Source organism: Loktanella gaetbuli (genome assembly GCF_020531945.1).
GTDB classification, from domain to species: domain Bacteria; phylum Pseudomonadota; class Alphaproteobacteria; order Rhodobacterales; family Rhodobacteraceae; genus Loktanella; species Loktanella gaetbuli.
In genome coordinates this window covers 505009-562064 of sequence record NZ_JAJATZ010000003.1, presented here as the reverse complement: position 1 = coordinate 562064, position 57056 = coordinate 505009, and the positions used below count along the sequence as shown (strand labels likewise).

The following is a 57056-nucleotide window of genomic DNA, read 5'->3' as shown; positions in this document are numbered from 1 at the left end:
GGGGGCGGGCATCGGCCCGCCCCCGTCCGTGTTCAGTGGACGATTTCAGGTTTGGGCAGCCGGGTCGCACTGACCCTGTCGCCCACGATCAAACCATCGGCACCGGCGCTGATCTGGACGGTATCCCCGTCACGCACATCCCCGCCCAGAATCATTTCGGCCAGATGATCCTGAATGGCCCGCTGGATCACGCGCTTCAACGGGCGCGCGCCGAACACAGGGTCATAGCCTTCGTCGGCCAGCCACTGCCGCGCCGCCGCATCGAGGTCGAGCGTGATGTTGCGGCTTTCCAAACGGCGTTCCAAGCGCCGCAACTGGATATCGACGATCCCGCCCATGTCGTCACGGCTGAGCCGGTCAAATATGACGGTGTCATCCAGCCGGTTCAGGAATTCGGGCCGGAAATGCGCCTGCACCGCTTGCATCACGTCACGCTTGGCCGCCGCGGAATCCGCACCCTCTGGCAATTGGCTCAGCGCTTGCGACCCAAGGTTCGAGGTCAGGATGATCAGGGTCTGCTTGAAATCCACGCGCCGCCCCTGCCCGTCGGTCAGAATACCGTCATCCAGCACCTGCAACAGGACGTTGAACACGTCGGGGTGTGCCTTTTCGACTTCGTCGAACAGCACGACCTGATAGGGTCTGCGCCGCACCGCCTCGGTCAGCACGCCACCTTCGTCGTAGCCGACATAGCCCGGAGGCGCGCCGATCAGGCGGGACACGGCGTGTTTCTCCATGAATTCACTCATGTCGATACGCACCATCGCGTTGTCATCGTCGAACAGATAGTCCGCCAGGGATTTCGTCAGTTCGGTCTTGCCGACGCCGGTTGGCCCCAGGAACAGGAACGACCCCAGTGGCCGCGCCTCGTCGTTCAGACCCGCGCGTGCGCGGCGCACGGCGTTCGACACCGCGCGCACGGCAAACTCTTGTCCGATGACGCGGGCACCCAGCGCCTCTTCCATGCGCAGCAGCTTGTCACGTTCGCCTTCCAGCATCTTGGACGTGGGAATACCGGTCCAGCGCTCGACGACCTCGGCAATCTGTTCAGGGCGCACGGCATCCTCGACCACCTGATCGTCACCGTCGGTTTCCGCCAGCTTGCGTTCCAGCTGCGGGATCACGCCATAGGACAGCTCTCCGGCTTTGGCGAGGTTGCCCTCGCGCTTGGCGATGTCCAGCTCGGCGCGGGCGCGATCCAGCTGCTCCTTGACCTCGCGCGCGCCCTCCAGCTTGTCACGCTCGGCCTGCCAGGCAGCCGTCATTTCCGAAGCGCGTTCCTGCAATTCGGCAAGATCCTTTTCCAGCCGTGCCAGCCGTTCCTTGGACGCGGCGTCGTCTTCCTTGCGCAGGGCCTCCTGCTCGATCTGCTTTTGCATGATGTCGCGATCCAGCGCGTCCAGCGCCTCTGGCTTGCTGTCCACTTCCATCCGCAGGCGGCTGGCGGCCTCGTCCATCAGGTCGATCGCCTTGTCGGGCAGGAACCGGTCGGTGATGTAGCGGTGCGATAGCGTGGCAGCAGCGACCAATGCGGCATCGGCGATCCGCACGCCGTGGTGCAGCTCGTACTTTTCCTTGATCCCACGCAGAATGCTGATGGTATCCACAACGGTCGGCTCCTCGACCATGATCGGTTGGAACCGCCGTGCGAGGGCCGCATCCTTTTCGACATACTTGCGGTATTCGTTCAACGTCGTCGCACCCACGCAATGCAGCTCGCCACGCGCAAGGGCTGGCTTGATCAGGTTGGCCGCGTCCATCGCACCATCCGATTTGCCCGCCCCCACCAGCGTGTGCATTTCGTCGATGAACAGGATCACCTCGCCTGCGGCGGCCTCGATTTCCTTGAGGATCGCCTTCAGTCGTTCTTCGAATTCGCCGCGGTATTTTGCACCGGCAATCAGCGCACCCATGTCCAGCGCCATCAGGCGCTTGTTGCGCAGGCTTTCCGGCACATCGCCATCGACGATGCGCAGGGCAAGACCCTCTGCGATCGCGGTTTTGCCGGTGCCCGGTTCGCCGATCAGCACAGGGTTGTTCTTGGTCCGGCGCGACAGCACCTGCATCGCGCGGCGGATTTCCTCGTCCCGGCCAATGATCGGGTCGATTTTCCCTTCGCGAGCAGCTTCGGTCAGGTCGCGAGCGTATTTGTTCAGCGCGTCATAGCCATCTTCGGCGCTCGCGCTATCGGCCGTGCGCCCCTTGCGCACGTCGTTAATCGCGCTGTTCAGGCCCATGGCCGTCACCTTACCTGCGTCCAGCGCATCCTTGGCCTTGGATTTGACAACCGCCAACGCCGTCAGAATGCGTTCCACCGGAACAAAACTGTCGCCGGCTTTGGACGCCAACTTTTCGGCCTCGTCCAGCACCTTGGCCGTCAAGGTATCGACGTAGATCTGGCCACTGCCGCCAGTGACGCTTGGCAGTTTGGCTACGGCGGCATCGACGGCAGCACGCACGACCGCAGCATCGCCAGCGGCCTTGGTAATCAGGTTATTCGCCAACCCCTGTTCGTCGTCCATGACGGCTTTCAACAGGTGTTCGGGCAAGACGCGCTGGTGATCTTCGCGCATAGCGATGGTCTGAGCGGCCTGTATGAAACCGCGCGACCGTTCCGTGAATTTTTCGAGGTTCATGTCATCTCTCCTGTAAAGCACCCTGTCTCGGCGCCCGCTTTGCGGCACGCCCGTTCTGGGCCTCAGAATAGAAATGGGTGGGGTCAGCAGGTGTTGCAAGTCTGCCGCAGTCGATTTCTACGCGCCTCAAACGCAAAACGCGGCCCGCAATCGGGGCCGCGTTTCGTCAGGTCATCAAGACCCAGATCAGTTGTTGGTCAGCGGATCGCCGTCAGCACCTTCGGGACCGGAAGGAGTCGGAAAGAACGGTGCAGCACCACCGTCCGGATCAGGACCACCTGCGGCACCCTGATCGGGATCGACAACCTCGTCGATGACCAGACCGCTTTCGGTTGTGACGCTTTCGTCGCCCTCAGCCTGTGCAGGCGCATCATCGGTAGCGGCCTCTGTATCGTCACCCGTGGGGGCCTCGGCTGCCGTGTCAGATGTCTGGGTCGTTGTCGCATCGGTATCTTCAGGTGTGACGGCATTGCCGCTTTGCTCTTCGACGGCAGCATCGGGGTCAGGTGCGCCTTCACCGACGGTGTCACCATCGGTTGCCTCTTCCACAGCCTCGGATTCGGCGTTGTCGCTGGCCTCTTCCTCTGCGGGAGCAGCTTCTTCCTCGGCAGGTGCAGCCTCTTCCTCAGCAGGTGCCGCTTCTTCCTCAGCCGGTGCAGCCTCTTCCTCAGCCGGTGCAGCTTCTTCCTCGGCCGGAGCAGCCTCTTCCTCGGCAGGCGCAGCTTCTTCCTCAGCCGGAGCAGCTTCTTCCTCAGCAGGCGCAGCCTCTTCCTCAGCCGGTGCAGCTTCTTCCTCAGCCGGAGCAGCCTCTTCCTCAGCCGGTGCGGCCTCTTCGGTCATGTCTTCTGCTGCGGGCTCTTCCATGGCGTCATCAGCCGTGGCCGGTTCGGCCTCTTCGGCAACATCGACCTGCGGGCCGGACCCTACGGCCTCTCCGACATGCGGCGCAGTCGCCGCGATGGCGATCGCGATCAGCGCGGCTGCACCAACGCCGAGACCGACAATCATGAAAAACGGGTTGCCGGACATACCGCCAGTTGAATTCGCCATCTGTGTCTCATCCTTCATCTTTCGCCGGTTCCGGCGCGTTCATCTATAAATAGGGTTTCACGGGATGTGGTCAATTCAGACCGGCCTGTCACATTGCCCTTTTTCGGTTCCTTCCCTAAACGACATTTACCCGCAAAAAGGAAGCTGCCATGTCCCTGCCCGCCGATGACCGCCTGATTGTCGCCCTTGATGTGCCCAATGTGATTGCGGGGCTGGAACTGGCGCAAACCCTCGGGGATGCGGTTTCATTCTACAAGATCGGGCTGGGCATGTTGACCGGTGGCGGCCTCGCGTTGGCCAACGAACTCAAGCAGGATCAGGGCAAGCGCATCTTTCTGGACATGAAGCTGTTCGACATCGGTGCCACGGTCGAGGCTGCGGTGCGGGGTTTTGCCCAGTTCGATATCGATTTCCTGACGGTCCACGGCGATCCGCATGTGGTGCGCGCTGCCAAACAGGGGGCCGCCGGCAGTGACCTTAAAATCCTTGCCGTGACGATCCTGACTTCGCTGGACCGCGCCGATCTGGACGCCTCCATGATCCGCGACGGCGCGGTACCGGATCTGGTGGTCGAACGTGCAGGCCGCGCCTTTGACGCGGGTGCCGATGGTATCATCGCATCCCCCCAAGAGGCCGCTGCAATCCGCGCCCTGCCCGAATCGCAAGGCCGCCTGATCGTCACACCGGGGGTGCGTCCATCGGGTGCTGCATTGGGGGACCAGAAACGCGTTGCTACACCTCAAAGCGCCATACAGGACGGGGCTGACCACATCGTTGTCGGGCGCCCGATCTGGCAAGACAAGGACCCCAAATCAGCCGCGCAATCGATTCTCGCACAGATGAACGCGGCCCACAGCCATCAGACGATGTAAACGTTTTTTATACGAGCCCGGAACTTTTTCTGCCGACGGCTCGTTACTCTTGCAACAGTCAGGGCCAAGCAACGGAGTTCGCTGGCCTTTTGAGCAGGAGTAACACAATGACACAGATCAACCTCGGTTCCGTCAGCTATAACGCCACCGCCGGCGCATTCGAAGCACGCGTCGACATTCGCCGCGCAGGTCAGACGTTCCGCTACCCCTGTCAGGTTGCCGGCCCGATGACGATGGACATGGAACGCGTCAAATCCGGTCTTGCGCGCCACGCATTGCGCATGTCCGACAGCGGATCAAATCTGCTGTCCCACGTCTGAATCCCATCCCTTCCGAAGGTTCGGCTGCGATCCCTGCCTCTGTCCCAAGAGTGATCGCACCCCTTGGCCGACCTTTTACTGTGGGCCCGTCACATTTGGCGGGCCCATTTTTTTCAGTCGTTGATATCGCGATCCCAGACCTTGGGTTTGGACCCCGGAAGTCCAAACACCCGGCGCATCGCCAGATAGGCCAGCAATGACAGGACCGCGAAAATCACCAGCACCCAGGCCAGCCCATTGATCGGCGCAACCAGCAGGATCAGCCCAAGCGCTGCTGCGCCAGCGGCAAACCCCAAAAAGATGTAGCCCGGCACCATCACCTCGAGCGTGGCAAGTGCCAGCGCCGCCGACATCCAGACCCACCAGACGGACCACAGCGCCATCAGACCTTGCCCCGCAGCATTTTGAACGCGTTGCCGAATGCCTCGACCGCGTCGGCGGGCAGGATGATGGTCTGCTTGCCCGCCCCCGACCCCAGCTTGTTCAGCGCCTCGACCTGTTTCAGCGCGACCTGGTATTGCGCTGCTTCCAGTCCGTTTTCCGCAATCGCGACCGCAACCACCTGGGTTGCATAGGCCTCTGCGTCGGCCAGAACGCGGCGGGCCTTGGCCTCTTGTTCGGCGGCATAGAGATCGGCATCGGCCTGCAATTCGACTGACCGCTTCTTGCCCTCGGCCTCGGTCACCTGGGCGCGGCGGGCGCGTTCGGCGTTCAGCTGCTGCAACATCGCAGCACGGGTCGCGGCATCCAGATTGACGTCCAGAATTTCGGCGCGCGTCACCTCGATCCCCCAGTCATCGACCTGCTGGGCCAGTTGTTCGCGCACGGCGGCAATCACGCTGGACCGGTTGGATTGCACTTGATCCAGTTCCATCCGACCGACCTCTGACCGGACGATGCCTGCGACCGTGGTGCCGATGGCACCGTCTACGTCGCGGATACGGTACACCGTCTTTTCGGGTTCGATGATGCGGTAGAACACGCTGGTTTCGACCTGCACCAACACGTTGTCCGATGTGATCGCGTCCTGTTGCATCGTGGGCAACTGACGTTCCAGAATGCTGACCTGATGTTTGACCCGGTCCAGAAAGGGAATGATGAAATTGATCCCCGGCCCCAACACCGCCCGCAGGCGGCCCAGCCGTTCGACAACGAATTTTTCAGACTGCGGCACGATCCGGACACCCGCAAGAATGCAGACGATCAAAAAGATCGCGAGCAGGATCAGAACCAGATTGTTAGCCAAAAATTGCAAAAACACGTCCTCGGCCATGATCGCCTCCTGATTGCTGCGACAGAGCTATGTTAGCACGGGATGCGTTGCAATGATCCAGTTTGACCCATCGGGTTCGATTTTGTGCTGCGCGCAAAGCATTTGACCAAACCGCGGACAGGGTAGAGACTAAAGAACGCCGCCGGACCTGGGTCCGACGACGTTCAGCCCTGTAGCCAACAGGACGGGAACAGGTGCCGCAGCCGGGAAGCGAGGCACCCACCGGACCGACTGCAAACAGTCGACCGATCCCTATGCCCCGGCGCACGACGCGCGCCGGGGAAACGCTTGTCAGACCCGTTTCAGGTCCGTGATGGACATGTCCCACGACAGCGGCGTGGGGTCGGGTTGCTGCCTGCTCTCTTCGGGCAGGGCGCGTCCGACCAGCGCGATGATTGCGATCACCGCCCAGATCGACAGAACCACGATCGCGGCATAGCCTGCCCCCTTGAGCATCAGCATCAGCACGTCACCAGCCAGCCGGGACTTGTTGCTGACGCCCAGCAAGTTGGTCGAAGTTTCGTCGCTACTCATATCGCACGCTCCTTAGTTGACTGGCGCATAGCCGTGGATCTGTGCCCAGGCGAACCAATTGTCGACAACCGTGCCGGTCAGCAGGATCCCGATGCCGCCGGTCAGCGGTGTCAGGACAGCGAACCACCAGGCCCAGCGGTGAATGCCTTCCATCGTGGCGTTGAACCCCATGGTCCAGCGCCAGAACAAGGCGGCGCGTTCCGTGGCCGTACCGCGGTCCACGATCTGCTCCAGCTCTCGGTCGCCGCCGAAACGGCTGACCGCCAGAATGGTTGCACCATGCATCGCGAACAGCAGGGCAGAGCCATAGAGGAACGCGATCGAAAGCGCGTGGAACGGATTGTAGAACAGGTTTCCGTAGGTGATCGAAAACAGGTTGGTCCAATCGAGGTGGCTGAACACGCCGTAGGGGACGCCTTCGGACCAGCTGCCCATGGCAATCGGACGAAAGAAGTTCAGCACAAAGATCAGCCACAACAGTGCGGCAAAGGCCCAGCTGACGTGGTGTCCCATGCCAAGCGCCGTGGCGCGGGTATAGGTGCGGATCCACCATGCGATGCAGCCCACCCCAAAGAAGAAGCTGGAAATCAGCCACCAGCCACCTTCGTCCAGCGGGGCAAAGCCCAGACCGTAATCGGCCGGCGGCGGGTCCAGTGACAGCCAGAACAGATCGCGCAAGAAGATCCCCGGCGAATAATCCGCCTGATCCCAGAACGCCATGCCGATGATAAAGAACCACGCAGCAAATCCGATAACCGCGACCAGACCGTATGGTCCCAGATGCACCGGACCGATCTGGGCGTTGCCGAAAATACCCGCCAGTGTCGAAAAGCCCGCCTTCTTGGACCGTTCGAAATCGGTGGTCAGGTCGCCTTCGCTGACGCCCATTTCGGGAGGACCCTGAACCTGGACGGCCGTAAAGATGTTTTGATACTCAGGCATGTCTCATTCCTCCTTACAGGTTCACCCACCAGGGCAGTTCGTAATACCAGTCCCACCAGACGATCCATTCCTCGAACCAGATGGTGCCGGAAATCACGATGCAGACGGCCGACCAGAAACCGGCCATCAGCGCCAGGAACAGACCCAGACGGTGGATGCCCAGCGGCCCGATCGAATAACCGATGAGATCGCGGAAATAGGTGTCTTCGTGATCGGGCGAACGCACGACATCGCCTTTGCGGGCCGGGTTCATGGCCGACAGGATCAGCGATCCGTGCAACGCCAGCGCCAGCGCCGTGATCCAGAAGAAACTGATCGCGACCATGTGGGCGGGGTTATAGTGGAAGTTGCCGTAGGCGTATCCCACGTTGTTGACCCAATCGAGGTGGCTGAAGATTCCGTAGGGAAATCCGTGACCCCAGGCGCCCATCAGGACGGGGCGGATGATGACCAGTGTGACATAGGCGAAAATCGCGACGCCGAATGCGAACGGCACGTGATAACCGATGCCCAGCTTGCGGCAGATTTCGACCTCTCGCATCATCCAGCCGACAAAGGCGAAGACGGCGCAGATGGTGATGATCTGCCACAACCCGCCTTCCAGCAGTGGCGCGGCCCCAAGGCCCACCTCCAGGCTGGGTGGATTGATGGAAATCAACCACGGGTTCCAAGTCGGTCCCTGGCTCGCACCGTAGAAAATCAGAATTGTGCCCAAGGCCGAAAAGAAGAAGGTCACGACCCCGAAGAAGCCGACATAAAACGGCCCCACCCAGAAATCGAACAGGTCTCCTCCGACAAGCGTCCCGCCGCGGACGCGGTATTTTCGCTCGAAGCTGAGTTGCGCCATTATGCGTCCCCTCGTTGCGTGACGCGGCCCCCATGGCCGTATCGTTTGTTGTTTACCGAGGGCGGGTCACCCCGCCCTCGGCGAAGTTTCAATGCTTATTCAGCGGCCATTTCGCTACCGAATGCACGGTTGAACCAGTTCGTCTCCGGATTGCTCAGCAGGACGAGGTGAATCATCGCTGCCAGCAGAAAAAGGAAGACGCCCTGTGCCACGAAAACGCGGCGCGGATCGAAAATGAGCCAGATCTTGTAGAACTGTGCCATGATAGGTCTCCTTTAGCTCCAGTTGAACCAGGGCAGTTTGATGTACGTCAGTACGTGAGCGACGACTGCGACCGCGGTAAAGATCGCAAATCCGCTCATGTAGACTGTGTGCAGCTCCTGCGCTTGCTCGTCTGTCAGACCTGTAAAGGACAGGTCAGTTTTATCAGCCATCGTTAGTCTCCAACTTTGAACTGACGCCGCGCACCCCGGCGGCCGGGTCTTACGAGGGCTCCTCCCTCGTGGTATCCGCAAGTCCGGGGACCGGCGAAATTCGAAACGCTAGGCACTGAAGATGTGCGGCGTGATGATGCGGGCCTGGCTCCAGGCGCTGGCGATGGGGCCCTTTTCGGGCAGCTCCATCCGACGCGCGGCCTTCAGCACCCAGGTCAGCAGCGACAGCGGCAGCGTCGCCGCAAAGATCAGCGCGAAATACGCATAATACTCGCGCTTGGGCGGTGCCGTGCGGTCGCGGACCATCTGGTTTGTGGTGAAGTCAGTCATGTCTGTCCTCCTGATTGAAGCGCCGCCACGGTGGTCAGCACCACGCGGTCGTCCCCGTTGTCGCGGGCCGATTTTTCAGCGGCGTCGCGCAATGATTTGGCCGCCGAGATCCGGGTCAGGATCGGATGGCTGGCCACGATTTCATCCAGACGCGCCTGCGCGTCGGCATCCCACGGCAACTGCCGTGTGGTGGTCGGTGTCGCCGGGCCCGCATCCATGTCGGACCCCAGCGGCAAAATGTGGAACAGGGCATCGAACAGCCCGTTGCAAACCTCTTGCAGCAGATAGGTCGCACCGGCGTAGCCCATGAAAGGCGTGCCGGTGTGCCGGCGGATCGCGGCCCCGGGAAAGCTGGCGGGAATAAAGGCGGGTGCGGGTCCAAACCCGGCCTTCATTTCGGCCATGTACATTTTTTCGTTGATCGACCCCATCACGATCAGCGGACGTTTGGTGTGCATCATGTGCCGCACCTCGTCGTTGTTCGTTTTCTTGCCGCGCACGCGGGACACCGCAAAAGCGCAGGGAAATCCCAAATCGGTTTCCAGGTAATTGCGGATGCCGCGGGTGTAGGTTTCGTTCGCGACCACGGCGAATTCGCATGTCGCGAAAAAGTCCTGCGTGACCGACCGCCACAGATCCCAGATCGGTTTCAGCGTGGAATGCTTTTCCTGCTCAATAAATGGTTCAGGGTCGAGGCCCAGCAAACCACCCAAAGTGCGCAGAAATTTCGTCGTCTGTTCGATCCCCATGGGGGCTTGCAGATACGGCTTGCCGAGCACCTCGCATAGCCCGCGACCAAATTCACGATACATGCAGATGTTGACGTCGGCATTCATCAGGTTGCGCATCTCGGCCAGATGGCTGCCCAGCGGCATGACCATGTTGACGTCAGCGCCGATGCCTTCGACCAGACGCCGGATTTCGGCCAGGTCTGACGGCATGTTGAACGTGCCATACATCGGCCCAAGGATGTTGACCCGCGGGGCCGCGCCCTCTTCGCGCTTTTTCTCGGGGGGCATACGCCCCTTGGTCTGGCCGAATTCGGTAAACAGCCACGTCATCGCACGGTCAGCCGATTCCCATTGATCCTCGTCGATCGTGCGCGGCAGGAAACGCTGAATATTGGTGCCCTGCGGCGTGACACCGCCACCGATCATCTCGGCAATGGACCCGGTCACGACAACGGCGGGCAGTGCGGGATCCAACACCTGCCAGGCGCGCTTCATCGCCTCTTCGGTGCCTTCGCCCATTTCGGTTTCACCCAGGCCGGTGACGACAATTGGCAGCTCGTGCGGCGGCAATCCGTCGGTGTAATGCAGAACAGAGGTCACAGGCAGGTTTTCGCAACCCACGGGACCGTCAATGACAACCTGCAAACCCTTGGTGGCGCAAAACGCATAGACAGCACCCCAGTACCCGCCGGCCCGGTCGTGATCGGTGACTAGCATGGCGCAGCCCTCCGCATCATCTTGCCCGAAATACTCCGGGGTCCGGGGCAGCGCCCCGAAAGGGGTGGGTGGGCGGGCCCACCCAGCACATATGACTGGGATGCAGACATCATATCATCTGCTCCGCTTTGGCAGCGCGGGCCTGCTTATCCAGCTTTTTCTGGTGCAGTGCGCGGAAATCGGGGCGCAGGTTGGGTGCGCCCTCCCAGACACCAGCCGTATCGCCATGGCCCACACCCTCGAAAAAGCCCTTCATCTTGGCCATCCGATCGGTATTGCCCATCGCGGCGGTGACAACCTGTTGCAGGCTGCCCGCACCGGCAGGCCCCATCAGGGGCCGGGCGGAAATCAGATTGGTGAAATACAGCGCCGGGATGCCCAGCTCCTTGGCCTTCTGCACGACCGGCGTCGTGCCGATCGCGAGGTCGGGCCGCACGCCTTCCATTGCAGCCAGATCATCCTCGAGGCTCGCGCGGAATTTGACTTTGACGCCCTTCGCTTCCAGCCAGGCGGCATCATCGGCAGACCATGGCGTCTTGGGGCAAGCCGTGCCCACATAGGGCACATGCGCGCCGCTTTCGATCAGCAGCCGCGCGACCAGCAATTCAGAGCCTTCGTATCCCGACAGCGTGATCGTGCCTTTGACCTGCGCGCCGGACAGCGCACCCTTGATCGCAGGCAAAAATGCGTTTTGCGCCGCTGCAACCTTGTCGGCAGCGATCCCGTAAGCGTCGCCGATACCGGCCAGCCAGGCGGCGGTGCCATCCATCCCGACCGGTGCAGAACCGACGACCTTGCGGCCAGCCGCCTGAAACTCGCGCACGCTTGCGGTGTAGAATGGATGGATCGCCGCCGCGACACCGCAATCCAGCGCGGCGTATAGCTCGCGCCATTCACGTGTCGGGACGGTCGGACCGGCGGACAGGCCCATCGGGGCCAGCATGGCACCAATCATCATCGGATCGGCGGGGAACATCTCGCCCAAGAGGGCGACGGCGGGCAGATCCGACGCCGCGCGATCCGGTCGCGCGACGGGTCCGGCCTCTGCCTCGGCACGGGCATAGTTCAGCATGGCCCCTGCGAGAACGTCCTTTGCCTCGGCGTGGGTGGGGATGCCGAAACCGGGCACATCGATTCCGATGATGCGCACGCCGTTGATGTCCTTGGGCAGCAACCGCAGCGGCACACCGGATGCGGTCGGCACGCAGAGGTTTGTCACCACGATCGCGTCGTAGCGATCAGGATCGGCCATGTCGTGAACGCTTTCGCGGATGTCCTCGAACAACTTGCCCGTGACCAGCGATTCGGAATTGAAAGGCACGTAGCCGACAGACCGGCGCGCGCCGTAAAAATGCGACACGAACGTCAGGCCGTAGACGCAGCAGGCAGAGCCCGACAGGACGGTTGCCACGCGTTTCATTCGCAAACCGACACGCAGTGACCCGAATGCAGGGCACATCGACTGCGGTTGATCGTGTGGCCCCTTGGGGTAATCGACGGCATATTGGTCGAGGATGTCAGATTGGCCCGCATTGCGCGCGGCGGCGTCCAGTTCGGATTTCGATGCGCACAGGCCTGCGTCAGCAGGGGGCTCTGCCCCCGATGCTATCGCATCTCCCCCGGGATATTTTTGACCAGAAGAAGCCGGGGCCTCGGTCACCATGACCGTGCCGGAGGCGTCCTTGCTGACATGAAATCCCTCACGCATCGTCATAGATGACCTCGAGGCTGTCCTTGATGGCACCGTGCTTGCCGCGCATGTCCGTGTCGGTTGCGGGTACCAATTCATAATCGCCGCCCGTGTCCTTGCTGTCGAACAGGGCCAGAAGGCCGTCCTGATCCAGCGGCGTCGGGCGGACGGGGGGCGCGATGCCGACGGCCTCTGCCAGGCCCTCGAACATTGGACCCCACTGCGATTTATGCGTGCCGACGATCTGGTAGTTCGCCGATTTCTTTCGCAAGTCATCGTCCTGCGGGATTGCCGACAGCACCGGGATATCGACGGCCTTCGCAAAGGCTTGCGCCTCACCGGTGCCATCGTCCTTGTTGATCACAAGGCCCGCGACGCCGACGTTGCCGCCCATCTTGCGGAAATATTCCACGGCCGAGCAGACGTTGTTCGCCACATACAGAGATTGCAGGTCGTTTGACGCAACCAGAATGACCTTTTGCGCCATGTCCCGCGCGATGGGCAGGCCAAAGCCGCCGCAGACCACGTCGCCGAGAAAATCGAGCAGGACGTAATCAAAATCCCAATCGTGAAAGCCCAGCTTCTCCAGCAGCTCGAACCCGTGGATGATCCCGCGACCACCACAGCCGCGACCGACCTCTGGCCCGCCGAGTTCCATGGCGAACACGCCACCGCGCTTGAAGCAGACGTCGCCGATCTTGACCTCTTCGCCGGCCAGTTTCTTCTTGGAGGAGGTTTCGATGATCGTGGGACAGGCCTTGCCGCCGAACAGCAAAGATGTGGTGTCGGATTTGGGATCGCAGCCGATCAGCAGCACACGTTTGCCCATTTCGGCCATCATGTGCGACAGGTTCGCGAGCGTGAAGGATTTGCCGATGCCACCCTTGCCGTAGATCGCGATGATCTGCGTTTTGGACGTGGGTTCCCCCTGAGGCACCTCGAGCGTGGCCTCTGAGTTGGCCTCGTCGCGCAGGGTGCGATCGTAATCCTTGAGGTTCGGGATTTCGTCTTTCATGCGGCGTTCCAATCGAGGATCATTTTGAGACAAGCGGTATCGGTAAAGGCTGTTTGATAGGCCCCTGCCGCGTTACGCGCCGGGCGCGTGTGGGTGATGAGGTCGGACAGGTTCAAAAGTCCGCCCTCGACCAGATCGCGGGTGGCGACCATGTCGGAGGCCTGCCATTCGGCGGCGATGCGGATGCGGGCTTCGCGCATGAAAGCCGGAGCAAAGGCGAACTGGATCGGATCGGTATAGAACCCGGCCAGCGTGATCTCGCCCCCCTTGGCCAGACGACCAATAAGGTCCGGCAGCAGGCTGGCCTGGCCAGACGCGTCGTATATCGCGTTGTAATCGCGGCGCTGATCGGTGGTGGGATCAATGATATCGTACCCCTGCGCACCACCGCGCCGCGCCGGATCGATTTCCCAAACGGTCGGGGCCGGGGCACCAGACAGCACAGTCAGACGGGCCAGCAGGCGACCCAAGGTGCCGTGTCCCACAATGAGGTCAGGTGCGGATTTACCAGGGCCCGTCATCGCATGATAGGCGGTCGCGGCGAGGGCCAGCAAGGCACCAGCAGGCCCGTGTCCTGCGTCCATTTCCGTCACCCGCGCAGCAGGTGTGACCAGCGTTGCTGCGGACGCCCCGAACAGACCATGCGCATCGCGGTAGCAGGTGGCACCGGGGACAAAGACGGTTGCACCGACAGCCACTGACGGGTCATGCGATTCGACGACCTCGCCGGTCGCCTCGTAGCCGGGCACCAGCGGGTAGCCCATGCCGGGAAACGGCGGCATCGCCCCGGACCAGAACAGCTTTTCGGTTCCTGTGGAAATACCCGAATGGCGCACAGCCACAACAACATCCCCCGCAGACGGCGGCGTCAAAGCCACCGATTCGACGCCGATGCGGCGCGGTTCATGCAAGAGGATGGCGTCAGTATTCACGAAGCTTTCCCACGTTTCCCACACAGTCGTTGCGACCCCGGGGCAACTGTCACTTTAACCTGACGCGACGTTGTGTCAACCCAGTTAGACATTATATGTGTCAACTTTGATTTACACCTGTCACGACGCTCGTGACGAAGAGCCGCGCTGATCGCGGTATCCGGACATCCCCGAAACCGGCCTGCACCAAGAGGGCGGACACCTGTGCCGGTGACCGCGCAGCACCCGTGCGCATCGCCTGACAATAGACTGCAAAATAGGCATCTCCTGCACGCGTCGGACGCGCGCCGCCCGTCATGGGTTCTGACACGATGATGCGTCCGCCCCGCGGCAGTGCCGCCCGGACCGCCCGCAAAAGCGCCAGGACCGTATCATCCGCATGGTCGTAGAGCACCCGCACGAGGGTGATGACGTCCGCGCCCTCAGGCAGCGGATCGTCGCGGAATGATCCGGCATGGATAATCGTGCGGGCCAAGAGCCCGGCCTGTGCGAATCTCTGGCGGGCGGCGGGCACGACGGCAGGCAGATCAAACAGCATCAGCTGCGGCGCAGCGTGCCGCGCACCGACTGCCGCCAGAAACGCACCCGTGCCACCGCCGATGTCCATGATGCAGCGCGCGCGCCCCAAATCGACGGCATCCAGCGTGTCCTGTGCCACCAGCGACTGACTGTCCGCCATCAGCTGTGAATAGGTCTGCGCCACGGCAGGGTCAGCCACACCGCCCGCACCAAAAACATAGGGCCAGAAATCCGCGAGTTCTGTCGTCACCTCATCGCGAAAAAAGGCAACCGGGTCCGACAGATCCCTGTACAGGACGTCGTGGTGCGCGATCATCTGCTGCAACCCCGGCACACCGGCCAGCGCAGCCCCCCGCGTCGTCAGTTGCCACAGGCCGCGCCTCTGCCGCAGCAGGCCCAGACTGGCCGCGCCATTCAGCAAAAGCGTCATGTTGCGCAGCGGGACCGAGGCACGTTGAGCCAGCGCCGCCGTCGGTGACGGGGCGTCGAGCAATTGCGCCGGTATGTCGAAACGTACAAAGGCCTGCAAAATCTGACTGTGGCAAAACCCGGCCACCAGATCGAACATCGCCTCGCCTTCGCGCCGGACGAGGCGACGCAGCAGTGGAATGCGGGCACAGCGCGCCTGAAACGCAGGATCAGCCATCAGACGGGTCCAGCGCGAGGTCCGCACACCCAGTCGCGCAGGCCGGTCGTCGATTGCCGTCATTCGCCGGGCACGGGTTGTCTGGCGACCGCAGGCACCAACCGGTCGGCATAGGCGCGCACCATGCCGGCAAGCGCCGCTTCTCCGGGGCAGGCCGGGATCGACGCGATGGCACCGCCCAAAACATCGTCGAACCGCGCCACGGCCCCACGGACCCCAAGCGCCGCAACCGCGTTCGGCCGCCCATGCAGATCGTCCTGACCAGCAGGCTTGCCCAGATCAGAGGCGCTACACAGCGCGTCGCGTAGATCGTCGGCAACCTGAAACGCCTCGCCGATGCGGTCGCCCAACTCTTCCCATGGCTCGGCCTCCTGGCCTGCCGCGATGGCACCCATCGTCGTGGCCGCAATGAACAGCGCACCCGTTTTGGACCGGTGATAGGCCGCGAGATCGATGGTTTCCTCGCTCTCCCAACCTTGTCCTGCACAAATACCGTCCGGCATGCCGGTGCGCGTCGCCAGTGAGTCGATCAGCGCAACAGCACGCGCGGGGTGCTGTGCCGCTGCGCGCGCGAGGGTTTGGAACCCCATCACGATCAGGCTGTCACCCGCCAGGACCGCCAGCGGTTCGGAATAGGCGCGATGGACCGACGGCTTGCCCCGCCGGGTATCGGCGTCGTCAAAACAAGGCAGGTCGTCATGCACGAGGCTGGCGCAGTGGATCAGCTCCAGCGCCGCGGCGGCTGCATCGGCAAGCGGCGGCGCATCATCGCCACAGGCACGCGCGACGGACAGCAAAATCGTGGGCCGAATGCGGGCACCACCCGGCGCAGTTGCGTAATCCAGCGCCGCAGCAAGCCGTGTCGGTGCCAGTCCGGCCTGCCCGGTTGCGATGGCCCGCTGAATGGCGGTTTCGATCCGTTGGGTCAGTGGCATTGGACGCACTCCGCAGGTTGTCATTTATTTCTGACAGTTTTGTGTAAATCAGACTGGACAGTTTTGGGCCTGCTGTCAACAATGCAACCATGACATCGCGCACGACCCCACCCGTCATAGCCATCGTCGGTGCCGGTATCGGCGGGCTGGCCGCAGCATTGCGGCTGGCACATGCAGGTGCGCGGGTGACCGTGTTCGAGGCGCAACCGACCCCCGGCGGCAAGATGCGCACGATCCCCAGCGCGGCAGGCCCGATCGACGCAGGCCCCACCGTGCTGACGATGCGCAGCGTTTTTGACGACCTGTTTGCCGCAGCCGGGTTGCAACTGGATGATTACCTTACACTGACGCCGCTGGATACGCTGGCCCGCCACTATTGGCCGGACGGCACGATGCTGGACCTGATGGCTGATCCTGACGACAGCCTGGACCAGGTTACCGATGTCTTTGGGCCGCGTGCCGCTGACGAGGTGCGCGGATTTTCGGCCCGTGCGGCACGGCTCTTTGATGCCTTCGAGGCACCGATGATGAAAACCGCCTCTCCGGGGCTGGCCGCCATGGCGGGACGTGTCATGCGACAGCCGGGCCTTGCCCTGGACATGGCACCGCATCTCTCTCTGGCCGGTCTGGTGCAGCGCAGCTTTGGCGATCCACGGCTTGCGCAACTCTTTGCACGCTATGCCACCTACGTCGGCGGCGCGCCGCAGCAGTCACCCGCATTGTTGTCGTTGATTTGGGCGGCAGAGGCACGGGGTGTCTGGACCGTCACGGGTGGCATGCACCAACTGGCTGTGACCCTCGCGCGGCTGGCACAAGAGGCGGGGGCAAGGTTTCACTACAACACGCCTGTCCACCGCCTTGCGGCACAAGGCGGCAGGGTCGCAAGACTGGAATATACCGGCGGCACCCTCGACGTGGATGCGGTCTTGTTCAACGGCGACCCACAGGCCATCGCCCAAGGTCTGCTGGGTGCGGCACCGCGCCCGACTGTCAGACCCGACAGTATCCGGCCGCGCAGCCTGTCCGCCCATGTGGCAAGTTTCGCCGCGACACCTCGTGGCCTGCCACTGGCGCATCACACCGTATTCTTTGCCGACACGCCCAACGCCGAATTCGATGAGATCGCCAAAGGCCGCACCCCCGTGGATGCCACGCTCTATTTGTGCGCGCAGGACCACGGTCACGTTGCTGCCGATGCGTTGCACCGGTTTGAAATCATCCGCAACGCACCGCCCCTGCCGACCGACAAGAAGGAAGATGACCAATGCAAGACCATGATGTTCGATCGCATGCGGCAGTTCGGCCTGACCTTCAGTCCCGGACCGGTGACGATCACGGGGCCGCAGGAATTCGCGACGCTGTTTCCAGCCAGCGACGGCGCGTTGTACGGGCGATCCCCGCAGGGCACGATGGCGGCATTCAAACGTCCGACGGCACGCACGACGCTGCCGGGTCTGTACCTGTGCGGGGGCGGCGCACATCCGGGGGCGGGGGTGCCGATGGCCGCACTCTCCGGCCAGCATGCGGCAGAGGCGATGAAACACGACCTGTCTTTGACCTAGAGGTCCCGCCCGACGGCTATGCCTGGTGGTATGTCGATGGCGTCAGCCACGACGGCAAGCGGGCCGTGAGCGTGATCGGTTTTATCGGATCGGTGTTTTCACCGTGGTACAAATGGTCTGGCCGCCGCGATCCTGCAAACCACTGCTGCATCAATGTCGCCACCTACGGACCCGGCGCCCGGTTCACCATGACTGACCGTGGCCGCGCGGCCTTGCGCACCACTGACGACACGCTGACCGTCGGCCCGTCGTCAATGCATTGGCAGGACGGCAAACTGGTGATTTCCATCGACGAAATCAGTGCCCCCCCCATCATCAGCCGGGTGCGCGGCACGATCACGCTGACACCGCAAGCGGTGACAGGGGTGGAATTGCCACTGACCACGGACGGCGCCCATGTCTGGCGACCCTTTGCGCCCATCGCCGATATCGCTGTGGATCTGGAATCGGATGGTTGGCAATGGGACGGTCACGGCTACTTCGATGCCAATTTCGGCACGCGCGCGCTGGAAGCGGACTTCGATTTCTGGACATGGGGGCGCTATCCGACGGCCTCCGGGGCCACGTGTTTCTATGATGCGACCCTGCGCGATGGCGGCGGGTTCGAGACTGCAATCGCCTTTGACCGTGATGGCGGTGCGGCCCATGTCGCTGCACCCCCGCTGACCCCGTTCAAACGATCCCTATGGCAGGTGAAACGCGAAACACGGGCCGATCCCGGTGTTACGCCAAAACAGCGGTTGAACATGCTTGATGCGCCGTTCTATTCGCGCAGCACCGTGGATACCGTGCTGAACGGCGAATCCGTCACCGGCGTGCACGAGGCGCTGGACCTGACCCGTTACCGGCAACCGCTGCTGAAACCGATGCTGGCTTGCCGGGTGCCGCGCCGCGCGGGCTGGACGTTCTAGCCCAGCGTCACGACGGCACCACCTGCCGCCGCCGCATCCTCTGCATCATGCGTGACCATCAGCACTGGCAGATCGCGGTCGCACGCGCGGGCAAAGACCAGATCACGGACCTGCGCGCGGAGTGCTGCATCCAGACGGGAAAACGCCTCGTCCAGCAGCAGGGCACAGGGATCTGACAGCAGCATCCGCATAAGCGCGACCCGCGCCTTTTGGCCCCCAGAAAGCGTGGCGGGATCGCGGTCGGCAAACCCCTCCAGATCGACCTCGGCAAGGGCCGCATCCACCTTGGAACGGCGCTGGCTGCGGCTACCGCCGGGCCGCAGACCAAAGGCCAGGTTTTCACCCACGCTCAGATGAGGAAACAGCAGATCGTCCTGAAACAGGATACCGATCATGCGCTGGTGCGGCGGGGTGTCCGTCACGTCCCGCCCATCCAGCAGGACGCGCCCCGTGGCGGTAAAGGCAGGTGGCAGCGTGCCGGTGACAAACGACAGCAATGTCGATTTGCCCACACCGGACGGCCCCATGACGGACAGCACCTGCCCGGGCGCGATATGCCGGTCCAGCGCCACCATTGGCGCGCCGTTCTTCGAGATGCGGACATCCCGCAGGGTTAGCCCCTTATCCATGTTGCAGTCCTTTGCGATTGCGCCAGATCAGCGCGGGTATGCCAAGGGCCAGCGCGAATGGCACCAGCGCCGCCGCGGTCTGCATCAACCCGTAGGTCGCGATGGCGCGCCGGTCCCCGCCAGAGGCAAGCGCCACGGCCTCGGTCGTGAGGGTGGATACCCGGCCGCCGCCGATCAGCAGCGTGGGCAGATATTGTCCGACACTGACCGACAGGCCAATGGCTGTGGCCGTCAGCAACGGGCGCAGCAGCATCGGCAGGCGCACGCGCCACAGCACCCTGTCGGGCGAGGCCCCCAATGCCGCGGCAACGGTCGCGTTGCGCACGTCCCATGCCCGAAACGGATCGGCAAGCGACAGGTAGACATAGGGCAAAACGAACACCAGATGCGCCAGCATGACCGGTGCCCGCCCGGTGTCTGCACCCGCATTCAAGAGCAGTGTCTGAAGCCCCGGCAGAAACGCCGTCTGCGGAATGATCAGCGGCAGATACAGCAACCACATGCCGCGCCGCGTCATACGCAAACCGTGCCGATGCTCGGCCTCCAGACAGCCGATCGTCAGGACCAATGCCACGGCAGTGACGCTGATGGCGATCACGGCAGTCTGCGTCAGTGCGTCGCCCAATCCGGCGGCATGGCGCATCCAGTTCTTCAACGTCAGCGCGTCAGGCATCGCGTCGGGGAATCCCCAGAACCCCGCAAACGACCAGACCACCAGCACGGCAATTCCCCCTGCAATCGCAAAGGCCGCGGTCGCTGACAGGCCCAGTGCAGAAGCGGCGATCGTGCGATCACCGCAGAACCGCCCGCCCGCCACGATCCAGCGTCGCCCGGCCCAGGCGACGATGCCTTCTGCCAGCCGCCAGACGCCCAATGCTGCGATCACCAGCGCCAGTTGCAGCAGGGCCCCCGCATTGGCCAGCAGGCGGGCCGCGAAATCGGGCTCTCCCATCCAGCGGACAATCTGCACGGACAGCGGCGGCGGTGTGTTCGGTCCTAGTATGACCGCCACGTCAACAACGCTCATGCCGTAGGCCAACACGACATAGACCGGCAGGCGGATCTGCGCATAGACGCGCGGTAATACGCACTTCAGCCACCCCGTGACGCGCCCATACCCCAGGGACGCGGCGATCGTGCGGGCGCGCACCGCATCGGTCTGCCCCAGTGCTGCCAGTGTCATCAGCAGCAGGAACGGAATTTCCTTGATGACCAGACCCGCCGTCATGGTCAGACCCCACGTGTCCTGCACGATCAGCAGGTCGGGCGGCCGGTCCCATCCGGTCAGCCAGGGCGAGGTAGCCCGCGCCACCCAGCCCGAGGGCGCGATCAGAAACGCAAGGCCAAAGGCCGCCGCCGCGTGCGGCACCGACAGCAGCGGCGACAGCGCACGTTCCAGCGCGCGAAACGCCGCCGTGCCGGACCAGCCCGCAACCAGCCCCATGACGATGGCCAATGCGATGGCCGTCGTCGTGATCCCTGTTGTCACCGACAGCGTCACCGCACGCGGCAACCCCGGCCAGTCGAACAGGCCGCGCATCGCCTCCAGCGACGGGCCGGTCAGCCCCGCCGCGGGCAGATGGCCAAAGGCGGGCAGCACGGTGCCATAGAGACCCGCCACCACTGGCCCCAACATCGCAACTAGCGTCAGCGCCGGCAGGACCGGCAACAACCGCCGCCGGGTCACAGGGCGACCCGGCATGTGCAAACGCCCCCGAAAGGGGGCGCTGCGATCACCTGAAACACTGGCAAAGCCACCGTTACTGCGCGACGCCGTAACGGGTGACCCAATCATCGGCGATGCGGGTCATCCAGCTAGGATGCGGTTCGGCCTGAACGGTGCCCAGTTCAGCGGGCGACAGCGTGGCCACGCCAAGTTCCAATGCGTCAAAGGCCGCGCGCTGATCCGCATCCAGTTTGTCCATGTCCAGCACCGTGCCATAGCCCAGCACGTCGGGGTCCTGCGCACGGGCCTGCGCCTCGGGCGACATCAGGAAATTCGCGACGACCATCGCGCCCTCTGCACTACCAGAGTTGTAGGGAATCGCGACAAAGCTGGCGTTGCCGATGGTGCCCTTGTCCAGAACAAAGGTCCGCACGGTGTCCGGCAGCTCGGAATTCGCGATCGCAGTCGAGGCTGCACCCGGCGAAAAGGAAATCGACAGGTCCAGTTCCTCGTCCGCGATCAGCGGGAACATGGCCGTGCCGGTCGCGGGATATGCGCGCCCCTCGCGCCACAGGGTCGGCGTCAACGCATCGAGGTAGTCCCACAGGGGTGCTGTCACAGCGTCGTAGTTTTCGTCCGTCGCGGGCGATTGCAGCACGTTGGGATCATCCAGCGTATCGACCAGCACCTGTTTCAGAAACGTGGTGCCCAGAAAATCCGGCGGCTGCGGATAGGTGAACCGGCCAGGGTTGGCGGTCGACCAATCCAGAATGGACTGCATCGATCCCAGCGGTTCCATGTCGGCGCTGTCGTAGACAAACACGACCTGCGCCATGGCCCAGGGGGATTCGTAGCCTTCGACGGGGACGGTGAAATCGGTCTGCACGGTCTTGCCGTCGACGTCGACATACTGCCAGTTCGGCAACTGTTCGGCAAAGGGCCCGAACAACAGATCAGCCTCTTTCATCGCGGCGAAATTCGCGCCGTTGATCCAGATCATGTCGATCGCACCATCGGTGTCGGTGCCGGCCTGCTTTTCGCTTAGCACGCGAGTCACGGCATCGCCGGTATCCGTCAGCTTTACGTGTTCCAGCGTGACGCCATAATCCTCGGCCACACGCTCTGCGACCCACGCGATAAAGTCATTGGTCGTCGTGGAACCGCCCCAGGCATTCCAGAAAACGGTCTGCCCCTGTGCGGCAGATGTCACGGCATCCCAGTCGGTGGGGTCGGCCTGCGACCATGCGGGCGTTGCCGCAACGGCCGCGAGTAGAGCGAGATATTTCATGCAGAGGGTCCTTTATCCACAAAGATACGCGACGCGCCGTAAATCCGAAGTCCGGCGGTCAGAAAACACAACATTCCAAACATCCACGCCAGCGCAGGAAACGCCGCCGGGAACATGCAGATGACAACAAAGAACACGATGGTTTCGGTGCCTTCAAGAATGCCATTCGAATAATACAGGGATTTGATCCCTTGTGCGCGGGTTTCCAGGCCGTGTTTTTCGGCCAGGATGGCATAGCCCAGAAAACTGGTGCCATTGACGTAGAACGCAAACAGCAAGAACGCCCCGGCCAATGTGTTCTGCGCGGGGTCGAGAACGACAAAGGCGAATGGAACGGCTCCGTAGAACATGAAATCGGCAGCGATATCGAGGTAGCCACCAAAATCGGAGCCTTTCGTTGCGCGGGCGACGGCCCCGTCCAGACCATCGGCGATGCGGCTGGCCAACAGCGGGATCAGCGCCAACAGCGGCGCGCCCAGCGCGATGACCAGTGCCGACAGCACGCCCAGCGCCAGTCCCAGCAAGGTCACACCATTGGCCGTCCAGCCCGCAGCGGCCAGACGCGCGCCTGCGCGGTTCAGCGGCGGGTCGATCAGACGGCGTGCGGCGGCGTCAAACATGCTCGGGGGTCTCCTCTTGGGACAACCTGACGCAGGTCGCGGGGACTGGCAACGGACCTGACGCTAACGTGAGAGGCTGCAACGTGACGGCCTCTAGGCCCCGTGCACGTCGCGGCTGTCGGCCGGGGCCTGATCGCGGTCGAACATGCCATAATCCCGGATCACCCCGGCCACCCGCAGACGATAATCCGCGAACATGCCGTCGCGTCCGGCCTGCTGGGCACCCCGATGGGCCGTCAGCCTGCGCCAGTCGTCCAGTGCCTTTTCATCCCGAAAGAACGACACCGACAGCAGCTTGTCAGGGTTGGTCAGACTCTGGAACCGCTCGACCGAAATGAAACCGTCGATCTGTTCGACCAAGGGGCGCATCTGTGCGGCCATGGCCAGATAATCGTCCTTTTTGCCCGGTGCGGGTGTCACTTCGAAAATGATGCCGATCATGCGCTGTCCCTCGCGATGCGGGGGCGGCCACGTGCCGTGACACGGATGGTCGCCCCGTAAAATGTGTCCGATCCCTCGACCTCGGCGCGATTGATATCACGCGCGACATTGATTTGCGGGTCACTGACCCCGGCATCGGCGGCGCGGGCCGTCACCGTGGCGGTCAAATCCGCGATCAACGTATCCATCGCTGTATCAGGGTCGCCGTATGAAGCTGGACCATCCGACAAATGCGCGACAAACCGGCCGCCCCCTGGCGCGCTGACCGTCCCGGTGGCATGCTGCGACACCTGCCCCACCACAGCACCGATGGCATTGGCGACATCAGCGTGTTCCGGCACGATCACCCGGGTGTGCAGCGCGTCACCCACCGCGCCGTAGTAGCTGGCGGCAGATGCCCCCAGCCCGATCACCGGCACCGCCAGCGACAATTGCGTGGCGATCAGACCGTTGTGCCGTGCCAACCCGGCCCGGGTCAGCGGGTGCCGCGCCAGCGCATCCGGTGTGGCATCCCCCCAGGCCCCCGCGTCATCTGCAAAGGCGGCCTGCAACAAACAATCCGCCGTCTGTGCCGTAACCTGATCGATGATCCGCCGCGCCAGCGCGCCTGCATCCGCGGCACAGCAGCTGCCATCGCCACGCCTGCGCCGGGCAAACAGCGTCAATGCCTTTTGGGCAGCGGGGCCATCCCATTGATCGGTCAGGCCCAGCACATGCGCCGCATCCGATGGCGTGACACCCGCCACCATCACCAGCCCGCGTGTGACAAGCCGTGCCAGCGCCGGTGCCTCCATCCGACTGAGAACGACATCACCGGTGCGGCGTGGCCCCTCCGACAGGCGGCTCGCGACCAACGCCTCGCGCTTGTCCAGCCCCATGGGTGGGGCCGACCACAGCGGGACGGCAAAGGTGCCGCCATCCAGCGGCGGTCCGATCGCGGTCAGTGCGAGATCCAGCGCCGCGTGCACAAGTGTCGGTTGGCTGACGGCCAGCAATGCAATGGGCATCACCCGGCGCGGCCCCAGGCGCAGATCGCCCGATAGCCCGTCCTGCAGATGCACCTCGCTGTCGCCACCCAGCCCCCAGGTCCGCATCGCGACCGCCTCGACCATGGTGCGAAAGCCGCCCACCAGCGCACCCTGCGGGTCGATCCGGGGACGACCGTCGGTCAATTGGCAGATATCCGTCGTGGTTCCGCCGATGTCGGACACCAGCGCATGGGACGTATCCGTCAGCCATGCAGCACCCGCAGCGGATGCAGCGGGACCGGACAGGATCGTTTCGATTGGCCGGCGACGCGCCAGATCGGCGGGGATCAGCGCCCCATCGCCGCGCACCACCATCAGGCGCGCACCGGTTCCTATTTTCGCCAGATGCGCCTCGACTGCATCGATCAGCGACGCGATCATGCCGATCAGTCGCGCGTTCAGCACCGCCGTCAGGGCACGTTTCGGCCCACCAAGGTCCGCCGAAAGTTCGAACGAACAGGTCACCGGCAGTCCGGTCTGTGCCCGGATCGCATCGCGTGCGGCGCGCTCGTGCGCGGGGTTACGCGTGGCAAAACGCGCAGCGACGGCGAAACCGGTGACACCCTCCAGCGCGGCGACCTGCGACGACAGCGATACAAGGTCCAGCGGTGCGGCCTCGCTGCCTGCGTGGTCGTGCCCACCCGCCAGCGCGATGACCGGGTCGCCGTTCAGCGCCACATCGAGGCCACCGCGCGACAACTCTGCCGCATCGAAACCGATGAAGACAAGCGCCACGCGCCCGCCCTGCCCCTCGACCAGCGCATTGGTGGCCAGGGTCGTCGACAGCGATACCATGTCGATCTGTGCAGGGGTGACGTCTGCCGCCGCCAGTGCGGCATCAATGGCGGCGGCGACCCCGGTCGACAGATCAGGCCGCGAGGTCAGTGCCTTGGCACGGCCCAGCACACGGGTCGCGGCGCCGTCCAGAACAGCCGCATCGGTATAGGTCCCGCCCGTATCGATCCCCAGCAAGTGGCCCATGTCACGCTCTCCTTTGAGCGGCCTTGTGCCAAGGATCGACGGCGCTGTCAGCATCGATGTGTGCAGGGGGCTGTCTGCCCCCGCGGCTGCGCCACCCCCCGAGGAATATTTCTGACCAGAAGAAGCATGGGACCGGTGCAACCCGTGTTGCCGTTGCAGGGCCGCTTCAGACAGGTGGTGCCGCAGGCGGGACGTCGCACGCGGCCTGCCCGGCCAGCCAGTTGGCCAGCCGTTTTTGCAACTGGCCCGCGACATCCGGCCATTGCAGCACCTCTGTCACGGTTGCGAGGCACCAGAACTGGCCTTCGTCGCCGAATGTGACCCGGGCATCCCCCGGCAGCCGCGCCACGAAAAACCAGACCACACCCCTGTCGGATCGGTCGCAGGTCTGCCAGCAGATATCAGCAGGTGTCAGGGACAATCCGACCTCCTCCAAGGTTTCGCGCGCCACGGTCTGGAACGGCGTTTCGTCCCCTTCGCGCCCGCCACCGGGAAAATCCCAGTGATCGGGATACAGGATGTCGGGTCGGTCGTCGCGGCGGATGACCAGCAACCGATCGCCGATGAACAGGGCGACCTTTGCGCCGTCGAAACCCGTTGTTGTCATGCGCCGTGCCCCTTATCTTGCGGCCATGCCCAGCCTGTGCCGCGACTGCCTGACGACATTTGACGAAGCGCGGCGCTGTCCCGCGTGCCGGTCGCCCCGTATTCTGTCGCACCCCGAACTGTTCGATCTGACAATCGCGCACATGGATTGCGACGCATTCTATGCCAGCGTTGAAAAACGTGACAATCCCGCGCTGGCCGACAAACCCGTCATCATCGGGGGCGGACGGCGGGGCGTGGTGTCGACCGCCTGCTACGTTGCGCGCATCCGTGGCGTGAAATCCGCGATGCCGATGTTTCAGGCACTGAAACTCTGCCCCGACGCCGTCATCGTGAAACCGCGATTCGACGCCTATGTCGCAGCATCCCGTGCCATCCGGGCGATGATGGACGACCTGACCCCCGTGATCGAGCCTTTGTCGCTGGACGAGGCGTTTCTCGACATGACGGGCACCGCCCGGCTGCATGGCGCACCCCCTGCCGTGATGCTGGCCGGTCTCGTCAAACGCATGAAAGACGAACTTGGGCTGACCGGTTCCATCGGGCTGAGCCACAACAAGTTCCTGGCAAAGGTTGCCAGTGATCTGGACAAACCGCGCGGGTTCTCCGTGATCGGCAAGGCCGAGACCACGGCATTCCTGCGCCCCAAACCCGTGCGGATCATCTGGGGGATCGGTGCTGTCGGACAGGACCAGTTGGCACAGGCCGGCATCCGCACCTTTGACGATCTGCTGCGCTGGGACCGGCGCGACCTTGGTGATCGCTTTGGCGGCATGGGCGACCGGCTGTGGCGGCTGGCGCGCGGCGAGGATGGCCGGCGGATCAGCGCCAATACCCCGGTCAAGGGCCTGAGCAACGAGACCACATTCAACGAGGACACGTCAGACCCTGACATCCTGGACGGACACATCTGGCGCATGGCCGAAAAAGTGTCTGACCGCGCCAAGGCCAAGGAAAAGGCCGGGCGCGTTGTCACGCTGAAACTGAAACGCGCCGATCACAAAATGATCACCCGGCGGCAGTCGCTGCGGCATCCGACGCAACTGGCCGATACGATCTATCGCACCGCGCGAGGGTTGTTCGACGGGGCTGCGCCGCATCCCGCCTACCGTCTGCTGGGGGTCGGCATTTCGGACCTGACAGGCGTGACCGAGGCCGACCGCGAGGGTGACCTTCTGGATCCCGGAGCAGCGCGGCGCACGCAGGCCGAACGCGCCGCCGACAAGATCAGGGCCCGATTCGGAGCAGATGCAATCATCAAGGGTCGGGCGCTGCGCTGATGCGCCCCGTCATTCCGCCGCCAGTTGTCCTGCCTGCGGTGCACCAATTGCCGCAATCCGGGACAGGACGCCCGTGATCAGCGCCTTGAAATCCGCAAAATCGGGGCGCAGCGTCAGTGTTGCCTCGTGCATGTAGAGCGCACGGTCAACCTCGACCTGGATTGCGTGCTGATGCCGCGACGGGCGACCATAGGCCTGCGTGATATAGGCCCCGGCAAAGGGATTGTTGCGCGCGACCCGCAGACCAGCCGCGACAAAGGCGGCCTCGACCGCCTCGACGATGCGCGGCGATGCGGCCGCGCCAAAGCGATCTCCGATCACGATCTCTGGGCGTGTGCCGTTCTGGCTGGCCTGGTCCAGCGCCTCGTGCGGCATGGAATGGCAATCGATCAGGATTCCCATGCCGAAATCCCGGCGTGATTCGTCCAGCAGTGTTTGCAGCCGGTCATGATAGGGACGCCAGTAGGCGCTGATCCGGTCGTGGGCATCTTCGATCGGAATCCTGCCGGTGTAGATTGCGCGCCCACCAGCGACGACACGGGGAATCACGCCCAGACCAGAGGATACGCGGGGGTTCTGACTGATCCGGCGCACCCCGGCAATCAGCGCCGGGTCCAGTTCCTCTGGCGCACGATTGAGGTCGACATAGGCCCGTGGCGCAAGGGCGGTCAGGAAAGGCGCGCCAAAATCCGGTGCCCGATCGTAAAGCAGATCGACAAAAGCATCCTCTGACGACCGGATCGCCAGCGAATCAAGGCGGCTGGTTGCCAGAAAGGATTCAGGATAGGCCCGCCCACTGTGGGGTGAGGCGAACACCACCGCCGTGGTGCGCCGTCGCGGCAATGCAATGGAATAGGCGTCGGGCGGCATCCGTGGCTCCTGTTGAGAGGGAACAGATAGCGCGATTGTCGAAACCTTCAAAAGGCGCTTGATCCCCTCGCGGTCACCTTCTATAGACCGCCTGACCGACGCAAGGGGCTAGCGCCTCTGTGGCCGGAATGGATGATTAGCTCAGCGGTAGAGCACTTCGTTGACATCGAAGGGGTCACTGGTTCGATCCCAGTATCGTCCACCAGAATTCACCGGGCCTCCGCTGGCCCAGACCGTAACCCAAAGGCGCATCGCCGCGCCGCGACGACAAGAAGGAGACTTTCGATGAAAGTTCGCAACTCCCTCCGCTCGCTCAAGCAGCGCCACCGCGATTGCCGCATCGTGCGCCGTAAGGGCCGCGTCTATGTGATCAACAAGACGCAAGGTCGGTTCAAGGCTCGTCAGGGCTGAACCACCCCGATACTTCGGAATGCAAAAGCCGCGCCCGGCAACGGGACGCGGCTTTTTCTTTGCGCGGCACACTAGCCCAAAAGGCAAGGCGTGGCCTAAGGTAACGGCAAATACACGCAACCCACAGGATCGTCATGACCCGCTTGATCGCCACATCCGCCATCGCTCTTTGCGCAGCGACGCCACTGTTCGCCCAAGACGCCGCCTGCCCCGCAGTAGGTAGCAACGGCCAATGGATCGGGGGATCAGCGGCAGCGTCGGATATCGCGACGATGGACAGCTACGGCGAACAGATGGCGCTGGTGCTGAACGGCAACCGCTATGCGAGCGTCTTCAGCCTCAGCGCACCGACCTCGACCCGGATCGAGGCGCAGGGTCGCGCCAACGGCGACCCCGTGCTGACGCTGTATGACCCTGCGGGCGACGAAATTCTGACGGACGACGATTCGGGCGGTAACGGGGCAGCCCGCGCCGAGGTCGATCTGGATGCGGGCACCTACTGCGCCGTGATCACCAGCTACGACGGCGGACCGATGACAGCCTTTGTCCGGATTGGCAGAACCGAGATGGACCCCCTGACAGAAGGGCGTGGCAACATGCCGGACCCCGACCCCGGTGCGACCGGAACCGCCGGTGCGGGCTGTCAGGACGCGGTCAATTTCGGAACACTTGCGTCCGGTGGTGCACCCCTGTCGATCGCCACAGCCGCAGGAGAGACCGGCTACCTCAGTTTTGACCTCACCGAAGCGATGCCGGTCACGATCACCGCCGAAAACGAAGACGCGGACCCACTGATCAGCCTCAGCGGCCCCGACGGTGAAAACCTAGGCGAAAACGACGATTTCGACGGGCTGAACGCGCGGCTGGACATTGCGACCCCACTGGCACCCGGCACCTATTGCATTGCTCTGAACGCACTCAGCGACGAGGCCGCACCCATTGATGTGACCGTCGCGGCCTATGATCCCGAGGCCGCACTGATGGGACTTTATGCCCGTGGCGAGGCGGCCCCGCCGCTGGATGGCAGCGTTCAGATTACTGATCTGGGCACATTGGAAACCGTATTGCGCGCCGATATCGATGTGGGGTCGGACACCCAGTGGTTCCGCCTAGACGTGCCGGCGGCGGGATTGATGGTGATCGAGGCGAATGCAATCGGCCCATCGGGCGATCCCTGGCTCGTCGTGTTTGACGTGGCGGGCCGCGAGATTGCGCAGAATGACGACACGCCATCCGGCACTGACGCGCAGGTGATGCCGCGCGTGAACGCCGAAACCTATCTGATCGGTGTGAAACAGGTCGGAGACCGTCAGGGGTTTGTCCGCCTGCTGCTGGAACGGTTCGTTCCCGCCCAGTAACACCGGACGGGCCGCGCAACGCTAGCGAAAGGCGTCGACCAGCATCTGGCTGACCGTGGCCTGATCCAGATATCCGGTCGCCCCCAGATCGCGGTCACGCTGATAGCGGCGGATCGCCCTGCGGCTGTCGTCGTCCAACTGGCCATCAACGCGACCGGGGTCGAGGCCAAGCTGCGACAGGCGCGCCTCGACCAGTTGCAGGCTGATGGCATCCAATGACAATTGCGCCTCGCGGGTGGCGGCGGCGGCGTTGGTTTCGGCAGTTGCACGTGCGCGGCCCAATCTCTCGTTTGCCTCTGCTGCAAACAGACCGTCAGGGAACCGTTCCAGATAGGCGCGCAGGTTGCTCTCGCCGCCGGGCACGCCGGTTTCCTGCCAATATGCCCGGTCACGGCGTTCCAGTTCCGCCCGTGCCGCGGCGGCCTCTGCCTCGCGCTGTGTGGCGCGGGTGGTCGCCTGTGCCGACAGCGTCGCAATCTGATCGCGGGTCAGGAAACCATTGGCCGTGATGCCGTTCTGCTCTTGCCAGCCCGTGATCGCGCCCCGCGTCCCCGGGCCAAAGATTCCGTCGATGCCGCGGGTATCGAAACCCATGATCTGCAAATCGCGCTGAATCGCTTGCCTTGCCTCGGACGACAAGCCCAGCGCATTTTCCGCATCACGCAGCGGATTGGGCGGATTGCGCCGCAACTCGGCCAGCCGCGACACGGCATTTGCCGCATTCGCGCCCTGCGGATAGGCATCCAGATAGCGGGCATAGCTGTTCTGCGTGTCCGCCGCGCGGGCAGCCGTCCATGCAGTTTCCTCGCTGCCGGATGCGGCGGCCGTCAGTTCGGGGGGCAGGGTCACACGCTCTGTCGGCACTGCGGCCGCATCGCCGGGGATCAGTGTCAGGCTGTCAGGCACGAAACCGGACAGATCGACCCCGCGGGTCCGGCGGGCAGTGGCAATCACATCGCCTCCGGGCACGGCCAGCGCGTAACGCATCAGGCCCTCGATCGCCTCGGGCGAGCCGCGCACAACCGTGACACCGTTCGGGATCTCCATTGGCCCGATCCCGGCCGACAATCCGGTATCATAGTCGGTGTCGGCCTCTGTCTCGCCCAATAGCAGCACGGCACCCTGCGATGCCTGGGCCAGTGCATTCAGCGCCGTCTGAACCAGGATGCCCTGCTGGCCAACCGTAAAATCCTGTGGCGCGGGTGCATCCTGCCCCATGAACCATGTCAGCGCACCGTCCGTCGCGAATTGACCGGACAGCGCCACGACGATCCGGTCGGCATCTTCCGCTTCATCCGAAAAGATGCGCGCCTGCGAAAACAGATCATCCACATCCAGGTTGCGCCCACCTTTGATTGAAAACCCGTGTTCCCTCAGGGCGGCACCCGCCGCGACCAGGCGATCCGCCCGCGACACGTCGGACAGGTCGTCATAATCCGAAATGCCGACCACCAGGGCCGCATCCTGCGCCGCGGCCATGGCCGCAGTGCAGATCAGTGTCGTCGCAAGAAGGAATTGCCGCATGTGAGATCCTCTAGGTATCGTAGCTGCGACGGTCCTCGATCACGAGCCCGTCGCGGGGAAGCGTGCCGGGCGCATGAAGCGTGACCGTGCCGCGCAATTTCAGAATATCCGTCACGGCCTTGGACGCCGCTTCGGTGTCAAGGTCCAGCCCTTCGAGCTGGATCGCCATCGTATCGGCGTCACCCTGCCGGTCGGCGATGACACGGGCCCGATCGGCACCTGTGGCGGTCACCAGTGCCGCGACCTGTTCGGGACGCACGAACATGCCCTTGATCTTGGTCGTCTGATCGGCGCGGCCCATCCACCCCTTGATGCGGGCATTGGTGCGCCCGGTGGTGCTGGTGCCCGGCAGGACCGCACTCAGATCACCGGTTGCGAAACGGATCAGCGGATAGTCCGGGTTCAGCGTGGTGACGACGACTTCGCCGACCTCGCCCGGTGCAACCGGATCGCCCGTGCCAGGTGTCACGATCTCGACGATGACATGTTCGTCCAGGATCATCCCGTCATCAACTGCGGCCTCGTAGGCAATCAGGCCCAGATCGGCGGTGGCGTAGCATTGCAGACAGGTGATGCCGCGATCGGCATAATACTGGCGCAGTTGTGGAAACAGCGCGCCACCCGATACAGCGGCCTTGGTAATCTTCAGCGCGACACCCATCTCGTCGGCCTTTTCCAGTATCACCTTGAGGTAGTCCGGCGTGCCGGCATAGGCCGTCGCACCCAGCGCATGGGCGGCCATGACCTGCTGCTCGGTCTGGCCCGTACCTGCCGGAATGACCCGTGCACCGACCGCGGCGGCACCGTTTTCGAACATCGTGCCGGCGGGTGTCAGGTGATAGGCGAAACAATTCTGGACGGTGTCAGCCGGACCGATGCCGCAGGCGTGCAGAAACCGACCAAAGCGCCACCAGTCAGGCGCATTTCCACCGGGTTCGTAGATCGGGCCGGGCGATTGAAAGACGTGACTGATGTGCGACACCGGAATGCCGCCGAATGGCGGGACTTCGGCCTGCATGCGCCCCAGATCGGATTTGCGCAGCACCGGCAGACGGGACAGATCGTCCAATTCAGCGACCACCCCACCCGCAAGCCATGACGCGTCAGACCCCGCAACGCGGTCAATCTGCGACTTCAGGCCCGCCAGCTGCGCCAGTTGGCGCGTCTGTGCATCGCGGGTTTCAAGATCGTCGAAATAGATGGTCATGGCGGTCACTCCTGTCCGGGGGTTGATGGGGGTCATCCGCGGACAAGTGTCATCCCATGGCCGCGGCAGGGCGTTATGCAATATCAGTCATGGGTCATGGGATCGCGGCGATGGACGGCTGGCAGCAGCCGACCCCGCCTCAGGCCAACCAGCGCTTGCGCCGCCGGTAGCTGCGCACATCACGAAAGCTCTTGCGGCCCTCGTCGGACATGCCGAGGTAGAATTCCTTGACGTCCGGGTTTTCGCGCAGTTCTGCAGCAGGTCCCTCCATCACGACGCGGCCGGACTCGAGGATATAGCCGTGATGCGCAAACCGCAGGGCCACATTGGTGTTCTGTTCCGCCAGCAGGAACGACACGCCCTCGCGCTCGTTCAGATCCTTCACGATGCCAAAGATCTCTTCGACCAGCTGCGGGGCAAGGCCCATCGACGGCTCATCCAGCAGGATCGTCTCGGGCCGCGACATCAGCGCGCGCCCGATGGCGCACATCTGCTGTTCCCCGCCAGATGTATAGCCCGCCTGAGATTTACGCCGTTCGCGCAAACGCGGGAAATAATTGTAGACCATCTCGAGGTCGGCGCTGACAGCGCCGGACCCGTCGCGGCGCGTATAGGCACCGGTCATCAGATTTTCCTCGATGGTCAGATGTTCGAAACAATGCCGGCCTTCCATGACCTGGATCACGCCGCGCTGCACCAGATCGGTCGGTGTCAGGTCCTGCACGCGGTCACCGCGATAGCGGATCGACCCCTTTGTCACCTCGCCACGCTCGGATTGCAGCAGATTTGAAATCGCCTTGAGCGTGGTGGTCTTGCCCGCGCCATTGCCCCCCAGCAGGGCCGTGATGCCGCCCTTGGGCACCTTCAGCGACACGCCCTTCAGCACGAGGATCACGTGATTGTAGATCACCTCGATATTGTTGACCTCCAGCAAGGTCTCGGTCGTGGTCTCGGTGGTGTCCAGCATGGCGCGGTGTCCCCTGCATCATCTTGCCAAAAATACTCATAATCGGGCGGCCCCGGCAGGGGCCGCCCGACAACAGGCTTACAAGCAGCCCGGCGTGATGTTGTTTTCAGCCGCAAAGGCCATCGCGTCCTCGGTGATCAGCGGATCGATGACGCTGTCGTCGGGGGCGATGAAATCGGTCAGCGGCACGAACACACCGTCAGCGGCGTTCCACTGTTGCACCAGACCTTCACCCGAACCGCCGTGGTTCTGACAGTTCACGCTGAATTCCGGCCCGATTCCGCCCATGCCCAGCTCGGTCATGCGCGCCTCGGTGATTTCCAGCGCTTCCATGCCGTCGCGCATCATCGCGGGCGTGATATCGGACACACCGTGGATTTCCTGCGCCTTGGCAATGGCCTCGGCCGCCAGCATGGCCGCATACATGCCGCGCACATACAGCACCTTGCCCAGATTGTCGCCCGCGCCAGCCGCAAGGCCAGCATCCACGACCATCGTCTGGATTTCGTCCAGCACCGGATAATCCTGGATACGGTTCATGTTCAGCGACTTGTAGCCATCAGCCGCAGCACCCGCGGGTGTCACGTCATGTTCGGCACCCGCCCACCAGTTTCCAATGAAATTCTCCATCGGGAAACCGACGTTCGCTGCCTCTTGGACCGCGACCTGGTTCATCACACCCCAGCCCCACATGACAACGTAGTCGGGACGCTCGCGACGGATCTGCAACCACTGCGATTTCTGCTCCTGACCGGGATGATCGACGGCCAGCGTGCTCAGCGTGAACCCGTGCTTTGCCGACAGCTCTTCCAGTGTGCGGATCGGCTCCTTGCCGTAGGCGCTGTTGTGATAGACCAGCGCGATCGTCTTGCCGGACAGGTCGCCACCGTTTTCATCCAGCAGGTAATTCACCGCAACGGATGCCGCATCCCAATAGTTGCCGGGATAGTTGAATACCCAGTTGAACACCTCGCCTTCCGCGGCAGACGTCCGACCGTAGCCCAGGGTATGGATCGGAATACCGTCAGCGGTTGCCTTGGGGATCAGCTGATAGGTGATGCCGGTGGACAGCGGCTGATACACCAGCGCGCCTTCGCCCTTGGTCGCCTCGTAGCATTCCACCCCTTTTTCGGTGTTGTAGCCGGTTTCGCATTCCACGATTCGGACAGGCTCGCCGCCGATGCCGCCATCACGCGCATTCAGCAGGGCAAAGTAGTCCTGATACCCGTCCGAGAACGGAATACCGCCTGCCGCATAGGGACCGGTGCGATAGGACAGGTCGGGGATGACCAGTTCTGCCGCCGCGGTATTGGCCGCCATCAGACCCGCGATGGCCGCGGCCGAAAATGTCGTAAACTTCATTGTCTTCCTCCCAGTTGTGAAATGCCGGGCTTTGCCCCGGTCTTTCGATAAACCCGTGCCTCCTCGCACGAGCCTAATACGGAAACGGCCACAGCCGCAGTTTCTCTTTGATATGCCGCCACATCTGCGCCAGCCCATGTGGTTCCTTGATCAGGAAAAACATGATCAGACCGCCGACGACGACCAATTGCAGGTGGCTGACGATCTGTGTGGGCCAGCCCAGCACATCGACGCCCAACACCTTGAGCGCGACAGGCAGCAGCACCAGGAACGCCGCCCCGGCAAAGCTGCCGAACAGACTGCCAAGACCGCCGATGATGCACATGAACAGCACAAGGAACGACTTGTTGATGCCGAATGCCTCACCGACCTCGACGGCCCCAAGGTAGACCGCAAAGAATAGCGCGCCGGAAATACCGATGAAAAACGATGACACGGCAAAGGCCGTCAGCTTGGCCTTCAGCGGATCAACCCCGATGATTTCGGCGGCGATATCCATGTCGCGGATCGCCATCCACGACCGGCCAATGGTGCCGCGCGTCAGGTTGCGCGCCAGCAGCGCACAGCCGGTCACGAACAACAGGCAGATCAGGTATTGCGCTGCCGGTGTCGTGTTGGCCCCCGTCACGGCATGCCCGAAAACGAACCGTTCGGGCGCATTGATCTGACCCGAGGCCGAATAGTTGTAGAACCACGACACCTTGTTGAACAACCACACGAGGAAAAACTGCGCCGCCAACGTCGCCACCGCCAGGTAGAATCCCTTGATCCGCAGGCTGGGCAGACCAAAGGCCGCCCCGACAATCGCGGTGATGCCACCCGCCAGCAGGATGTGCACCAGCATCGACACATCCGGAAAGGACGTCATCAGCTTGTAGCAGGCGTAGGCGCCGACGGCCATGAAACCGCCCGTACCCAGGCTGACCTGCCCGCAATACCCCGTCAGGATGTTCAACCCGATCGCCGCAATCGCATAGATCAGGAACGGCACGAGAATGGCGTTCGCCCAGTAGTCGTTGATGACGAACGGGATCACCAACCAGGCCACGGCCAGCACCGCCCAATAGCGCCAGCGGTCGAACGCGATGGGGAACGTCTGGCTGTCTGCCTTGTACGTCGTCTTGAAATCACCTGCTTCGCGGTACAGCATCTATTCGTCGCCCTTTTTGTAACGCAAGAACCCGACCTTGCCGTAGAATGCCCCCGCCGCCGCACCGGTCAGCAACAGCAGCGATTGTTCCTGGATCGCCAGCATCGCAAACAATGCGCAGGTAGCGGCCCCGAAACAGGCCGTGATCAGCCCGGCGCGGGCGGTCTTGATTTCGTTAAACCCTTTCAATGATCTTCTCCCCGAACAGGCCCTGCGGGCGGAACACGAGGAAAATCAGCGCCAGCACGTAGGCAAACCAGTTTTCCGTTGCCCCGCCGATCATCGGGCCGATCATGTATTCGAACAATTTTTCACCGACCCCGATGATAAGGCCGCCGACGATGGCGCCGGGGATGGATGTGAAGCCACCCAGCATCAGCACCGGCAGCGCCTTGAGCGCGATCAACGACAGCGAAAACTGAACGCCGGACTTTGCACCCCACATCACGCCGGCCACCAGTGCGACCAGACCCGCCAGCGACCAGACCAGCACCCAGATATAGTTCAGTGAAATCCCCACGCTGAGCGCGGCCTGATGGTCATCCGCCACCGCACGCATGGCGCGGCCCTGCTTGGTGTATTGCGCAAACCCGATCAGGGCCGCGACCAGCACGATGGCGACCAGCGTGGCGACCATGTCCAGCTTGTCGATAAAGAAGCCGTAGAAATCATCGCCACCCAGCCCGGCGGTCAGATCCTCGACGAATAGCGAACCGCCCTGCGGCAGGCCGACAGCCAGCGTTTTGATATCCGACCCCCACATCAGGTCGCCCACACCTTCCAGGAAATAGGCCAGACCGATGGTTGCCATGAACAGAATGATCGGTTCCTGTCCAACCAAGTGCCTGAAAACAAAGGTATGCACCGCCCAGGCAAAGAATATCATCACCCCCAGCGTCACCAGGATCGCGGCAAAGGCCGGAACGGTCCAGCCAAAGTGATGGATCTCAGTGCCGAACACGGCGTTGATCAGGTGGCTGAACGGCACCTGGCCCTCCATCACGCCCACCAGTGTCAGGGCCGCAAACAGGGCCATCACACCTTGTGCATAGTTGAAAATGCCGGACGCCTTGAAGATCAGCACAAACCCAAGGGCCACGAGCGCGTACATGACACCAGCCATGAGGCCGTTGATGACGACCTCGATCCCGTACAGAAAATCAGCGGACATTTGCGTGCTCCTTAGTCATGGGCGACCCCCAAATAGGCGTCGATGACATCCTGGTTATTGCGGACCTCTGACGGGGTGCCGTCGCCAATTTTTCGACCGTAGTCCATCACGACGACCCGGTCGGAAATATCCATGACCACGCCCATATCGTGTTCGATCAGCGCCACGGTCGTGCCGAATTCGTCATTCACATCAAGGATATAGCGGCTCATGTCCTCTTTCTCCTCGACGTTCATGCCCGCCATCGGTTCGTCCAGCAGCAGCAGTTTCGGTTCCGCCGCCAAGGCACGGGCCAGTTCCACCCGCTTTTTTAGGCCATAAGGCAGACGGCTGACCGGTGTCTTGCGGATCGCCTGGATTTCCAGAAAATCGATGATCCGTTCCACCGCCTCGCGGTTTTCGGTCTCTTCGCGCTCGGCCTTGCCCATCCACAGGGCCTGCGCCAGCATTCCCGATTTCATGTGGGTCAGACGGCCTGTCATGATGTTGTCCAGCACGCTCATCCCCTCGAACAACGCGATGTTCTGAAATGTGCGGGCGATGCCCTGCCGCGCCACCTGATAGGGCTTCATCGGCGGGCGCTTTTCGCCCCGGAACCAGACTTCGCCTTCCTGGGGGTGATAGAAACCCGAAATGACGTTCAGCATCGACGATTTGCCAGCGCCGTTGGGGCCGATGATCGCGCGGATTTCACCCTCGCGGATGTCGAAACTGATGTCCTTGATCGCCTCGACACCACCGAATCGCAGGGTGATGCCGCGCATGTCCATCATCACGCCGCCGATGGTGCGCCCGTCATCGGTGACGTAGCTGTCAAAGGTATCCTTCATGCATTTCCCCTTTCACGGGATGGCGGGCGGGGCGCCTTTTGCGCCTGCGCAAAACAGCGTCGCCCCGTCATTCCGCAGCCATCCGCGCCGTATTCACGACGACCGCGTCGCGGATATCCAGTGTCGCGCGCAGCTTGCCCTTGCGTCCGTCCTCATAGGTGACCTCGGTCTCGGTCGCGATGGTGTCCGACCCGTCATAAAGCGCGGTCACCAGGTCGTTGAACTTGTCACCCACCACCGCGCGGCGCACCTTGCGCGTGCGGGTCATTTCGCCGTCGTCGGCGTCCAGTTCCTTGTGCAGTACCAGAAAGCGGTGAATCTGGCAGGCTGCCAGCATCGGGTCCTGCGCCACGCTCGCGTTCACCGCATTCACGTGGTCCGCGATCTGATCCAGCACGCGCGGGTGTTGCGACAATTCCTGATAGGACGAATAGGCGATGTTGTTGCGTTCGGCCCAGTTGCCCACGGCATTGAGGTCGATGTTGATGAACGCCACACAACGGTCACGGCCCGCGCCGAACACCACGGCCTCGAGGATGTTGGGATAGAACTTCAACTTGTTCTCGACATACTTGGGCGCGAACATCGCACCATCGGCCATTTTGCCCACGTCCTTGGCCCGGTCGATGATCCGCAGATGGCCACTGTCTTCTTCGATGAAACCAGCGTCGCCGGTGGCGACCCAGCCGTCCGGATCCTTTGTCGATGCGGTGCTTTCGGGGTTCTTGTAGTAGGCCTCGAACGTGCCGGGCGAACGATAGAACACCTCTCCCCGGTCGTCGATCCGCAGCTCGACCCCCGGTGAGGGCACGCCGACCGTGTCGGATCGCACCTCGCCGTCGGGTTGCTGGGTGATGAAAACCGTCGCCTCTGTCTGACCATAGAGCTGCTTGAGGTTGATCCCAAGTGACCGGTAGAAATCGAAAATTTCCGGCCCGATCGCCTCGCCTGCGGTATAGCCAACGCGCACGCGGCTCAGGCCCAGCGTGTTTTTCAACGGGCCGTACACGAGCAGATCGCCCAACCTGTAACGGAGCCGGTCCAGCAGGCCCACCGGCTTGCGATCCAGCAGATCGGGCCCCACGCGGCGCGCCAGCGCCATGTAGTGATCGAACATCGCCTTCTTGATCCGGCCCGCGTCTTCCATTCGGATCATCACGGTCGTCAGCTGGTTTTCGAACACCCGCGGCGGGGCAAAGAAATAGGTCGGCCCGATCTCGCGCAGGTCGGTCAGCATGGTGTCCGGGCTTTCGGGACAATTCACGCAAAACCCGGTCCACATCGCCTGCCCGATGGAAAAGATGAAATCCCCCACCCAGGCCATCGGCAGATAGGCCAGCACCTCGTCACCGGCACGCAGCCGGTCGAATTCAGCCGAATTGCGCGAGGTCGCGATGACATTTCGGTTTGACAGAACCACACCCTTTGGGCGGCCAGTCGTCCCAGAGGTGTAGAGCATGACGCATGTATCATCGAGGGTGCGCGCCTGCGTCAGCGCTTCCATGTCGGCACGTCGCGTACTGGCGCGGCCAGCGGCCTGTGCGTCCGCAAAGCTGGACATTGCCGTGTGGTCATAACGTCGCAACCCCCGTCCATCGACGTAAATCACGTGCTTCAGGGTCATGTTTCCGGCCTGCGCGTCGATCAGTTTGTCGACCATCTCCTGATCGCCGACCACGGCAAAGCGCGCGCCCGCATGATCCAGCGCATAGGCGATCTCTTCGACCGCGGCGTCCTGATAGAGTGGGACCGGAATGCAGCCGATCTTTTGCGCGGCCACCATCGCCCAATACAGCGCCGGACGGTTGCGCCCCGTGATCGCGATATGGTCGCCGACCTGCGCGCCCAATTCCAGCAGACCCAGCGCAAAGGCGTCTATTTCCTCGGCGGCCTGCGCCCAGGTCCAGCTCTGCCAGATGCCGAATTCCTTCTCCCGGTACGCCGGCTTGTCGCCATGCCGCGCGACATTGCGCGCCAGCAAATGCGGAATGGACCGTGCATCGTCGCCAATGGCGCCGCTCTTCATATCGGTAATCCTCCCCTCGACCTGGCCCGTCGGGCCAATGGGTCGCACCTCCTCAAGCGGACCCATGCTTCATCTTGGATAAGAACGACCGTCGCGGTCAAATTCTTTTTTTGAACACTTGTTCAATTAAGTGGCATTTTCACGAAAAAGGGCGGTGGCTTGCGCCACCGCCCTCACTTCACTGACAGTCTTCGGGAATGCAATCCGAGTGAGATCAGTTGAAGTTGTAGACGACCGAAACACCCAGGGTGTTGTTTGCATCCGAAAAGCTGCTGTCGGATTCGTCGTTGTAGATCGTGGTCAGCGACGTGCGCAGCGCCAGCGCGTTCGTCATGGACACGTTCAGCGCCAGTTCGTTCTGAATCTGCGCGTTCGCATCAGAGAAGATGACGTCGGTGTCGTTGGTCAGATAGGACGTTTCGGACAGCGAACGATAGTAGTTCGAAGACACCGAACCTGCGACTTCACGCACGTCTTCGCCGTTGACCTGCTCGGCGTAGCGGTAGCCCGGACCAGCCTGGATCGACCACTGCGCGGTCGCGTCGTTCAGGATGCGGTAACCCACACCGGCACCGGCAAAGATGTCGGTGTCATACGAGTCTGCATCCGTGACAGCCGAATCCAGCAGCACGTCCAGCTTGCCATAGGCAAAGAAGGCACCCGACAGGTCGCGGCGATAATCAGCGCCAGCCAGCAGGCGGTTCGTTGTCTCGTCACCGTTGTCGGACGCGTAGTCATACTTGGCCGACACGTCGACGCCGTTCACGCCGTCAAAGGTGCCGTAGCGCAGGCCGACGCCGACATTCGAGTTATCGTCGTCGTCGTTGCTGTTGGCAGTCGCGCGCAGTGCGACCGAACCGTAGGAACCGACGATGCGGCCTTCGTTGCCGAACTGGTTGAAATCACGCTCGGCATCCTCGGCGATCTGCTCTTGCAGGTCGTCGACGGCGTCGACTGCGGCGTCTTCGTTTGCAAAGACAGTGGTCTGCGCAGCAGCGGCACCAGCGATCAGGGATGCGGTCGCGGCGGCTACGAAAATATTCAATGTTTTCATGGTCTCTTTCCTTGTGTCCCGCTGTGTGCGGTGTGGGGGTTAAATGCCCACGCGCGACAAAAGTTCGAGACCCACCGGGCCATTTGGATACGGCTATGGGGTTACTGTTCCATCACAGCCACACCCCACAATCCCGTGATAATTTTTATTATTAAAATCAACTGCCTAAAGAAAACACGGGAATATGCAGGTCGTTCACGGGCAGATTTCAGTTTTGTGATGGAACTAAAATGCGTCTTCCGGTTGCGCTGCGGGCTGTGACGCCTTTTCGACGCGCACAGCCGCATACTTGAACTCCGGGATCTTGCCGATGGGGTCAATGGCGGGATTAGTCAGCAGGTTCGCCGCTGCCTCGACGTAGGCAAATGGCAGAAACACCATATCGCGGGCTACGGCCCGATCCGCGCGCGCCATGACGGTGATACGGCCGCGACGGGTGGACAGGGTCACATAGCCGCCCGCCTCCACGCCCAGATCGCGCAGCGTGTGCGGATGCAACGAACAATTTGCCTGCGGTTCCACCGCATCAAGCACCGTCGCGCGGCGGGTCATCGCGCCCGTGTGCCAATGTTCCAGTTGTCGCCCGGTCGTCAGCACCATGGGATATTCCGCATCCGGCTGTTCGTCCGGTGCGATCACATCCGCAGGGGTGAACCGCGCCCGGCCACCCTCGCGCGGAAAGCCATCGGCAAACAGGATCGACTGACCGGGGTCATCCGGACCGCTGGTCGGATAGGTGACGGCCTGGTGTTCCAGCCTGTCCCAACTGATGTGGTCCAGTGACGGCATCGTGCTGGCCATTTCGGCATAGACGTCGCGCGGGTGACTATAGGTCCAGTCCAGTCCCAGCCGCTGGCCCATGTCGATCAGGATGCGCCAATCCTCGCGCGCCTCGCCCGGTGGCGGGACAGCGGGACGTCCCATCTGCACCTGACGGTTGGTATTGGTCACTGTCCCGGTTTTTTCGGCAAAGGCCGAGGCAGGCAGGATCACATCCGCGAAGTTCGCGGTTTCGGTCAAAAAGATATCCTGCACCACCAGATGATCCAGCATCGCCAGACCCGCGCGCGCGTGGTCCAGATCAGGATCTGACATGGCCGGGTTTTCACCCTGGATGAACATCCCCTTGATCTGTCCGTCATGGATACCTTGCAGGATTTCCGTCACGGTCAGGCCTTTTTCAGCGGCAACAGTACCGGCCCCCCAAAGGGCATCGAAACTGGCGCGCACCTCGGCACTGGTGACTGATTGGTAATCCGGCAAATACATCGGAATGAGGCCGGCATCAGACGCACCCTGTACGTTGTTCTGACCGCGCAGCGGATGCAGCCCGGTGCCGGGTCGGCCGATCTGCCCCGTCATCAGCGCGAGCGAGATCAGGCAGCGCGAGTTGTCGGTGCCATAGGTGTGCTGGCTGATGCCCATGCCCCAAAAGATCATCGCAGATTGCGCCCCGGCAAAGGTCCGCGCCACATCGCGCAGTGTCTCGGCGTCGATGCCGCAGATCTCTGACATCGACTCTGGCGTGAACCGTTTCAGGTGTTCGCGCTCTGCGTCCCAGTTTTCGGTGTAACCGTCGATATATTGTTCATCGAACAGCCCTTCGGTGACGATGACGTTGCAGATGGCGTTCAGCATCGCGACATCGGTGCCGGGTTTGAACTGCAGCATGTGCGATGCATGCCGTTTCAGCGCCTGACCGCGCGGGTCCATTACGATCAGCTTGCCACCGCGCGCTGCGAATTGCTTGAAATAGGTGGCCGCAACGGGATGGTTTTCGACCGGGTTGGCCCCGATCACGATCGCCACGTCGGCGTTTTCAATCTCGTTGAACGTCGCGGTAACACCGCCAGAGCCCACGTTTTCCATCAGCGCCGCAACGGATGACGCATGACACAGCCGCGTGCAGTGATCGACATTGTTGTGGCCGAACCCCTGCCGGATCAGTTTCTGGAACAGATAGGCTTCTTCGTTGCTGCATTTGGCAGACCCAAAGCCGGCAACGGTTTGACCGCCCTGCGTATCGCGCAGCTCGGACAGGCCGCCTGCCGCGCGGTCCATCGCTTCTTCCCAGGTCGCCTCGCGGAACACGTCGAGGTAATTGCCGGGATCGACGTTCATCCCCTTGGCGGGCGCATCATCGCGGCGGATCAGCGGTTTCGTCAGACGATGCGGATGATTGATATAGTCGAACCCGAACCGCCCCTTGACGCACAGACGGTTCTGGTTGGCGGGACCGTCGATCCCTTCGACATACTTGATCTTGCCGTCCTTGACCTTGAGGCTGATCTGGCAACCGACCCCGCAAAACGGGCAGACGCTGGCGACCTCCTTGTCAAAATCCTTGCGGTCACCGACCTGGGCGGTATCGACGACGCTGGCCTCCATCAGGGCACCGGTCGGACAGGCCTGCACACATTCGCCGCAGGCCACACAGGTGCTGTCGCCCATCGGGTCATCCATATCGAACACCGGATAGGCGTCATGCCCACGCCATGCCATGCCGATCACGTCGTTGACCTGCACCTCGCGGCAGGCACGGACGCACAGGTTGCACTGGATACAGGCATCCAGATTCACGCGCATCGCCACATGGCTGTCATCCAGCAGCGGCACGTGATCCAGATCCTTGGCCGGGAACCGCGACGTGGTCACGCCCTCGGCCTGCGCCATGTCCCACAGGTGGCTGGACTTGTCGTGTGCCACATCCTGCGCAGGCTGATCGGCGACCAGCAGTTCCATCACCATGCGCCGGGCCTGCCGTTCGCGCGGCTGGTCGGTCGTGACGACCATGCCTTCGGTCGGCTTGCGCAGGCAGGACGCCACAAGGTTCTTTTCCCCGTCAACGGCCACCATGCAGGCGCGACAATTGCCGTCCGGGCGGTAGCTGGCGGCATCCTTGAAACACAGATGCGGGATCACCAGACCGCGGCCATGCGCGACCTCCCAGATGGTCTGGCCTGCCGCAGCCTCGACCTGCTGGCCATCAAGGGTGAAGGTGATCGTATCAGACATCGGGTCGCTCCATCGGGACTGTAACGATCCTAGCGCGCGATGCCCGGCCCGTCACATGACACAGACGACAGATTGCCGATTCTTTGCGCCAGTTTGTCCTATTGGGTCGGATAATCCCGCACGAACGCCCAAGTGTCGCCCTCTGACAAATCGGGATCGTAGGCGTAACCGCCGCTGTTGAACCCTTTGACGTCATTGATATCGGTCAGGCGGTTTTCCACCACGTAGCGCGCCATCGCACCCCGCGCGCGTTTCGCGAAAAAGCTGACCATGCGCGGGCGGTCGTCCTTCACTTCGAGGAACTTGGGCGTGATGACCCGCAGTTTCAGCGCGGGCGTCTGGGCCGCGTTGAAATATTCCTGACTTGCGCAATTCAGCAGCGCGTCGGTGCCACGTTCTGCCGCACGGGCATTCAGCGCCTTGGCAATCGTATCGCCCCAATAATCATAGAGGTTCGCGCCACGCCGCGTTTTCAGCCGGCTGCCCATTTCCAGCCGATAGGGCTGGATCGCATCCAGCGGGCGCAACACACCATACAGACCAGACAGGATGCACAGGCAATCCTGCGCAAAGGCAAGATCGTCCTCTGACAACGTTTTCGCCTCCAGGCCCTGATAAGTGTCACCATCGAACGCCAGCGCCGCCGGTTTCACTGCATCCGCTGCCGGATCGTCAGCAAAATCCTTGAACCGGTCGCGGTTCAGCCGCGCAAGGTCGTCCGAAATGTTCATCAGTTTGCGCAGATCACCCAGGGTCTGGCCGCGCATCGTCTTGGCCAGCCGCACGGCGTCGGCCTGAAACGCAGGCTGCGTCGGAGTGATATCGACGGGATCAAGGTTGAGCGATTTGGCGGGCGAGAGCGTGACGAGCATGGGACCTCCGGACAGTGTGCGCGACGTTGTAGCACCCCAGCCACCGGGCGCCACCCGGCGGCGTGTCGCATCCTACCGCGCAGTCAGGATTGCCACGTAGTCCCGCAGCAGCGCGGTGCGGCGAGGGCGGAAACTTTCGTCTGTCGCCGAAACGCCCTGAATGCGGTCCGCCATGAACTTGCGAAAGTCCTGCCGCAGAACACACCACGCCAGGATCATGACGCCGCGATCAACATAGACGGTCGCCAGCGGCAGGATGCGCCGGTCGGACGGCGTACCCGTCGCGTCGACATAGCTGATCCTGACAGCCGTTTCGTCCCAGATTGCCGCCCGGATCAACGACAGGTCAGCCAGTGGTGCGGCAGGGCGTTCTGCGCGCCGCACCATCACGGCAGCATGTTGCGCCTGCCGCTGCTGGCGGTCGGGCAATGTCGCGATGATCTTGCCAAGTGCAGTTTCCGCCGCCAGCGCCAGCGCGCGGTCACCCCGATGCGGCACCTCAGCCAGTCCCAGCAGCAGTGCCTCGATTTCCTCGCGGGTGAACGTCTGGGGCGGCAGGGCCAAATCCTCGGTGAGGGTATAGCCATAACCCGGCGCACCATCGATCAGCGCGCCGCCCGCGCGCAGCGTGTCGATGTCACGATACAAGGTGCGTTCAGAGACCCCCGTTTCATCGGCCAACCGCGCGGCAGTCACGGGCTGCGGCAGACGGCGCAGCGTATCGAGCAGGCGAAACAAACGATCGGTGCGGGCCATAACGATCCTGACGGAAACTGACAGGAGTGTTCTCGTATTCAGGCTGCATCGCAACCCTGAAAGGACAAACCGATGTTGACCCTCTATCATGCCCCCTACACCCGCTCTTCGAGCATCATCCAACTGCTGATCGAACTGAATGCGTTGGACCGCGTCGATGTACGCGTGGTCGACGTCGCCCGCCAGGACGGCAGAGGCACCGCCGATCCCGCGAACCTCCACCCCGAGGGCAAGGTCCCCCTGCTGGTCCACGATGGCGTCATGATCCGCGAACGCGGCGCAATCATCCAGTATCTGACGGAACTGTTTCCCAGCGAACTGGCCCCCAAACCCGGCGACCCGACGCGCGGCGCGTATCTGGGCTGGCTGGCCTACTATGGCGCGGTGATAGAGCCGGTGATGATCACGACGCTGCTGGGTCTCGACCATCCCGGGCTGCACGCCAATTTCCGTGGCAAGGCCGAGATGAGCGATGCACTTATCAACGCGCTCTCCGACCAGCCCTATCTGTTGGGTGACAGGTTCACCGCCGTGGACCTGCTGGTCAGCTCACCTTTCGACTGGATGCCGTCCTTTGCGCCGACGGACCAGGTCGTGCAGGACTGGCTGGCGCGCTGCACAGATCGGCCAGCCTACCGGGCCATGGGCAGCTATGACGCTGGCCTGATGCCTGCGGCCAAGGCGGGTTAATCCACACCCTCTGCCAAGACCGCCAAAAAGGCGTCACCAAACCGCTGCGCGTGGCGTTCGCCGATCAGCCGGGCCAGCGCATCCGCATCGGGGCTGCGCAGCTGTGCCACCTTGGCCAGTTGCGCAGCCGTGCAGGACATCGGCTTGTCCGCACCGTCCGGGCCGCGTTGCAGATCAGCCTGCACGGCCAGCAATCGGTCATAGATCGCGCCCTCTGCCCGCCCGGCCAGCTTCATCCGCGCGGGGTGCACCTGTTCGACGGCACCTGCGATCACCTCGAGGAATGCACGGCCGTAGCTGTCCAGCTTTTTCGCACCGACGCCGCTGATACCGGCCATCTGGTCCAGGGTTTGGGGTTTGCGTTCCGCCATTTCGATCAGCGTCTTGTCGTTGAAAATGATGTAGGCCGGACCGCCAGCCGCCTCGGCCAAGGCGCGGCGCTTTGCCTTGAGCGCAGACAGCAGCGGCGCATCTTCTTCGGACACCATCTGGCGCACAGCGGGGCTGAACTTGGCCGCCTGAACAGTATCGCGGCGCAGGGTGATCTGCGCCTCGCCCCGCAGGATCGGCAGTGCGGCATCGGTCATCCGCAGTGCGCCGTGCCGCGCAGGATCGGGGCGGAACAGATCCAGCCCCATCATCTGCCGGAAAATCGCCTGCCATTGGCGTTTGGAAAACTCGCGCCCGACGCCGAACGTCGGCAGCGCATCATGCCCGCGCTCGCGGATTTTCGCTGTATCAGCGCCCATCACGATGTCGATCAAGTGACCCGCCCCAAACCATTCCTCGGTCCGCAACGCCGCGGACAAGGCCATGCGCACGGGCGTCGTGGCATCAAACACCTCTGCCGGGGTATCGCACAGATCACAGTTGCCACAGGGCTGCGGGTCCTCGCCAAAGTAACGCAACAGGTTTTGGCGGCGACAGACCTGCGCCTCGGCCAGACCAAGCAGCGCGTTCAACCGGCCATGATCGGCCGCACGCCGCTCAGGTGGGGCCAACCCTTCGTCGATCTGCTGACGCCGGTAGCGCACATCGTCCGGCCCATAGAGTGTCAGGGTTTCCGCAGGCCCGCCATCACGCCCAGCGCGACCGATTTCCTGATAATAGCTCTCGATAGATTTCGGCAGATCGGCATGGGCGACCCAGCGGATATCGGGTTTGTCGATCCCCATGCCAAAGGCGATGGTCGCACAAACAATCAGCCCGTCCTCTTGCTGGAACCGCCGTTCGATGTCGCGCCGCGCCTCGGCCTCCATCCCGCCGTGATAGGCACAGGCCGAATGTCCCGCCTGACCCAGCGCCTGCGCCAGCGTTTCCGTCTTGGCCCGCGTGCCGCAATAGACGATGCCCGACTGCCCTTTGCGGGCACCGGCAAAGTTCATGATTTGCGCTCTTGGCCCGTCCTTGACCGCAAATGCCAGATGAATGTTCGGCCGATCGAACCCGCGCAGGAACGATTGCGGCTGCACCCCACCGAACAGCTTTTGCACGATTTCTTCGCGTGTTTCTGCATCCGCCGTCGCCGTGAATGCCGCCAGCGGCACATCCAGCGTTTCACGCAGTTCGCCGATCCGCAGGTAATCAGGGCGGAAATCATGCCCCCACTGACTGACGCAATGCGCCTCGTCCACGGCGATCAGGCTGACGCCCGCCTCGCGCAGCATCCGCTGGGTACCGAATGACGCCAGCCGTTCAGGTGCCATGTACAGCAGTTTCAGCGATCCGTCCGCCAGGGACTGCCAGACGGCATCGGTTTCTTCCTCCGTGTTGCCAGAGGTCAGCGCGCCAGCGGCGACCCCCGCCTCGCGCAGGCCGCGCACCTGGTCGCGCATCAGCGCAATCAGTGGCGAAATGACGACGGTGACACCCGGTCGCACCATCGCTGGCAACTGAAAACACAGCGATTTGCCACCACCCGTCGGCATGATGGCCAGCGTGTTCTGACCCGCGACGACAGCATCCACGATCTCTTCCTGGCCCGGGCGAAAGCCATCGAACCCAAAGACATCCCGCAGGATATGTGCCGCTTGCATCGTCTGCCCCCAACCGTGCCTGAGGGTGCTTCATTCCACATGAAGAATCGGTAAACAAGCGCCCCGCGCCCGCGACCGTTGCCAATCGCCGCCCGCTCGCCTACCCAATCACCGCAAAGGAGACCGACATGGGCGAAATCACACTGGTCCGGCACGGGCAGGCCAATTCCGCAGCCACGAACGAGGCGGACTATGACCGTCTGTCTGACCTGGGCCACCAACAGGCCAAGTGGCTGGGCGACTGGATGCGCGACCACGACCGCCCCTATGACGTCGTGCTGTCCGGGACGCTGCGCCGCCAGCGCGAAACGCTGACCAACCTGGGTTACCCGGACGCTGATCGCGACCCACGCCTGAACGAAATCGCCTACTATGACCTGACCGACGAGATGACGCGCGTCCACGGTTCGGATGCCCACGACCCCAGTGATTTCGTCACCCGCTTTCCAGCCACCCTGACCGCATGGCGCAAGGGCGAGATCGGTGGTGCGGAAACCTATGACACCTTTCGCGACCGTGTGCGCGACGTAATGGATATGGCCGCCCAGCCTGGCAAGCGTGTGCTGTGCGTTTCGTCAGGCGGCATCATCGCGCAGGCGGTATCAGACATCCTGGGGCTGGACATCCCGCAGATGGCGCGGATTGCCCTGCCGATCTTCAATACCTCGGTCCACAGGATCCACGTCACCGACCACGGCCCGCTGTTGGTCAGTTTCAACAGCGTGCCGCATCTCGATACCGCCGACCGCGCCGACAATCGCACGTTCTACTGACGCGGGTTCTGCTCCCGCTGACCTGAACCGCAACACTCACGAAAGAGGACTGCCGACATGACACATCTCTGGGTCCGCGCCGAATCCCGCGATCACGAGGCACGGGTCGGCATCATGCCGCAGGGCGTGGCCCAGCTGATCGCGGCGGGCTTTCAGGTCACGGTCGAGGATTCACCCGACCGCATCGTGCCAACGACCGACTACGCTGCAACCGGGGCAGATATCGCGCCTGCCGGTGCCTGGACCGACGCGCCCGATGACGCGCTGATCTTCGGGCTCAAGGAATTGCCCGCCGACGGCAGCCCTCTCCGCCATCGCCACATCATGTTTGGCCACGCGTTCAAGGGACAGCCGGACGGGCTGCGCCTGCTGGACAGGTTCAAGGCCGGCGGCGGCACGCTGCTTGATCTCGAATACCTGACCGATGACCAGAACCGACGCGTCGCCGCATTCGGCTACTGGGCGGGCTACGCTGGCGCTGCGGTGTCGCTGATGTGCTGGATCGCGCAACAGCGCGGTCGCGACATGGGTCCGATCCGCGCCGTCCCCTCAGCCGCACACCTGCTGGCGGACCTGCAAAGCGATCTTGTCACGCTCGGAACCCAGCGCCCGACCGCCCTGATCATCGGGGCCAAGGGACGGGTCGGCACCGGTGCCGCCGATCTGTGCCGCGAAATGGGCGTCGCCACCACCCGCTGGGACATCGAAGAAACCGCACACGGCGGCCCCTTTCCACAGGTACTGACGCACGACCTGTTTCTCAATTGCATCCTTGCGCGGCCCGGCACACCGGTTTTTGTGCCCGCCTCGGCCAGGACAGCAACGCGCAAACTGACCGTCATCGGCGATATCGCCTGCGACCCCGACAGCGATTTCTCCCCGATCAAGGTCTACGATCGCGTCACCACATGGGACGCCCCAGCGCTGCGGGTGCACGATGATCCACCGCTGGATGTCACCGCCATCGACAACCTGCCGTCCCTGATGCCGCTGGAATCCTCGCAGGACTTTGCAGACCAGCTTCTGCCGCACCTGGCCGCCCTGCCGGACAGCGACGTCTGGGCGCGCGCCGCACAGATCTTTGACCGGGCGATCAGCCGCCGCTGATCCATTCGCTGTTTTCGAAATATCCCGGGGGTCTGGGGGCAGCGCCCCCAGACGTGGCCATCAGCGCCTGCGCCGTCTGCGGGACACAAGGATCAAGACGCCGGCGACAACGATAAACACCAGAATACACAGCAGGAAAAACCAACCGGGGCACAGAACAGTCAGTGTGATCACCGTGGCACCGGCCGCAGCAGCCGCCGACAGGCTTTTGCCCTGCGCACCGGGTGGCAGACCGTTGAACGACCGGTTAAGATCCTCAATCGCTTGCGCGAAACAATCGCGGCTTGCCTCCAGCGACTTGCGAAACTGGCCGTCTTTTTCAGCGCGCGCCGCGATTGATTTGACCAGACCTTCCGCGCTGTCCATCTCTTGGACGGCGGTCAGAATATCCTTGCGCAGCGCGGTTCCGGCCGACGCACTGTCGGGCAGCACCCGCAGCGCACGGCGCACCGATGGTCCGTCAACATCGTCCTGCAACCCGTCGTAAAGCGTCAGGTGCAGGTAGGATAACAACAGCGACTGCGCCTGCCCCACATCCGGGATCGGCTTGAAATCAATCCCGGCTTCGGCAGCGGGATCGAGCCGGAAATCCCCGATGATCTTCTCGATCAGCGCCTCTGCGCCCTCGGGTGGTTCGCCCGGCCTGTCGGCATGCAGGTAGGTCTGCACCGCCTCGACCAACAGGTCGGGTTGAAATGTCGAACGTGAAAACGCGTCTTCACCAATTACACTAGTGATATCGTTGAAATGCATGTCGATCTCCCAAGTCAGAGTAAATTGCGCCCGGTTCGGGCACGACAACTCTGCCTTGGGTTGTGATTCGTTTCTACAAAAACCGCCTTACGCGTATTTCCGGCCGGCTCAACGACCGAAAATCGGATAGTAGAGCGCGTCGGGCAAGAACTGCCCCAGCCGGAAAATCGACCCAAGCAAGCGCGGGAATGTCTTTTTGAAATTCGCACTGTCCATCAGTTCGAAAATCTCGCGGGCGGCCTCTTCGGGCTCCATGATCTGGGGCATCGAAAAATCGTTCTTGTCGGTCAGGCGCGTCTTGATGAAACCGGGGTTGGCGACCTGCACCCTGACGCCTGTCTTGCGCAGATCCGCATGCAGGCATTCCGCCATCGACAGGATCGCCGCCTTGGACGAGGTATAACCGATTGATCCGGGCAGACCCCTGTAGGCCGTCAGCGAAGAGGTCAGGACGATATGGCCTGCGTCCCGCGCGGTCATGTCGCCAATGACCGCGCCAACACAGCGTTGCGCGCCCAGAAAATTGACCGTGGCCATGGTGTCGGCCTTTTCCTGATCCCATTCACCCGCCGCCATCGGCCAATAGACACCGGCCAGATAGACCATGCCATCGATCCGTCCGACCTGTTCGGCAGCCGCCTGAACGGAACCCAGATCCGCCACGTCGACCGTCACATATGACGCCTTGCCTGGCAGTTCGGCCACCAGATCCTTGAGCCTGTCTTCGGAGCGGGCTGATACGATCACCTCGGCCCCGACCTTGGACAGCTGATGCGCCAGCGCGCGGCCCAGCCCTTCGGATGCGCCGACCAACCAATACCGTTTGCCCTGCCAGTCACTCATATCATTCTCCTCTGCGTTAGAGGTCAGATAGGGTCGCGCTGCGGGTCCTCAAGCGACAGCCGCGCCAAAAGCGCGATCGCCAGCAGTTTCAACCCGCATGGCACCCCCGCATAAAGCCATGTCAGCAGCACAAGCGCGCTGTCGGGACTGTCGCCCGTCGACCGAAACCCGGCCTGTTCCAGCAAGGGCAACAGAGCCGCTGCGGCAAAGGCCAGCGTCAGCTTGTTCACCAGACTCCACAGACCGAAACCCTGACCGCCGTTAGGCGATATCCGCGCCATGCGACGCGCGAACAGCGCAGGCAGCAGCGTCAGATCCGCCCCGATGGACGCACCCGACAGCACGCAGACCACGGCGAATGCCACCGTGTCACCGGCCCCCAGCGTCAGGGTATAGCCGAACGACAGCACCGCCAGAACCATCGCAACCAGCAAGACACGCTTGGCCCCCCAGCGCCGCGCGGCGGCAGACCATGCCGGCGATGACAATGCCGCCGCAAGAAAGAACAGCACCAGCAGCGGTCCTTCCCAGCCGGGTGCCTGCAACCGGCTTTCGACAAAGAACAAAAACAACGTGGACGATACCGCCAGCGGGGTGGCGTTCACCAATGCCAGCAACAGAAGACGGCGGGTGATGCCGTCCGACAGAATGGTGCGGATCGGCGTGGTTTCGGCCTGTGTGCGGCCCTTCCATTCGGGCCACATCACGACGGCGGCAACCACCGCCAGTCCCGCAAACCAGAACGCAAACACGGCAAATGGCGCGTCGACCAGCCCCATCAGGGCGGTGGGCGCAATGGCGGCGATGCAGATGCCCAGCAGACCGCCGCTTTCACGCCAGGCGGCCAGCCGGACGTGACCGTCATCGCCCGGTCCGGCCTTGGCCACGCCCTGCGCGTAGAAATTGATCGTCAAAAAGCTGAAGGCGCTGAACAGCGCGGTCACGGTCAGTCCGAACCACCATAGCGGGGCAATGGGCGGCGCTATGGCAAACAGCCCAAGCATAGCCAGCGCCAGCACCAGCACACCGGCGGTCACGGCCAGCCGCTTGCCCTTATCCAATCTCTCGCTGACCCACCCCAGTGCGGGGTCCTGCACTACGTCCACCAGCCGCAGCGCAGCCAAGAGAGCGCCGAGTGCGGTCAGGCTGACACCGTAGGTGTCGGCGTAATATTTGGGTGCGTAGATATAGATCGGCAGTCCGGCCGCATTGATGATCGCGGCGAACAACGCATAGGCGGGCAGGCGCTGGGACCAGGCGTTCATCAGGTGACATCATCCTCTGGCGGCGGCGTCCACGGGCGAAAGGTGGCACCCTTCCACCACAATTTCAACGCCTGCCAGTGGATCAGCGCCAGCACGCGCCGCGACCCGAACGGGCGACGCAAGGCGGCGGCCAGGATACCCCGATTGGTCAACGGCTGTCGCGGTCCCTGCAGTGTCGCGATCAGACCACCCGCGTCCCGCCCATAATCGATCCGGATGTCGACCGCATCGGCTGTGATGTCGAAATGGAACGTGTAATCACCGGCAATCGGCTGGAACGGCGAGACGTGGAAAACCTTGCGTGCGTGCAGCGCATCGCGCCTGGTGATCGGGGCCAGATCGTCGTGGTGGCACAGATAGCAATGCCGGTCGCCAAAGGTGTTGCCGACCTCTGCAATCACGACCCGCAGCACGCCGCCTGCGTCATAGCACAGCCAGAACGACACAGGGTTGAACACATGGCCAAGCACACGCGGCTGCGCCAGCAAGGAAATGTCGGTGATCCCATCCAGTTCAGCCGCCGCCAACGTCTGGCGGACCCAGGCGGCACCGCTGCCCTGCTGCACGACGCCGCCATGGTCCGCGTCCCAAAGGGACATCAGGCCGCGCCGGTTGCGCCCGAACAGACCGGGGCCCGTCACATCGGCCTCGGCATCGCACATCACGTAGTCGATGGAATAGCGAAAGGCGTTTTTCACAGCCCCCTTGCGACCGTGGTAGGTCTGACCCGGGATATGCTGGATGCCTGTCACTCTGCCGCGATCCGTCGCGTATGGGCGGCATTCAGGCGGTCAACCACGTCATAAGCGCTGGCCAGACCATCCTCGTGGAACCCGTTTCGCATCCATGCACCACAGAACCAGGTGTTGTTGGTCCCGTTCATGCGTGCTGCATCCTTTTGTGCGGCAAGTGCGGCGGTATCATAGACCGGATGACGCAGGTTGGTTTCGTCCCAGATCAGATCCTCGCGGATCGTGCGGGTCGTGTTCAGCGTCACCATGTAGTCCTGACCGGTCAGCCAGGGTTGCAGGCTGTTCATCCAGTAGGTCAGGTCAATCTGATCAGACCGCTTGTTCGCGGCCTCGGTATAGATCCAGGACGCCCAGACCTTGCGGCGCTTGGGCATGATCGCGGTGTCCGAATGCAGCACGACACGGTTGCCCTGATAGCGCACGGCACCCAGGGTCGCGGCCTCTTCGGCGCTGGCATCCGCCAGCAAGGCCAGCGTATCGTCGGAATGGGTTGCGAACACGACCTCGTCGAACGTTTCCCACTCTGCGCCGATGGCCCGCACCTGCACCGCGCCGCCCGTGCGCCGGACACCCTGCACACCAGCCCCCAGGCGCAGGTCCACACCGCGCTTTGCCATGTCGGCACCCAGTTTTGCCACGTATTGCTGGCTACCGCCCGCGACCGTGTACCACTGGTGCTGTCCGGTTGTGTTCAGCAGCGCATGATTGTCGAAAAACGTCAGCAGCGCATGGGCCGGAAAGTCGAGAATCTTTTCCTTGGGCGTCGACCAGATCGCACCGGAAAAGGGCGTCAGGTAATAGTCACGGAAATAATCCGACAGGCGCAGCTGTTTCAGCAGGCCGGCGATGGTCAGGCTGGTGTCCTGTGCGGCGGCCATACCATGTTTGTTGAAATGCAGGATGTCGCGCACCATCCGCAGGAATTTCGGGTTCGCCGCGTTACGCCGCTGCGCAAACAGGGCATCCAGCGAATGCAGCGCATATTCCATACGCCCCCCGTCAAACGACGCGCCAAAGCTCATGTTGCTTTCGACGGTATCGACACCCAGCTCGTCGAACAAACCGACAAGGTTCGGGTAATTCGCATGGTTGAACACGATGAATCCGGTATCGACAGGCGTATCCGCCTGTGGTCCGGCCATCCGTGTGCGGGCATGACCGCCCAGCCGCTTGGCCGCTTCGAACAGGGTCACATGATGATCACGGGCCAATGCATGCGCGGCACCCATGCCGGATATACCAGCGCCGATCACCGCGATGCGACGCGGCGTGGGGGATATTCTGGGCAGGCTCATTGCAGTCTCCGTCGTGGTCAGTGTCGTCAGAGCCACGATACGTAGCGCAGATCAGTTGCAGGGCAGTGCGTATGAATTGTCGCAGGTCAGTCCCAGGCCAGCGGGATCATCTGGCCGCGCTCTTGCAGAAATCCGTCACCGTTGCGATCCAGAAAGAACGTCAGCCCCGGATAGGCGTTCGCGACGACGTATTGACCGTCGATGATGGACGACTGGCCGACGGGGCCATTCTCGGACCCGCCGCAGACCTCGGTATTGTTGCGGCAGGGTGCCAGCGTAAAGGTGCGCATCACCTGCAAGGGATCGGCATCCTGAACCAGAATGCGGATCGGGCCGTCATCCAGCGGCGTGTCGCCAAAGGCTTCGGTCAGAGCTATGCCCGATTGCGCAACACCATCCGAAAACGGCGCGGGATTCATCGGATTCGTGCAGGCGGCCAGTCCAAGACTGCCGAGGATCATCAGGCGGGAAAACATCTATGGTGTCCTTTTGTCGTCTTGGCCTCAGTCTTGGCCGTCAGAACCACTGGCCGCAAGGGGCAATGGCGCCTGCGCTTGTGCTGCCAGTTCCTCAAAATCGAAATTGTCCAACCTGTCGGCGCGTTTGCCGGCCCGCGTCGCGGCCGTCAGGATGCCGGATACATCTTCGCCTGCCTGCCGCAGATGGGTTTCCAGCTTGCCCGCCCGATCGCCGATCAGCTGCACGTCGCGGTGCAGCTGTTTCAGGCTCTTGCGGATTGCCCCCGTCTGTTCGCGCATGCGTGCGTCCTTGAGAATGGCGCGCATCGTGTTCAACGTCGCCATGCAGGTAGTGGGGGACACGATCCAGACCCGCGCGTCAAAGCCGTCACGCACCACGGCAGGCAGCCGGGCGTGCAGCTCGGCATAGACGGCCTCTGACGGCAGGAACATGATGGCACCATCCGCCGTTTCGCCAGCGATGATGTATTTCTCGGAAATCGCCTTGATGTGAACGCGGACCGCTGCCGCCAATCCCTTGAGCGCTGCGTCCTGCTCTGCGCGGGTCTCGGCGCGGGTCAGCGTCTCGTAGGCCTCCAGCGGGAATTTCGCATCCACGACGATGGGTCCCGGCGGGTTGGGCAGATGGATCAGGCAATCGGCCCGTTTCCCGTTCGATAGCGTCGCTTGCAGGGAATAACTGTCGGCAGGCAGCGCCTTGCCCACGATATCGGTCAGCTGGATTTCGCCAAAGGCCCCGCGTGTCTGCTTGTTCGACAGGATATCCTGCAGCGACAGCACGTCGCCCGACAGTTTTTCGATGTTGCTTTGCGCGCGATCAATGGTGGCCAGACGCTCTTGCAACGCGGCCAGTTGCTTGGTCGATTTCTCCGAACTGCCCGCCAGCGTGTCCTTCATCCGTTCCTGAAGATCGGCCAGACTGCGTGCGGACCGCAGCGCGTTGTCGGCCAAACGTTCGGCGACCTGCGCATTCACCTCGGCCAGGCGCTGTTCCATGGTCTGCATGATGCGGGCCTGACCGGCGGTCTGGCTGTCGGACACGGTGCGCAGGTTTT

Annotated in this window: 55 protein-coding genes and 1 tRNA gene (1 of these 56 running past the window's edge); 11 read left to right on the top strand and 45 right to left on the bottom strand. The window is 62.8% G+C overall.

The annotated features are described in order from the left end of the window. Window positions 1-32 precede the first annotated feature (32 nt). A complete protein-coding gene (gene clpB, locus LGQ03_RS09365; RefSeq protein WP_090157915.1) occupies window positions 33-2636 on the bottom strand; it encodes an ATP-dependent chaperone ClpB in 2604 nt (867 codons plus the stop codon). Window positions 2637-2822: 186 nt separating this feature from the next. Further along, window positions 2823-3686 carry a hypothetical protein gene (locus tag LGQ03_RS09360; protein ID WP_226748176.1) on the bottom strand — a complete coding sequence of 288 codons (864 nt, stop codon included), beginning with the start codon at window positions 3684-3686 and terminating at the stop codon, window positions 2823-2825. Between the two features lie 149 nt (window positions 3687-3835). On the opposite strand from LGQ03_RS09360, the gene pyrF reads away from it, so the two are divergent. After that, window positions 3836-4558: an orotidine-5'-phosphate decarboxylase gene (pyrF, locus tag LGQ03_RS09355; protein WP_226748175.1), complete on the top strand. Its 723-nt coding sequence runs from the start codon at window positions 3836-3838 to the stop codon at window positions 4556-4558. Window positions 4559-4665: 107 nt separating this feature from the next. Next, on the top strand, window positions 4666-4878 hold the full coding sequence (locus tag LGQ03_RS09350; protein ID WP_090157918.1) for an orotidine 5'-phosphate decarboxylase: 213 nt from the start codon (window positions 4666-4668) through the stop codon (window positions 4876-4878). 113 nt (window positions 4879-4991) lie between these two features. Here LGQ03_RS09350 and LGQ03_RS09345 read toward each other — a convergent pair whose 3' ends face one another. From LGQ03_RS09345 to LGQ03_RS09280, 14 genes are all read right to left on the bottom strand, one after another. After that, entirely contained in the window at window positions 4992-5261 is a 270-nt protein-coding gene (locus LGQ03_RS09345; RefSeq protein WP_226748174.1) for a hypothetical protein, read from the bottom strand. Next, a complete protein-coding gene (locus LGQ03_RS09340) occupies window positions 5261-6151 on the bottom strand; it encodes an SPFH domain-containing protein (RefSeq protein ID WP_226748173.1) in 891 nt (296 codons plus the stop codon). The genes LGQ03_RS09345 and LGQ03_RS09340 overlap by 1 nt, the downstream gene beginning before the upstream one ends. 291 nt (window positions 6152-6442) lie before the next feature. Beyond that, window positions 6443-6685, bottom strand: coding sequence for an RC-LH1 core complex protein PufX (gene pufX, locus LGQ03_RS09335; RefSeq protein ID WP_226748172.1), 243 nt, complete (start codon window positions 6683-6685; stop codon window positions 6443-6445). Between the two features lie 12 nt (window positions 6686-6697). Continuing rightward, the gene (pufM, locus tag LGQ03_RS09330; protein ID WP_090157922.1) at window positions 6698-7627 is read right to left on the bottom strand and encodes a photosynthetic reaction center subunit M; all 930 of its coding nucleotides are present in this window, start codon (window positions 7625-7627) and stop codon (window positions 6698-6700) included. A 13-nt stretch (window positions 7628-7640) separates the two neighbouring features. After that, window positions 7641-8474 (bottom strand): photosynthetic reaction center subunit L, encoded by an 834-nt coding sequence (pufL, locus tag LGQ03_RS09325; RefSeq protein WP_090157923.1) that lies wholly within the window; start codon window positions 8472-8474, stop codon window positions 7641-7643. Between the two features lie 95 nt (window positions 8475-8569). Next, window positions 8570-8737, bottom strand: a complete 168-nt coding sequence (gene pufA, locus LGQ03_RS09320) for a light-harvesting antenna LH1, alpha subunit (RefSeq protein WP_056029170.1) — start codon at window positions 8735-8737, stop codon at window positions 8570-8572. 12 nt (window positions 8738-8749) lie between these two features. Continuing rightward, window positions 8750-8908 carry a light-harvesting antenna LH1, beta subunit gene (gene pufB / locus LGQ03_RS09315; RefSeq protein ID WP_056029173.1) on the bottom strand — a complete coding sequence of 53 codons (159 nt, stop codon included), beginning with the start codon at window positions 8906-8908 and terminating at the stop codon, window positions 8750-8752. 108 nt (window positions 8909-9016) lie between these two features. Next, on the bottom strand, window positions 9017-9238 hold the full coding sequence (gene pufQ, locus LGQ03_RS09310; protein WP_056029176.1) for a cytochrome PufQ: 222 nt from the start codon (window positions 9236-9238) through the stop codon (window positions 9017-9019). Further along, the gene (gene bchZ / locus LGQ03_RS09305; protein WP_226748171.1) at window positions 9235-10686 is read right to left on the bottom strand and encodes a chlorophyllide a reductase subunit Z; all 1452 of its coding nucleotides are present in this window, start codon (window positions 10684-10686) and stop codon (window positions 9235-9237) included. The genes pufQ and bchZ overlap by 4 nt, the downstream gene beginning before the upstream one ends. Before the next feature lie 109 nt (window positions 10687-10795). After that, the gene (bchY, locus tag LGQ03_RS09300) at window positions 10796-12400 is read right to left on the bottom strand and encodes a chlorophyllide a reductase subunit Y (protein WP_226748170.1); all 1605 of its coding nucleotides are present in this window, start codon (window positions 12398-12400) and stop codon (window positions 10796-10798) included. Continuing rightward, complete coding sequence (locus tag LGQ03_RS09295; RefSeq protein ID WP_090158680.1) at window positions 12387-13391, bottom strand: chlorophyllide a reductase iron protein subunit X; 1005 nt, start codon at window positions 13389-13391, stop codon at window positions 12387-12389. The genes bchY and LGQ03_RS09295 overlap by 14 nt, the downstream gene beginning before the upstream one ends. Further along, entirely contained in the window at window positions 13388-14323 is a 936-nt protein-coding gene (bchC, locus tag LGQ03_RS09290) for a chlorophyll synthesis pathway protein BchC (protein ID WP_226748169.1), read from the bottom strand. The genes LGQ03_RS09295 and bchC overlap by 4 nt, the downstream gene beginning before the upstream one ends. Before the next feature lie 100 nt (window positions 14324-14423). Continuing rightward, the gene (locus LGQ03_RS09285; protein ID WP_226748168.1) at window positions 14424-15551 is read right to left on the bottom strand and encodes a methyltransferase; all 1128 of its coding nucleotides are present in this window, start codon (window positions 15549-15551) and stop codon (window positions 14424-14426) included. Further along, window positions 15548-16423 carry a polyprenyl synthetase family protein gene (locus LGQ03_RS09280; protein WP_226748167.1) on the bottom strand — a complete coding sequence of 292 codons (876 nt, stop codon included), beginning with the start codon at window positions 16421-16423 and terminating at the stop codon, window positions 15548-15550. Before LGQ03_RS09280 ends, LGQ03_RS09285 begins: the two co-directional genes overlap by 4 nt. A gap of 89 nt (window positions 16424-16512) precedes the next feature. Here LGQ03_RS09280 and crtD point away from each other — a divergent pair, with 89 nt between their 5' ends. Together crtD and crtC are read left to right on the top strand one after the other, a co-directional pair. Then, window positions 16513-17985, top strand: coding sequence for a 1-hydroxycarotenoid 3,4-desaturase CrtD (gene crtD, locus LGQ03_RS09275; RefSeq protein WP_226748166.1), 1473 nt, complete (start codon window positions 16513-16515; stop codon window positions 17983-17985). Window positions 17986-18056: 71 nt separating this feature from the next. Next, window positions 18057-18896: a carotenoid 1,2-hydratase gene (crtC, locus tag LGQ03_RS09270; RefSeq protein ID WP_226748165.1), complete on the top strand. Its 840-nt coding sequence runs from the start codon at window positions 18057-18059 to the stop codon at window positions 18894-18896. Here the strand turns inward: crtC and LGQ03_RS09265 are convergent. The 7 genes from LGQ03_RS09265 to LGQ03_RS09235 form a co-directional block, all read right to left on the bottom strand. Further along, complete coding sequence (locus tag LGQ03_RS09265) at window positions 18893-19525, bottom strand: ATP-binding cassette domain-containing protein (protein WP_226748164.1); 633 nt, start codon at window positions 19523-19525, stop codon at window positions 18893-18895. The two genes, crtC and LGQ03_RS09265, sit on opposite strands and share 4 nt — an antisense overlap. Next, window positions 19518-21227: an ABC transporter permease gene (locus tag LGQ03_RS09260; protein ID WP_226748163.1), complete on the bottom strand. Its 1710-nt coding sequence runs from the start codon at window positions 21225-21227 to the stop codon at window positions 19518-19520. Before LGQ03_RS09260 ends, LGQ03_RS09265 begins: the two co-directional genes overlap by 8 nt. 58 nt (window positions 21228-21285) lie before the next feature. Next, window positions 21286-22479 (bottom strand): ABC transporter substrate-binding protein, encoded by a 1194-nt coding sequence (locus LGQ03_RS09255; protein ID WP_226748162.1) that lies wholly within the window; start codon window positions 22477-22479, stop codon window positions 21286-21288. After that, window positions 22476-23099 carry a CDP-alcohol phosphatidyltransferase family protein gene (locus LGQ03_RS09250; protein WP_090157931.1) on the bottom strand — a complete coding sequence of 208 codons (624 nt, stop codon included), beginning with the start codon at window positions 23097-23099 and terminating at the stop codon, window positions 22476-22478. The genes LGQ03_RS09255 and LGQ03_RS09250 overlap by 4 nt, the downstream gene beginning before the upstream one ends. A 93-nt stretch (window positions 23100-23192) precedes the next feature. Continuing rightward, window positions 23193-23540 carry an antibiotic biosynthesis monooxygenase family protein gene (locus LGQ03_RS09245; RefSeq protein ID WP_226748161.1) on the bottom strand — a complete coding sequence of 116 codons (348 nt, stop codon included), beginning with the start codon at window positions 23538-23540 and terminating at the stop codon, window positions 23193-23195. After that, on the bottom strand, window positions 23537-25549 hold the full coding sequence (locus tag LGQ03_RS09240; protein ID WP_226748160.1) for a hydantoinase/oxoprolinase family protein: 2013 nt from the start codon (window positions 25547-25549) through the stop codon (window positions 23537-23539). Before LGQ03_RS09240 ends, LGQ03_RS09245 begins: the two co-directional genes overlap by 4 nt. A 166-nt stretch (window positions 25550-25715) precedes the next feature. Continuing rightward, window positions 25716-26156: an NUDIX domain-containing protein gene (locus tag LGQ03_RS09235; protein WP_226748159.1), complete on the bottom strand. Its 441-nt coding sequence runs from the start codon at window positions 26154-26156 to the stop codon at window positions 25716-25718. A 25-nt stretch (window positions 26157-26181) separates the two neighbouring features. Here LGQ03_RS09235 and LGQ03_RS09230 point away from each other — a divergent pair, with 25 nt between their 5' ends. Beyond that, the gene (locus LGQ03_RS09230) at window positions 26182-27435 is read left to right on the top strand and encodes a DNA polymerase IV (protein ID WP_226748195.1); all 1254 of its coding nucleotides are present in this window, start codon (window positions 26182-26184) and stop codon (window positions 27433-27435) included. Window positions 27436-27444: 9 nt separating this feature from the next. Here LGQ03_RS09230 and LGQ03_RS09225 read toward each other — a convergent pair whose 3' ends face one another. After that, entirely contained in the window at window positions 27445-28305 is an 861-nt protein-coding gene (locus LGQ03_RS09225; protein WP_226748158.1) for an N-formylglutamate amidohydrolase, read from the bottom strand. Window positions 28306-28435: 130 nt separating this feature from the next. On the opposite strand from LGQ03_RS09225, the gene LGQ03_RS09220 reads away from it, so the two are divergent. From LGQ03_RS09220 to LGQ03_RS09210, 3 genes are all read left to right on the top strand, one after another. Then, window positions 28436-28510, top strand: a tRNA-Val gene (locus LGQ03_RS09220). An 80-nt stretch (window positions 28511-28590) separates the two neighbouring features. Then, window positions 28591-28716, top strand: coding sequence for a type B 50S ribosomal protein L36 (gene ykgO, locus LGQ03_RS09215; protein WP_083484190.1), 126 nt, complete (start codon window positions 28591-28593; stop codon window positions 28714-28716). Between the two features lie 134 nt (window positions 28717-28850). Beyond that, the gene (locus tag LGQ03_RS09210) at window positions 28851-30074 is read left to right on the top strand and encodes a DVUA0089 family protein (RefSeq protein ID WP_226748157.1); all 1224 of its coding nucleotides are present in this window, start codon (window positions 28851-28853) and stop codon (window positions 30072-30074) included. Between the two features lie 21 nt (window positions 30075-30095). Here LGQ03_RS09210 and LGQ03_RS09205 read toward each other — a convergent pair whose 3' ends face one another. The 13 genes from LGQ03_RS09205 to LGQ03_RS09145 all read right to left on the bottom strand — a co-directional run bounded on the left by LGQ03_RS09205 (window position 30096) and on the right by LGQ03_RS09145 (window position 46008). Next, the gene (locus LGQ03_RS09205) at window positions 30096-31598 is read right to left on the bottom strand and encodes a peptidoglycan-binding domain-containing protein (RefSeq protein WP_226748156.1); all 1503 of its coding nucleotides are present in this window, start codon (window positions 31596-31598) and stop codon (window positions 30096-30098) included. 10 nt (window positions 31599-31608) lie between these two features. Beyond that, a complete protein-coding gene (locus tag LGQ03_RS09200; RefSeq protein WP_226748155.1) occupies window positions 31609-32805 on the bottom strand; it encodes a phenylacetate--CoA ligase family protein in 1197 nt (398 codons plus the stop codon). A 139-nt stretch (window positions 32806-32944) separates the two neighbouring features. After that, complete coding sequence (locus LGQ03_RS09195; RefSeq protein WP_090157939.1) at window positions 32945-33772, bottom strand: ABC transporter ATP-binding protein; 828 nt, start codon at window positions 33770-33772, stop codon at window positions 32945-32947. Between the two features lie 78 nt (window positions 33773-33850). After that, entirely contained in the window at window positions 33851-35134 is a 1284-nt protein-coding gene (locus tag LGQ03_RS09190) for an ABC transporter substrate-binding protein (protein WP_090157940.1), read from the bottom strand. Window positions 35135-35207: 73 nt separating this feature from the next. Beyond that, a complete protein-coding gene (locus tag LGQ03_RS09185; protein WP_090157941.1) occupies window positions 35208-36284 on the bottom strand; it encodes a branched-chain amino acid ABC transporter permease in 1077 nt (358 codons plus the stop codon). Then, a complete protein-coding gene (locus tag LGQ03_RS09180) occupies window positions 36285-36473 on the bottom strand; it encodes a hypothetical protein (RefSeq protein ID WP_090157942.1) in 189 nt (62 codons plus the stop codon). It lies immediately after the preceding gene. Beyond that, window positions 36460-37455 (bottom strand): branched-chain amino acid ABC transporter permease, encoded by a 996-nt coding sequence (locus LGQ03_RS09175; RefSeq protein WP_056029235.1) that lies wholly within the window; start codon window positions 37453-37455, stop codon window positions 36460-36462. Before LGQ03_RS09175 ends, LGQ03_RS09180 begins: the two co-directional genes overlap by 14 nt. Before the next feature lie 11 nt (window positions 37456-37466). Further along, complete coding sequence (locus LGQ03_RS09170; protein WP_226748154.1) at window positions 37467-38285, bottom strand: ABC transporter ATP-binding protein; 819 nt, start codon at window positions 38283-38285, stop codon at window positions 37467-37469. 67 nt (window positions 38286-38352) lie between these two features. Beyond that, on the bottom strand, window positions 38353-40311 hold the full coding sequence (locus tag LGQ03_RS09165) for an AMP-binding protein (protein WP_226748153.1): 1959 nt from the start codon (window positions 40309-40311) through the stop codon (window positions 38353-38355). 214 nt (window positions 40312-40525) lie between these two features. Beyond that, the gene (locus LGQ03_RS09160) at window positions 40526-41365 is read right to left on the bottom strand and encodes a DUF481 domain-containing protein (RefSeq protein ID WP_090157945.1); all 840 of its coding nucleotides are present in this window, start codon (window positions 41363-41365) and stop codon (window positions 40526-40528) included. A gap of 225 nt (window positions 41366-41590) precedes the next feature. Further along, window positions 41591-44380: a formate dehydrogenase subunit alpha gene (fdhF, locus tag LGQ03_RS09155; protein WP_226748152.1), complete on the bottom strand. Its 2790-nt coding sequence runs from the start codon at window positions 44378-44380 to the stop codon at window positions 41591-41593. Between the two features lie 98 nt (window positions 44381-44478). Next, the gene (yaaA, locus tag LGQ03_RS09150; protein ID WP_226748151.1) at window positions 44479-45252 is read right to left on the bottom strand and encodes a peroxide stress protein YaaA; all 774 of its coding nucleotides are present in this window, start codon (window positions 45250-45252) and stop codon (window positions 44479-44481) included. Between the two features lie 72 nt (window positions 45253-45324). Next, the gene (locus LGQ03_RS09145; RefSeq protein WP_226748150.1) at window positions 45325-46008 is read right to left on the bottom strand and encodes a helix-turn-helix transcriptional regulator; all 684 of its coding nucleotides are present in this window, start codon (window positions 46006-46008) and stop codon (window positions 45325-45327) included. Between the two features lie 72 nt (window positions 46009-46080). Here LGQ03_RS09145 and LGQ03_RS09140 point away from each other — a divergent pair, with 72 nt between their 5' ends. Next, complete coding sequence (locus LGQ03_RS09140; protein WP_226748149.1) at window positions 46081-46698, top strand: glutathione S-transferase family protein; 618 nt, start codon at window positions 46081-46083, stop codon at window positions 46696-46698. On the opposite strand, the gene recQ is transcribed toward LGQ03_RS09140, so the two are convergent. Beyond that, window positions 46695-48734 (bottom strand): DNA helicase RecQ, encoded by a 2040-nt coding sequence (recQ, locus tag LGQ03_RS09135; protein ID WP_226748148.1) that lies wholly within the window; start codon window positions 48732-48734, stop codon window positions 46695-46697. The genes LGQ03_RS09140 and recQ overlap by 4 nt on opposite strands. Window positions 48735-48862: 128 nt before the next feature. On the opposite strand from recQ, the gene LGQ03_RS09130 reads away from it, so the two are divergent. Continuing rightward, the gene (locus LGQ03_RS09130; protein WP_226748147.1) at window positions 48863-49507 is read left to right on the top strand and encodes a histidine phosphatase family protein; all 645 of its coding nucleotides are present in this window, start codon (window positions 48863-48865) and stop codon (window positions 49505-49507) included. Window positions 49508-49564: 57 nt separating this feature from the next. Beyond that, a complete protein-coding gene (locus LGQ03_RS09125; RefSeq protein ID WP_226748146.1) occupies window positions 49565-50614 on the top strand; it encodes a saccharopine dehydrogenase in 1050 nt (349 codons plus the stop codon). Window positions 50615-50674: 60 nt separating this feature from the next. Here the strand turns inward: LGQ03_RS09125 and LGQ03_RS09120 are convergent, their stop codons facing one another. The 7 genes from LGQ03_RS09120 to LGQ03_RS09090 form a co-directional block, all read right to left on the bottom strand. Continuing rightward, complete coding sequence (locus LGQ03_RS09120; protein WP_226748145.1) at window positions 50675-51367, bottom strand: hypothetical protein; 693 nt, start codon at window positions 51365-51367, stop codon at window positions 50675-50677. Window positions 51368-51475: 108 nt separating this feature from the next. Next, window positions 51476-52210, bottom strand: coding sequence for an SDR family NAD(P)-dependent oxidoreductase (locus tag LGQ03_RS09115; protein ID WP_226748144.1), 735 nt, complete (start codon window positions 52208-52210; stop codon window positions 51476-51478). 23 nt (window positions 52211-52233) lie between these two features. Further along, window positions 52234-53475 (bottom strand): MFS transporter, encoded by a 1242-nt coding sequence (locus LGQ03_RS09110; RefSeq protein ID WP_226748143.1) that lies wholly within the window; start codon window positions 53473-53475, stop codon window positions 52234-52236. Further along, complete coding sequence (locus tag LGQ03_RS09105) at window positions 53475-54227, bottom strand: DUF1365 domain-containing protein (RefSeq protein WP_226748142.1); 753 nt, start codon at window positions 54225-54227, stop codon at window positions 53475-53477. The genes LGQ03_RS09110 and LGQ03_RS09105 overlap by 1 nt, the downstream gene beginning before the upstream one ends. Beyond that, window positions 54224-55522: an NAD(P)/FAD-dependent oxidoreductase gene (locus LGQ03_RS09100; protein WP_226748141.1), complete on the bottom strand. Its 1299-nt coding sequence runs from the start codon at window positions 55520-55522 to the stop codon at window positions 54224-54226. The genes LGQ03_RS09105 and LGQ03_RS09100 overlap by 4 nt, the downstream gene beginning before the upstream one ends. A gap of 86 nt (window positions 55523-55608) precedes the next feature. Continuing rightward, entirely contained in the window at window positions 55609-55998 is a 390-nt protein-coding gene (locus LGQ03_RS09095; protein ID WP_226748140.1) for a hypothetical protein, read from the bottom strand. 27 nt (window positions 55999-56025) lie between these two features. Next, window positions 56026-57056 carry the 3' portion of a DNA recombination protein RmuC gene (locus LGQ03_RS09090; protein ID WP_226748139.1) on the bottom strand. Its footprint extends 217 nt past the window's final position, so 1031 of the gene's 1248 nt are visible here — the last part of the coding sequence; its start codon lies beyond the right edge, outside the window; its stop codon occupies window positions 56026-56028.

Excerpts from the sequence above, each read along its gene's own strand:
- LGQ03_RS09245 (WP_226748161.1), bottom strand. The coding sequence starts at position 23,540 with ATGATCGGCATCATTTTCGAAGTGACACCCGCACCGGGCAAAAAGGAC.
- pufL (WP_090157923.1), bottom strand. The coding sequence starts at position 8,474 with ATGGCGCAACTCAGCTTCGAGCGAAAATACCGCGTCCGCGGCGGGACG.
- pufM (WP_090157922.1), bottom strand. The coding sequence starts at position 7,627 with ATGCCTGAGTATCAAAACATCTTTACGGCCGTCCAGGTTCAGGGTCCT.
- LGQ03_RS09120 (WP_226748145.1), bottom strand. The coding sequence starts at position 51,367 with ATGCATTTCAACGATATCACTAGTGTAATTGGTGAAGACGCGTTTTCA.
- LGQ03_RS09140 (WP_226748149.1), top strand. The coding sequence starts at position 46,081 with ATGTTGACCCTCTATCATGCCCCCTACACCCGCTCTTCGAGCATCATC.
- LGQ03_RS09250 (WP_090157931.1), bottom strand. The coding sequence starts at position 23,099 with ATGTTTGACGCCGCCGCACGCCGTCTGATCGACCCGCCGCTGAACCGC.
- LGQ03_RS09160 (WP_090157945.1), bottom strand. The coding sequence starts at position 41,365 with ATGAAAACATTGAATATTTTCGTAGCCGCCGCGACCGCATCCCTGATC.
- LGQ03_RS09285 (WP_226748168.1), bottom strand. The coding sequence starts at position 15,551 with ATGACGGCAATCGACGACCGGCCTGCGCGACTGGGTGTGCGGACCTCG.
- yaaA (WP_226748151.1), bottom strand. The coding sequence starts at position 45,252 with ATGCTCGTCACGCTCTCGCCCGCCAAATCGCTCAACCTTGATCCCGTC.
- LGQ03_RS09185 (WP_090157941.1), bottom strand. The coding sequence starts at position 36,284 with ATGCTGTACCGCGAAGCAGGTGATTTCAAGACGACGTACAAGGCAGAC.
- LGQ03_RS09240 (WP_226748160.1), bottom strand. The coding sequence starts at position 25,549 with ATGGGCCACTTGCTGGGGATCGATACGGGCGGGACCTATACCGATGCG.
- LGQ03_RS09165 (WP_226748153.1), bottom strand. The coding sequence starts at position 40,311 with ATGAAGAGCGGCGCCATTGGCGACGATGCACGGTCCATTCCGCATTTG.
- fdhF (WP_226748152.1), bottom strand. The coding sequence starts at position 44,380 with ATGTCTGATACGATCACCTTCACCCTTGATGGCCAGCAGGTCGAGGCT.
- LGQ03_RS09360 (WP_226748176.1), bottom strand. The coding sequence starts at position 3,686 with ATGGCGAATTCAACTGGCGGTATGTCCGGCAACCCGTTTTTCATGATT.
- LGQ03_RS09145 (WP_226748150.1), bottom strand. The coding sequence starts at position 46,008 with ATGGCCCGCACCGATCGTTTGTTTCGCCTGCTCGATACGCTGCGCCGT.
- pyrF (WP_226748175.1), top strand. The coding sequence starts at position 3,836 with ATGTCCCTGCCCGCCGATGACCGCCTGATTGTCGCCCTTGATGTGCCC.
- clpB (WP_090157915.1), bottom strand. The coding sequence starts at position 2,636 with ATGAACCTCGAAAAATTCACGGAACGGTCGCGCGGTTTCATACAGGCC.
- LGQ03_RS09200 (WP_226748155.1), bottom strand. The coding sequence starts at position 32,805 with ATGACCATCTATTTCGACGATCTTGAAACCCGCGATGCACAGACGCGC.
- pufX (WP_226748172.1), bottom strand. The coding sequence starts at position 6,685 with ATGAGTAGCGACGAAACTTCGACCAACTTGCTGGGCGTCAGCAACAAG.
- pufB (WP_056029173.1), bottom strand. The coding sequence starts at position 8,908 with ATGGCTGATAAAACTGACCTGTCCTTTACAGGTCTGACAGACGAGCAA.
- LGQ03_RS09110 (WP_226748143.1), bottom strand. The coding sequence starts at position 53,475 with ATGAACGCCTGGTCCCAGCGCCTGCCCGCCTATGCGTTGTTCGCCGCG.
- LGQ03_RS09280 (WP_226748167.1), bottom strand. The coding sequence starts at position 16,423 with ATGCCACTGACCCAACGGATCGAAACCGCCATTCAGCGGGCCATCGCA.
- LGQ03_RS09340 (WP_226748173.1), bottom strand. The coding sequence starts at position 6,151 with ATGGCCGAGGACGTGTTTTTGCAATTTTTGGCTAACAATCTGGTTCTG.
- LGQ03_RS09195 (WP_090157939.1), bottom strand. The coding sequence starts at position 33,772 with ATGCTGGACACCACCGAGACCACGACCGAGACCTTGCTGGAGGTCAAC.
- LGQ03_RS09205 (WP_226748156.1), bottom strand. The coding sequence starts at position 31,598 with ATGCGGCAATTCCTTCTTGCGACGACACTGATCTGCACTGCGGCCATG.
- LGQ03_RS09350 (WP_090157918.1), top strand. The coding sequence starts at position 4,666 with ATGACACAGATCAACCTCGGTTCCGTCAGCTATAACGCCACCGCCGGC.
- LGQ03_RS09170 (WP_226748154.1), bottom strand. The coding sequence starts at position 38,285 with ATGAAGGATACCTTTGACAGCTACGTCACCGATGACGGGCGCACCATC.
- LGQ03_RS09230 (WP_226748195.1), top strand. The coding sequence starts at position 26,182 with ATGCCCAGCCTGTGCCGCGACTGCCTGACGACATTTGACGAAGCGCGG.
- pufA (WP_056029170.1), bottom strand. The coding sequence starts at position 8,737 with ATGGCACAGTTCTACAAGATCTGGCTCATTTTCGATCCGCGCCGCGTT.
- LGQ03_RS09295 (WP_090158680.1), bottom strand. The coding sequence starts at position 13,391 with ATGAAAGACGAAATCCCGAACCTCAAGGATTACGATCGCACCCTGCGC.
- bchZ (WP_226748171.1), bottom strand. The coding sequence starts at position 10,686 with ATGCTAGTCACCGATCACGACCGGGCCGGCGGGTACTGGGGTGCTGTC.
- ykgO (WP_083484190.1), top strand. The coding sequence starts at position 28,591 with ATGAAAGTTCGCAACTCCCTCCGCTCGCTCAAGCAGCGCCACCGCGAT.
- bchY (WP_226748170.1), bottom strand. The coding sequence starts at position 12,400 with ATGACGATGCGTGAGGGATTTCATGTCAGCAAGGACGCCTCCGGCACG.
- LGQ03_RS09130 (WP_226748147.1), top strand. The coding sequence starts at position 48,863 with ATGGGCGAAATCACACTGGTCCGGCACGGGCAGGCCAATTCCGCAGCC.
- LGQ03_RS09255 (WP_226748162.1), bottom strand. The coding sequence starts at position 22,479 with ATGAAATATCTCGCTCTACTCGCGGCCGTTGCGGCAACGCCCGCATGG.
- LGQ03_RS09210 (WP_226748157.1), top strand. The coding sequence starts at position 28,851 with ATGACCCGCTTGATCGCCACATCCGCCATCGCTCTTTGCGCAGCGACG.
- recQ (WP_226748148.1), bottom strand. The coding sequence starts at position 48,734 with ATGCAAGCGGCACATATCCTGCGGGATGTCTTTGGGTTCGATGGCTTT.
- LGQ03_RS09225 (WP_226748158.1), bottom strand. The coding sequence starts at position 28,305 with ATGCCGCCCGACGCCTATTCCATTGCATTGCCGCGACGGCGCACCACG.
- LGQ03_RS09095 (WP_226748140.1), bottom strand. The coding sequence starts at position 55,998 with ATGTTTTCCCGCCTGATGATCCTCGGCAGTCTTGGACTGGCCGCCTGC.
- LGQ03_RS09265 (WP_226748164.1), bottom strand. The coding sequence starts at position 19,525 with ATGGATAAGGGGCTAACCCTGCGGGATGTCCGCATCTCGAAGAACGGC.
- LGQ03_RS09260 (WP_226748163.1), bottom strand. The coding sequence starts at position 21,227 with ATGCCGGGTCGCCCTGTGACCCGGCGGCGGTTGTTGCCGGTCCTGCCG.
- crtD (WP_226748166.1), top strand. The coding sequence starts at position 16,513 with ATGACATCGCGCACGACCCCACCCGTCATAGCCATCGTCGGTGCCGGT.
- LGQ03_RS09125 (WP_226748146.1), top strand. The coding sequence starts at position 49,565 with ATGACACATCTCTGGGTCCGCGCCGAATCCCGCGATCACGAGGCACGG.
- LGQ03_RS09190 (WP_090157940.1), bottom strand. The coding sequence starts at position 35,134 with ATGAAGTTTACGACATTTTCGGCCGCGGCCATCGCGGGTCTGATGGCG.
- LGQ03_RS09235 (WP_226748159.1), bottom strand. The coding sequence starts at position 26,156 with ATGACAACAACGGGTTTCGACGGCGCAAAGGTCGCCCTGTTCATCGGC.
- LGQ03_RS09115 (WP_226748144.1), bottom strand. The coding sequence starts at position 52,210 with ATGAGTGACTGGCAGGGCAAACGGTATTGGTTGGTCGGCGCATCCGAA.
- LGQ03_RS09175 (WP_056029235.1), bottom strand. The coding sequence starts at position 37,455 with ATGTCCGCTGATTTTCTGTACGGGATCGAGGTCGTCATCAACGGCCTC.
- LGQ03_RS09345 (WP_226748174.1), bottom strand. The coding sequence starts at position 5,261 with ATGGCGCTGTGGTCCGTCTGGTGGGTCTGGATGTCGGCGGCGCTGGCA.
- pufQ (WP_056029176.1), bottom strand. The coding sequence starts at position 9,238 with ATGACTGACTTCACCACAAACCAGATGGTCCGCGACCGCACGGCACCG.
- LGQ03_RS09100 (WP_226748141.1), bottom strand. The coding sequence starts at position 55,522 with ATGAGCCTGCCCAGAATATCCCCCACGCCGCGTCGCATCGCGGTGATC.